Source organism: Microbacterium sp. Y355, from assembly GCF_059445345.1.
Genome location: NZ_JCAIUD010000001.1, coordinates 341724 through 398141, shown reverse-complemented (window position 1 = coordinate 398141; position 56418 = coordinate 341724). Strand labels below are relative to the sequence as shown.

The window sequence follows — 56418 nt, the reverse complement described above, 5'->3', positions numbered from 1 at the left end:
GCTCTTCCGTCAGCGCAGGGATCTTCTCTATGGCCGTCGCGAGTTCGTCGTCGTAATAGGCGTCAGAGAATTGACCGGCCCGCGAGATGACCCGATCGAAGGCACCGATTCCGTCCAAGATTGTCACCGGTGCGCTCTCGAGCAGCATGACCCGTTGCGCCGATTCGTCGAAGATGACCTCAGTACCGCAGTTGTCCACGGTGATGCGCGCCCTCTCCTCGTGCTCGTCGGCCAAGGCGTCGGATGCCGCGACCGCGCATGCGGTGAGCGTCAGAGCGGCCAGGACCAGCAGTGCGACAGATGCTGCGCGTTGGGCGAGCTTCATGACATGGACCTCTCAGGGGCCGGGGCGGCGAACCTCATGTGCGTCTAGCTGTCATGCGACGGATCAGAACGACGAGGAACGGCGCGCCAACCATGGCCGTGATGATGCCGATCGGGAGCTCTCGCGGTTGCATCAAGATGCGTCCGAGAGCATCTGCCCACACCAATAGCACCGCACCAAGTAGCGCGGACACCGGGAGCAGCCGCCTGTGGGCGGCTCCGACCATCCGGCGTCCGAGGTGGGGAACGACCAGACCGACGAACCCGATCGCACCGGCCGCTGCGACCGCCACACCGGTGCACAACGACACCACAAGAAGCAACTGGATACGGGCGGCATCAGGACGCACCCCGAGTGCCAGTGCGGTCTCGTCGCCGACGGCGAGTGCATCCAGCCGCGGAGCCCAGAGCAGAAGCAGAGCGAGCGCTGCGGCCACCACGATCACGATCAGCGCGAGCACACCGTCCCAGCGTGCCAGCGACAGCGAGCCCAGCATCCAGAACATCACCGAGCGCGACCCTTCCGGGTCATCGGAAGCGAAGATCAGAAAGCTTGTCGCCGCGGAGAGCGCATAGCCGACTGCGATCCCCGACAGGAGCAGCCGCACGGAGGTAACCTGACCGTTCGCACGGGCAAGTACGAGGACCAGTAGTGACGCCACGAGGGCGCCCAGGAAGGCGCTGACTGGAATCGCGTACTGCCCTATGCCGGCGACTGCGCCGAAGAGAATCGCACTCGCAGCCCCCGTGGCAGCACCCGAGGAGATGCCGAGTACGTACGGATCGGCCAAGACGTTGCGAACCATCGCCTGCAATGCGGCCCCACTCAGCGCCAGGGCTGCCCCGACAGCCAGGCCGAGAAGTACACGGGGCACGCGGAGACTCCACACGATCGACGCCTCAGCGGTCGACCAGGACGATGCACCGACCGGAAACCCGAGATGGTGCCCCACGACGGCAAGCACTACGCCCGGGGCGACATCAGCCGAACCGATACCGACGCACAGGATTGCGCTGACCAGAGCGAACACGGTGAGCGCCAGTGTCCATCGGCGGGCTCGTCGTCGCAGCGCGCCGCTCAGATCGGGGCGCGCAGATCGCGAGAGCTTCGTCCGAAGCACTCCGACGACCACGCTGACCTCCCTCTGGAGCAACAAACGCGCTCCTGCGACAAAGTTGCAATGACCATAACAGTGCCCTCTCGCGGGGGCAATGGAAATCGGAGATCTGCCACCACGGCTGAGTTTGCCCCTAAGCTTGTGCGGTGACTCTGACGGTCTGGCTCTCCCTGCTCACGGCATCCGTAATCATCAGTTTCACTCCGGGAGCTGGCGCCATCAACACGATGTCGAACTCGCTTGCCGAAGGCTGGCGACGATCCATCTGGGGAGTCATCGGCCAGCAATTGGCTCTCATCGTGCACGTGATCATCGTCGCGGCCGGCGTCGGGCTGATCGTCGCCAGCTCTCCCCTACTGTTCGACATCATCCGCTACGCGGGATCCGCCTACCTCGCGTATCTCGGTCTGCGGCTGATCTTCGCTCGCGTGACCCCAGTCACCGATGACGATGAGAACACGCCACGCCTACCGGAGAGCCGCTGGTCGATGATGCGGCGCGGCTTCTGGGTGAACCTGCTCAACCCCAAGGCGATCGTCTTCTTCCTCGCATTCATCCCACAGTTCATCCGCGTCGATCAGCCCGCTCTCCCGCAATACCTGATCCTGGTGATCACCGTCGTACTCGTCGACATCATTGTGATGTGGGGATTCTTCGCGACGGCGGCGAAACCGTTCCAACGTGTCACCCGCACTGCGCGCGGCCAGCGCGTTCTCAACATCGTCTTCGGCACCCTCTTCCTTGCCGTGGCAGCGCTGCTGCTCTTCATCCACTGACGCCGCCGGGGCAATAGGCTGAACAGTGATGGAGATGGATGCCAAGGCTTTCGAGGAACTCGTCATCGACGAGCTCGATCAACTGCCCGATGAGATGGTCGACGGACTCGACAACGTCGTATTCGTCGTTGAGGACCGTCCGGACGATGGTTCCCTCGGCATCCTGGGCATCTACGATGGTCTGGCACTGACCGAACGCGGGCAGTACGGCATGGGCGAGCTGCCAGATCGCATTGTGGTGTTTCGCGAACCACATCTCGCGCAATGCGATGACGAAGAAGAACTGCGCGACGAAGTGCATACGACCCTGGTGCACGAGATCGCACACTTCTATGGCATCGATGACGACCAACTTCACGAAATGGGGTGGGCATGAGCATCCCGGTAGCAGTACCCGACCTCGACGAAGTCACAGATCTGCAGGCCGCTCCTCTCGAACCCTGGCAGGTCGTCGTCTGGAATGACCCCGTCAACCTGATGAGCTACGTGGTTCGCGTCTTCCGCACTTACTTCGGATACTCGACGGATCGAGCCACCAAACTCATGCTCGGCGTGCACCACGACGGACATGCGATCGTGGCGACTGGGCCGCGCGAGACCATGGAAGTTCATGCCCAAGCCATGCACGATTACGGCCTCTGGGCCACCGTACGAAAGGTGCCGTAATGAGCGAAGAGGCGCTGCTCGTCCCCCTCTCACTCATCGAGGGAACGCATCTGGTGAACCTTCTGGACGAGTTCCGAGAACTGCTCTCGACGGAGGTCAAGGGCGACGCACCACATGATCCAGGGCTCGCGAGGCTCACGCCCGATCCGTACCCGGACGATGCTAAGGCCGCTCAGGAATTCTCTGCGGTGACCCGCGACGAACTTCTGGATCGCCGCTCGGCCGACGCGGCCGTGGTGCGCGATTCACTGTGGTCGTTCGCCGGCGACCCCTCCGACCTCACGGACGACGAAGTACTCGCTTCCCACCAGGTCATCATCCCGGAAAGCGAACTCGACGCGTGGATGCGCACGCTTACGGCACTGCGACTCGTCATCGCCGCCCGCCTCGGCATCGCCGACGAAGACGACATCGACGAGGAAGACCCCCGGCGCGGCGTGTACGACTGGCTCGGCTATCGGTTGGATGCGCTCATCGAAGCCGCCGACGAACTGATTTGAGACGAGACGAGCTGTTCAGACTCCGAGCTTGTCCCGCCAGTGCGCGAGCAACGCTGCTCCGGCTTCGTCGTGAATGAGATCCCCCAACGTGACGATCTCGTACGGGCGGTCCAGGATGCCGTCTGCCGGGCGCACGTCCACGTGGGCCACGTCGAAGCCGTCCGCATGCAGTTGGTCAGCCATCTTGTAGTCACTGCGAGAGTCTCCGACGGTGCGCCACGTGCGCGGGAGATCGCCCCCGGCTGAGAAGTGCTCCAGCGCGCGCTGTGCACCTGTGTCTTTGTCTAGTCGCACCGACTCGATATCCGTCGAAATGATCGTCGGATCGACACGGAACGGCACGTCACCAGTGGCATCCGCATGCTCCAGCGAACCGTAACGCAGCCCGAGGCCCATGGCTGTGAGCAGTGCGAACGCGGCATCCTGAAACGGCCCTTGCGCGGAGCGATACGCCGCGGCGGAGACGTCGGTGCGCTGCTCCACCGAGATCATGGCGCGCTTCGTTTCGTCGAAGAACATCGTGTCGCTGAATCGCTCGGCCACAAGTGAGCGGATGCTGTCGATCGCCGCATCCGGGAATGCCACGTCGCGGTCGATCACGACCTCCCCCATGCCCGCGGAACTGACCTCAGCCCACGTTCCGCCCTTCTCGAAGACCCCGAACATGCGCGACGTCGGCAGATCGAGGGCGTCAGCGAGTCCGGCGGCGAACAGCGGCGTCATGACCTGATCGCGGATGAACTCTGAGGATCGACCGGTGATGAACGCGATCGGCACGCCAGCGGCAGTCAACGCGACGAGGTCCGTGATGATCTGAGGGATGCTGATCGACCGGGTGATAGGGCTCGCGATCGGGCCGTCGACGTCTAGCAGCAGTCCGAGGTCAGGAAGAGAGGTGTTCACCCATCCACCCTAAAGCGCGTAGCGATCGCTACGGGACGGTGATGGTGATATCGGCGAGAGCCCGAGGATCGTCGCGTTCGATGTGGCGCTGCTCCTGCACCGCCCAGCGATCCCAATGCGGACGGAACCCCTCTCCGTCACGCTCGAACGCGCGGCGCTTTCGAGGCTCCTCTGGCGATTCCACCCACACGCGCACGTCGGCGATGCGCGCCGTAGCGGGATTCAGCGCACCGCAGCCTTCGAGGATCACACCGAGAGCGGGTGTCACTGCCTGCGCCTCCGCATCGGTCTCCAACTCCCAGTCCCATCGGCGCCAGGTGCTCAGCAGTCCCCTGGCGTGCGGGCGAAGAATGTCATGCAGCGCACGTTCAACGCCAGCGTCGAGTCCGTCCCAGCCGGGGTACAACGAATCCAGAGCGATGAGCTGCGGACGACCGGCAAGGGGCCAGTTCGCTGCCACCATACGCGCCAGTGTGGACTTGCCCGCGCCTGCTCTGCCGTCGATCAAAACGACGGGGTTCGATGCGGCAACGGCGACGATGGCGTCGAGAATGGCTGCCGCAGCGTGCTGCAGAACCTGCGCGACGGGGTCGTTACTTCTTGAGGGCACGGATCACGCGTGCGAGCGCTCTGCCTGCGACCCAGACGAACGGGATCCCGACAGCGAGCAGCGTCACCAGATTCGGCTCGAAGCGCAGGCCTTCTTCGCGACGGACATATACGCCGAGGGGAATGGAGATTCCTCCGCCTGCACCACCTTCGCCGTTGCCGGCTCCTTCACCCTCGCCAGCGCCACCCGAACCGCCTCCGTATCCCGACATCGTCAGGGCGACAGGAGTGATGCTGACGCCGTCGACATCCTGCGGCTCGCCGTAAGCGCTCTTTACCCCGAACGAGGCGGCCTGATTTCCGAGTTCCACTGCGATGTTGGGCATGGTTCCACGCTATCCCAGGATCGACCGCCCGTGCAGATCAATCCGCCGTGAGCCTCACTCGAGCCCGTGTGCTTTGGGATGCCGTGCGGCGCCACGGCCGTCGCCGCGACCGACATGTCTAGCGCGAGTGATCGTGGCATTGCCGAAGCGTGCGCGCGCGTCGTCCAGCGCGCCTTCGACCTTTCGCCAGTGCTCGTCCTCATCCCAAAGCGCGAAAGCCGCACCGCCTGCCGGTCGCAGCTTCTCAGCACGCACGCCGATGAGCCGCACGGGGTCGCGACGGTCGATGGATTCGTACAGTGTCTGCGCCGCCTCGCCGATGCGCTGGCCGACCGAAGTCGGCTCTGCGAGAGTCTGCGAACGGCTCAACGTCGTGAAGTCGTCGAAGCGCACCTTGATGGCGACCGTCGCGCATTCCCAGTCCGCGCGCCGCAGCCGGACAGCGACGCGATCAGCAAGTCGCAGGAGTTCGGCGCGCAGGAATTCTCGATCCGTGAGGTCAACGTCGAAGGTCTCCTCATGTCCGATGCTCTTCTCGACCCGTTCTGTCTCGACCGCACGTGCATCCTGACCGCGAGAAAGCAGAACCAGACGACCACCGAGCGCAGGGCCGACGGCACGATCGAGCATCTCCGGCGGGGACTCACGGATGTCGCCTATGGTGCGGATGCCGCGGGCTTCAAGCGACTCTGCGGCCTTCGGGCCGACACCCCACATTGTTCGAACCGAGCGTGGTGAGAGAAAGTCGAGGGTGTCAGCGGCCGCGACAATCAATAGCCCGTCAGGCTTCGAGATCGTCGACGCCATCTTCGCGACATGCTTGGTGGCGGCAACCCCCACGCTGCAGGTGATCCCGACCTCGGCCTGCACGCGCTGACGAACGAGCCGGGCGATCTCGCCTGGACTCCCCCACAGCCGCCGCACGCCCTGCACATCGAGGAACGCCTCATCCACCGACAGCGGCTCGACCAGCGGCGTGATCGATTCGAAGACCGCCATCACCTGGCGTGAGATCGCCTGATAGCGGTCGAAATGCGGCATGACGATCTTCGCACTCGGGCACAGGCGTATCGCCTGACTGACCGGCATCGCCGCACGTATGCCGTACTGGCGTGCCTCGTAGGATGCGCTGGACACGACGGAACGCCCGTCCGGTGCACCGATGATCAGCGGGAGTCCGCGGAGCGACGGATCATCAAGCACCTCGACGGCCGCGTAGAACGCATCCATATCGACGTGCAGGATGCGCGTGCCAGTGTCGTCTGCTCCGTCGGGAGAGACGAGCCTGCCCCGTCCGTCACCACGCCCCATGATTCCATTCTCGCCGAGGGTACTGACATTCGCTCGCCCGGCCCCGGCATCCGGCCTTCCATTCGGGAGGAGAACGCACGATCGGGAGGAGCAGATCCCAAGATCCGATCCTCCCGAACGGGTGAATTCCTCCGCTACGGATGCCGCGGCACTACCTGCGGGGCTACTGCGCTGCGCGCTCCAAGACGAGCTCGCGCACGCGGGCGGCGTCTGCCTGACCCTTCATCGCCTTCATGACCGCACCAATGACGGCGCCAGCGGCCTGGACCTTGCCGTCCTTGATCTTGGCGAGCACGTCTGGCTGCGAGGCCAGTGCCTCGTCGATCGCAGCGATCAACGCCCCGTCATCCGAGACGACAGCGAGGCCACGAGTGTCGACGACCTGCTGCGGCGTGCCTTCGCCGGCGATGACGCCCTCAAGCACCTGCCGGGCCAACTTGTCGGTGAGGATTCCCTCGTCGATGAGCTTCTGCAGGGCAGCGACGTTCTCCGGCGTGATGAGGCCGGCGGCATCCTTGTCCTGGGTGTTCGCGAGACGAGAGATCTCGCCCGTCCACCACTTTCGTGCGGCGGCCGGCGTCGCACCTGCGGCGATAGTCGCCTCGACCTCGTCGATCAAGGCGCCGTTGCGGACGTCCTGGAACTCTAGGTCTGTGAAGTTCCACTCAGCCTTCAAGCGGCGACGACGTGCGACGGGCTGCTCAGGAAGCGCTGCGCGCAGTTCTTCGATCAGCTCGGCCGCAGGCTGCACTGGCAGCAGGTCGGGCTCGGGGAAGTACCGGTAGTCGTCTGCATCTGACTTCGGACGACCGGGCGAGGTGGTGCTGGTGTCCTCGTGCCAGTGGCGCGTCTCCTGAGTGATCGTGCCACCGTCGGCGAGAATCTGCGCCTGGCGCTGAATCTCGTGACGGACGGCGCGCTCGACCGAGCGCATCGAGTTCACGTTCTTCGTCTCGGTACGGGTACCCAGCGGTGCCGGTTCCTCGCCCTCTGCGACGCGCGGACGCAGCGAGACGTTCGCATCGCAGCGCAGGTTGCCTCGTTCCAGGCGCGCCTCCGAGATTCCGAGGCTGCGCACGATGTCACGGATCGTGGAGACGTATGCCTTCGCGACCTCGGGGGCGCGGTGTTCCGTGCCGTAGATGATGTTCGTGACGATCTCGACCAGCGGGACGCCGGCACGGTTGTAGTCGACGAGCGAATACTCAGCACCCTGGATGCGTCCGGTAGCGCCGCCCATGTGGGTGAGCTTTCCGGCATCCTCTTCCATGTGCGCGCGCTCGATCGGAATCGTGACGAGCGTGCCGTCCTCGAGCTCGACCACAACGGATCCCTCGTACGCGATCGGTTCGTCGTACTGCGAGATCTGGTAGTTCTTGCCGAGGTCGGGGTAGAAGTAATTCTTTCGCGCGAACCGGCTGGACTCTGCGATCGAGCAACCGAGCGCGAGGCCAAGGCTGATCGACGAGCGGATCGCCGTCGCGTTGACCACCGGCAGCGAACCAGGCAGCCCCAGGTCGACCGGTGCGATGAGCGTGTTCGGCTCTGCGGCGTGGTACTTCTCGTTCGCCGGGTTCGGCGCATCCGAGAACATCTTGGTGTTGGTGTTGAGTTCGACGTGCACTTCGAACCCGAGCACGGGCTCGAACAGTTCCAACGCTTTGTCGAAGTCCATCAGCTTTGCCGCAGCCATCAGCGGTTCCCTCCTGCGAGCTGGGGAGCTCGGGTCAGCAGCGGTGCGCCCCACGAATCGACGAGCGCGGTTTCGAGCGCGGCGCCCACACGATACAGACGCGCATCTTCGTGCGCGGGTGCGAGGAACTGGATGCCGACGGGCAGACCGTCGTCATGCGCAAGGCCCGAAGGGATCGAGATGCCCGGAACGCCCGCAAGGTTCGCCGGAATCGTGGTGACGTCGTTCAAGTACATCTGCAGCGGGTCATCGATCCGCTCGCCGATCTTGAACGCCGTGGTCGGCGCCGACGGAGTGGCGATCACGTCGACCTGAGTGAAGGCGTTGTCGAAGTCCTGCTGAATGAGCGTGCGAACCTTCTGCGCGCTGCCGTAGTAGGCGTCGTAATACCCAGCCGACAGTGCATACGTGCCGAGAATGATCCGGCGCTTGACCTCGTCGCCGAAACCGGCTTCACGCGTCGCCGACATCACGTCTTCAACGGTGGCGGCGCCTTCAGGCGTAACGCGCATACCGAACCGCACGGAGTCGAACTTCGCCAGGTTGCTGGATGCCTCGGCCGGCAGAATCAGGTAGTACGCAGCGACGCCGTACTCGAAGTGCGGCGTCGAGATCTCGACGATCTCCGCGCCGTTCGCCTCGAGGATGTCAAGAGAGGCGCGGAAGGATGCCGCAACACCAGGCTGGAAGCCCGAGTCCGGCAGTTCCTTGATGACGCCGACCTTCAGTCCCTTCAACACGTCTCCGCGGGCGCCTTCACGTGCAGCATCCGCGAACGACGGCCATGCGTCGGTCAGCGAGGTGGAATCCTTGGGATCGTGCCCGCCGATGATGTCGTGCAGGAGCCCGGAGTCGAGAACCGTCCGCGTGACAGGACCCACCTGGTCAAGGCTCGATGCCAGCGCGATCGCACCATAGCGACTGACACCGCCGTAGGTCGGCTTCAGTCCGACCGTGCCAGTCACGTGCGCGGGCTGACGAATCGAGCCACCAGTGTCTGAGCCGAGCGCGAGCGGCGCTTCGAATGCCGCGACAGCAGCAGCCGAACCACCGCCGGAGCCGCCGGGAATCCGATCCAGATCCCACGGGTTGCGCGTCGGGCCGTACGCGGAGTGCTCGGTAGAGGAGCCCATCGCGAACTCGTCCATGTTGGTCTTGCCTAGCGGAACGAGGCCGGCAGCGCGCGAACGGGCGACCACAGTCGCGTCGTAGGGCGACATGTAGCCCTCGAGAATCTTCGAACCGCTCGTGGTGGGCTGGTCGGTGGTGACCAGGACGTCCTTGATCGCGAGCGGAACACCGGCGAGCGGGCCGAGCTTCTCGCCTGCGGCGCGCCGTGCATCAACGGCGTCAGCTGCAGCCAGCGCACCCTCGTTCACGTGCAGGAACGCGTGGACGTCGCCGTCAACAGCGGCGATCCGGTCGAGGTGTGCCTGAGTGGCCTCGCGGCTGGAGACCTCGCCGGCGGCGAGCTTGTCTCCTAGTTCAGCGGCGGTCCAGCGGATGATGTCGCTCACTGCTCTTCTCCCAGGATCGCGCTGACGCGGAAACGGCCGTCCGCGGCATCCGGTGCATTCTGCAGCACCTGCTCATGCGTGAGCGTCTCGCCGACCACGTCGGGTCGGAACACGTTCGCAAGCGGGATCGGGTGGCTTGTGGCCGCCACGTCGGGGGTCGCAACCTCCGACACCTTCGCGATGTTGTCGACGATGGCGTCGAGCTGGCCCGTGAGCCGCGTCACCTCGTCGTCGTTCAGCTGGATACGCGCGAGCACGCCGAGATGGCGCACGAGCTCAGGGGTGATTTCAGACACCACGCCAGTCTAGTTCGCCGCGTCGGATCCGCCGCGCGGCACGTGCCAGCCCAATATGCTGTTCGGCATGACCACGTTCGATCCCCCTCGCCCCTGGGTCGCCAGCTACGCCGAGGGAGTTCCGGAAGACCTCGGTCCCGTTGATGGCTCACTCATCGATATCGTCGCGGCGTCCGCGCGCGATTATCCGGACGCTGCCGCACTGCAGTTCTTCGGCCAGGAGACGACGTACGCGCGGATGCAGGAAGCCATCGACCGCGCGGCGACGGGCCTGCGGGATCTTGGCATCCGGGCCGGCGATCCGGTCGCGATCGTGCTGCCGAACTGCCCGCAGCACATCATCGCCTTCTACGCAGTACTGCGCCTGGGCGCCGTCGTCGTCGAGCACAACCCGCTCTACACTCCCCGCGAATTGCGCAAACAGTTTGAAGACCACGGTGCGAAGCACGCCATCGTGTGGAGCAAGGTCGTGAAGACCGTGCAGGAATTCCCTGCTGACCTCGCGATGACGAACCTGATCACCGTCGACATCACCAAGGCGATGCCATTCTTCACGCGCGTCGCGCTGAAGCTGCCGATCGCGAAGGCCCGCGAGTCTCGCGCGGCTCTCACCGAGAAGGTGCGCGGCGCGATCGAGTGGGAGCAACTCGTCGGTTCTGCGCCGCTGCCCGCCTCGCATCCGAAGCCCGCCACCGACGATCTCGCGATCATCCAGTACACCTCTGGCACGACAGGAAACCCCAAGGGCGCATCTCTCACCCACCGCAATCTGCTCTCGAACGCCGCGCAGGCCCAGGCTTGGGTTCCGTCGATACAGCGCGGGCGCGGCTGCGTCGTCTATGCGGTGCTCCCCATGTTCCACGCCTACGGCCTCACTCTCTGCCTGACATTCGCGATGTCGATGGGTGCGCGTCTGGTGTTGTTCCCGAAGTTCGATCCAGACATGGTGCTCGACGTCGTAAAGAAGCATCCAGCGACCTTCCTGCCGTTGGTTCCCCCGATCGCCGAACGTCTGCTGGCCGCCGCCGAGGCGAAGGGCGTCTCACTTCAGGGCATCGACGTCGCGATCTCCGGCGCGATGGCTCTCCCTCACGAGCTCGTCGTGCCGTTCGAATCGGCCTCCGGAGGTTTCCTCGTCGAGGGGTACGGACTCAGCGAGTGCTCCCCCGTGCTGACGGCGAACCCCGTCGCTGACAACCGCGTTCCGGGAACAATCGGCTTGCCGCTGCCCGGCACCGAGTGCCGTGTTGTCGATCCAGACGACCCCACTCAGGATGTCGAGCCCGGATCTCCCGGTGAGCTCGTTGTTCGTGGCCCGCAGGTGTTCTCCGGCTACTACGGCAAACCGGAAGCGACAGAGGAAGCGTTCGTCGACGGCTGGTACCGCACCGGCGACATCGTGGCGATCGATGAGGCCGGTTTCATCCGGATCGTCGATCGCATCAAGGAACTCATCATCACGGGCGGCTTCAACGTCGCACCCACCGAAGTCGAGAATGCGCTACGCCAGCATCCGTCGGTCGCGGATGCCGCTGTGGTCGGATTGCACAGTGATCACTCCGGTGAAGAAGTCGTCGCCGCGATCGTCCTCGACGCGGGCGCACAGCTCGATGAGGAGTCGATCAGAGCGTTCGCGCGAAGCATCCTGACCCCCTACAAGGTGCCGCGGCGGATCTTCGTCGTCGACGAATTGCCCAAGTCGATCATCGGCAAAGTGCTGCGTCGACAGGTGAAGGAAAAGCTCGTCTCGCTCACAACCAGCGCCTGAGAGCGCGTCTTCACAGACAAGCGGCATCTCGGGGCGCTACCTTTAGGAAGTGACCCCTGAAGATGCAGCGCTGAGCGAGCCCACCGACGAATCCCCCACGACCCCCGGATTCGAGGAACTAGGCATCACCGGCCCCGTCCTCGCGGCTATCCGCGGCCTTGGCTATGAGACCCCTTCGCCCATCCAGGCGGCGACAATCCCGACCCTCCTTGGCGGACGCGATGTCGTCGGCATGGCGCAGACCGGAACCGGCAAGACTGCGGCTTTCGCACTTCCTGTGCTGGAGCGTCTCGACGTGTCGCAGAAGATCCCCCAGGCTCTCGTCCTGGCTCCGACCCGTGAGCTCGCGCTCCAGGTCTGTGAGGCCTTCGAGTCCTACGCGTCCAAGATGAAGGGCGTGCACGTGCTGCCCGTTTACGGCGGACAGGGCTACGGCGTGCAGCTGTCGGCGCTGCGCCGCGGCGTGCACGTGATCGTCGGTACTCCCGGCCGCATCATGGATCACCTCGCCAAGGGCACCCTTGACCTCTCTGAGCTGAAGTACCTCGTTCTCGACGAGGCCGACGAGATGCTGAAGATGGGCTTCGCCGAGGACGTCGAGCAGATCCTTGCTCAGACGCCTGCCGAGAAGCAGGTTGCACTGTTCTCTGCGACCATGCCGCCGCAGATCCGCCGCCTCGCTCAGAAGTATCTGCAGGATGCTGAAGAGATCACGATCAAGTCGAAGACCGCGTCGAGCACGAATATCACACAGCGGTACCTCGTCGTCTCGTACCAGCAGAAGGTCGATGCGCTCACGCGCATCCTCGAGGTCGAGAACTTCGATGGAATGATCGTCTTCGTCCGCACGAAGAACGAGACCGAGACGCTTGCTGAGAAATTGCGTGCTCGCGGATACTCCGCCGCCGCTATCAACGGTGACGTGGCACAGGTGCAGCGCGAGCGCAGCATCAACCAGCTCAAGGATGGCAAGCTCGACATCCTCGTTGCGACCGATGTCGCCGCGCGTGGTCTCGACGTCGAGCGCATCAGCCACGTCGTGAACTACGACATCCCCACCGACACCGAGTCTTATGTGCACCGCATCGGTCGTACGGGCCGCGCAGGTCGCACCGGCGATGCGATCAGCTTCATCACACCGCGCGAGCGTTACCTGCTCAAGAGCATCGAGAAGGCGACCCGTCAGGCCCCGGTGCAGATGACGCTGCCGAGCACGGAAGACGTCAACACCACTCGTCTCGCGCGCTTCGACGATGGCATCACCGCTGCGCTCGCGGAGACCGCCCGTATTGAGGCGTTCCGCGACATCGTCGCGCACTACGTGCGCAATCACGATGTGCCCGAGGGCGACGTCGCCGCGGCCCTCGCGGTCGTCGCTCAGGGCAAGACCCCGCTGCTGCTGGATCCTGCGAACGACCCACTGACCGCTGCCGTCGAGCGCGACAACCGCCCGCGTCGGGACTCGGATCGTTCTGACCGTCCTGCTCGCGAGCCGCGCGAGCGCCGTGGGCGCGGTGACTACGCGGCCTACCGCATCGAGGTCGGGCGTCGTCACAAGGTGGAACCGCGCCAGATCGTCGGCGCGCTGGCGAACGAAGGCGGGCTGGGTCGCGACGACTTCGGCGCAATCAACATCAAGCCTGACTTCACCATCGTCGAGTTGCCGTCGAACCTCGACCCGTCGGTGCTCAACAAGCTCAAGGACACCCGCATCTCGGGTCGCCTGATCGAGATCAAGGCTGACCGTGGGGTTCCCAGCCGTCGCGACACCGGTGGCGGCTACGAGCGCCGGGATCGTCCGTCCTACGATGCGCGCAAGCCGCGCCACAAGGACTGATCACACCAACTACGCAAAACCGCGGTGTGCACGACTTCGGATCTCCGAGGTCGTGCACGCCGCGGTTTGTCGTTGCGGCACGACGTGCCGACGGCGGCGCGCGCCTCAGATGTTGCTGCGCGCGAGCTTCGCCGCAACATCGACGAGCGATTGCGGTCGCGTGAGAAGCGCACGCTGCGCCGGGTGCGCGATGAGATGGTCGAGCAGTCGGTGCGTGCCGACGATTGTGCGCTCCCAGTAGCCGCCGACGTGATGCCTGCTCAGCGGGAGGCTCATCACCTCCCCTTCCACAGTGATCTCTACCGAGCCGTCGTCGGGATCAACCCCCAGGTCAGACACGGAGATCAGAGTCAAAACCCCGAGTCCGAGCGTGGTGACAAGCCCTGGCAGGCGGAAGCGGGTTGTGGGCACGTCCAGACGAAAGCCGGACACCTTGTCCCAGAGCAGGATGCGGCGGTACTCAGCACCCTCGCGGACGATGATTCCGTCCGGCGTCAGGCGCAGATGATGCCTGCCAGGGTCGCCGAGGGCCAGGGCATCCGACACCGCAAGCAGCGGTCCGTAACGCTTCATGCCAACTCCCCGCGAAGCCGTACTGCCAGGCTGGCGACGTCGACGGCCGCGGACGTGTCGACTCGGATGACGGGAAACCCACTGATGGGCTGGGCCAGTTCGACGGCAGCATCCCACTCGGCGATGCGTTCCTGATCGTCGTGCACCATGTGGCGCGGCCTGTTCAGGTACCGGTCGCGCATGTCTGCCTGCGGCGCCTCGCACCACAGCTCAATCCCGATGGGCGATCCGACGGACTCCCAGCCCCGCCGGAACCACTCCTCGTCTCGTCCGGTGAGCCACACCGACTCGATCATCACCGTGCCCTCCAGCATCCCGACGATCCGCCAGAGCGCATCCGCAGCCAGCGCGCCGACCGCCCGGGTGGGAAGCGGCGCGTCCACCGCGTCGCCGAGCGCCTCTTTGATGGCATCCTTCGACACCAGCGGTATGCCGAGAGCCGCAGCCAATGGCCGCGCCAACGTCGTCTTGCCCGCCGCGGCCATGCCGTTCAGGACGATGAGATGCTCAGGCATCCAGCGCGGCCGGTCCTTCGGTCACCAGAATGTGGAACTGGGCGGCGTCGAGGATGCGGAGACCGAGCTCTTCAGCCTTCGCAAGTTTCGAACCGGCGCCGGGGCCAGCCGCGACGAAGTCTGTCTTCTTCGAGACGCTGGATGCCGCCTTGCCACCTGCTTTGATGATCGCTTCTTGCGCGCCGTCGCGGGTGTATCCATCGAGTGAGCCGGTGGCAACGACGGTGAGCCCGTCAAGCACCCCACCTTCAACAACCGCCGCACCAGGGCCCGGGTGACCGGGGGTCGTCCATTGCACGCCAGCGGTCGCCCATTGCTCGACGATCTCGACATGCCAGTCGATCGTGAACCAGTCCAGCAGCGAGTCGGCGATGATCCCGCCGACGCCTTCGACGGCGGCCAATTCTTCACGGGATGCCGCGCGAATTGCGTCGAGCGATCCGAACCACTGCGCCAGCGCACGCGCGGCAACGGGCCCGACGTGACGGATGTTCAGCGAGACCAGCAAGCGCCAGAGTTCTTTGGTCTTCGCCTTCTCCAACTCGGCGAGCAACGTGTGAGCCTGCGCCGACGGCTGCGTCGAATTGATGCCGTTCTTCTTCTCTGCAGGAGTGGGGTTGCGTCGGAATGGCGAGCGGGTCTTCACCAGTCCGTCTTCGTCTTCCTTCGGCAGGCCGGTCTCGGCATCCCTGACGACGAGTTCGATCGGGACCAACTCGTCCAAAGTCAACGCGAACAGCCCCGCTTCGGTGACGAGCGGCGGGACGGCGGGGAACGTCGGCTGCGTCAATGCCGCTGCCGTCACTTCACCCAGCGCCTCGATGTCGAGTGCCCCGCGCGAGCCGATGTGTTCGACCCGCCCTCGCACCTGTGCCGGACACGAGCGTGCGTTAGGGCAACGCAGGTCGATGTCGCCCTCCTTCATCGCGCGCAGCGGCGTGCCGCACTCTGGGCATCCGACTGGCATCACGAACTCGCGTTCGGTGCCGTCGCGCTTCTCGACCACCGGACCCAATACCTCGGGAATTACGTCTCCGGCCTTGCGCAGCACGACGGTGTCTCCGATGAGTACGCCCTTGGCCTTGACGACATCCTTGTTGTGCAAGGTCGCCTGCCGAACGACGGAGCCGGCGACATGAGCGGGAGCCATCACAGCGAACGGCGTTGCACGGCCGGTGCGACCGACCGAGACGACGATGTCGAGGAGCTTCGTCTGCACCTCCTCGGGCGGGTACTTGTAGGCGATCGCCCAGCGTGGGGCGCGGCTCGTCGTGCCCAGTTCGTCATGCAGCGCCAGCTCGTCAACCTTGACGACGATGCCGTCGAGCTCGTGCTCGATGTCGTGCCGGTGCTCGCCGAAGTACTCGACGAACGCTGAGACCTCATCGATGCCGCGGCACACCTTCGAATGCGGGCTGGTGGGCAGCCCCCACGATGCGAGCAGCTCGTAGACCTCGCTCTGTGCCGCCACCGGCGGGTTCTCCCACGCGCCGATGCCGTGGACATACAACGACAGCGAGTTCACCCGCAGGAGTCCCGCTTCGAGCTCCAGGCCGTCCTTCTTGTCAATCTGCTGGCGGAGCCCGCCGCTGGCAGCATTGCGCGGGTTCGCGAACGAGGGGAAGCGCCGTGCGGCGGCCGCCCGCGCCTTCTCTTCCTCAAACGGCTTCTTGGCGCCGCCGCGTGCTTCCCAGCGCGCCAAAGTGTCGGCGTACGCACGCTCGCGGAACGATGCTTGCGCGGCGTTCAGCCGTTCAAAGGCCGCAACCGGGATGAATACCTCACCACGCACCTCGACGATCGACGGATGCCCTTCACCACTCAGCCGTTCGGGGATGTCTGCCAGTCGCAGTGCGTTCTCCGTCACGATCTCACCGACGCGACCGTCACCCCGCGTCGCCGCCGAAGTCAGCACACCGTTCTCGTAGCGCAGGTTGATCGCGAGACCGTCAATCTTCAGCTCGGTCAGCCAGGCAACTTCGCGCCCGGAAGCCGCCGTGGTCTTCGCCGCCCATTCACGCAGCTCCTCGATGGAGAAGACGTTGTCGAGGCTCAGCATCCGTTCGGCGTGCTCGATCGTCGCAAGACCCGTGGATTCAGCCGCCCCTACCATCTGCGTCGGCGAGTCTTGACCCTGCAGTTCTGGATGCAGTCGCTCAAGTTCTTCGAGCCGCTGCATCCAGCCGTCGTAGGTCGCGTCATCCACGACCGAGGTATCGCGCCCGTAGTACGCGTCTTTCGCATCGAGAATGCGCGTCGTCAGCTCTTCGGCTTCAACGCGGGCGTCTTCCAGCGAGATGTTGTCCGGCACCTTCTCAGTCTACGAGCGGGTGCCGACATCCGATGCGAGGATGCGGGTCGCGTCCACCATCCGTACGCCTCGCTCGGAGATGTGCGGTTCGCTCGGAGCAATTCGTCGAAAAGGTCCGAGGAACCGGTACAACTCCGAAGGAGCGGTACGCGCAGAGGCGGTACGCGCAAAGGTTCTCGCGCAACTGACGAAGCCGCGCAAGCATCAACGCCGCCGGCTCACGCCGCCGCAACGCCCGCGGGCTTACGCCCCGACCGGCACCGCCGACACAGTCCGATCGATCGTGAACTGCCCGAGCACGCGCGTACCGACATACAGCACGGCCGTCTGCCCCGGTGCAACACCGTCCAGCGGTACCTCCGGCACAACAGTGACGCCAGCATCCGAGACGGTGGCATGCGCGGGAACGGGCTCGGAGTGAGCGCGAATCTGCACGTGACACTCAAACTCCGCCGTAGCTGGAGCAGCGCCCGCCCAGCTGTACCGGTCACCGGAGATCTCGCTGATAGCGAGCGCTTCCTTCGGCCCGACCACAACAGTATTCGACACCGGCCGCACCTCAAGTACGAACCGGGGCTTGCCGTCATCCGCCGGGATACCGATCTTCAGGCCACGACGCTGTCCGACGGTGAACGCGTGCGCACCGTCGTGTGAGCCGATCACGGCACCAGAGCGGTCCAGAATCTCACCCTGTTCGGCGCCGACCTTCTCTGCCAGCCAGCCGCGCGTGTCGCCGTCGGGTATGAAGCAGATGTCATGGCTATCCGGCTTCTGCGCAACGGTGAGGCCACGCTCGGCAGCCTCCGCCCGCACAATCGCCTTCGACGGCGTCGTGCCCAGCGGGAAATAGGTGTGCGCCAACTGCTCGGTGGTGAGCACGCCCAGCACATACGACTGGTCCTTCGCGTTATCCGACGCGCGGTGCAGTTCCAGGCCGCCTTCGCCATCGATCAGCGTCGCATAATGGCCAGTGCAAACTGCGTCGAAACCGAGTTCGATCGCTCGCTCTAGCAGGGCTGCGAACTTGATCTTCTCGTTGCAGCGCATGCACGGATTCGGTGTGCGCCCTGCCTGATACTCGCTGATGAAGTCGTCGATGACATCGTCACGGAAGCGTTCGGAGAAGTCCCACACATAGAACGGGATGCCGAGCATGTCGGACGCACGTCGCGCATCCATGGCGTCTTCGATCGTGCAGCAGCCGCGGCTGCCGGTGCGCAGCGTCCCACCCGCGCGCGAGAGCGCCAGATGCACTCCTGTGACGTCGTGCCCTGCATCCACGGCGCGCGCCGCCGCAACGGCAGAATCGACTCCACCACTCATCGCCGCAAGAATCCGCATGACTCCAGTTTACGAGCGTGTTCCTGTACTGGCACCGGATGCCCGCAGATAGGCATCATTGATCGCTGCAAGTACCGCGTCGACGTCGGCGTCGCTCGATGTGCGTCCGAGCGTGAACCGCAGCACGCTGCGAGCATCCTTCTCGCTTCGCCCCATCGCCATCACGACGTGCGAGGGCTCCGCGACGCCAGCCTGGCACGCAGAACCCGTGGATGCCGCGACCCCTGCGACGTCCAGCAGAAAGAGCAGACTCTCCCCCACCGCACCGGGAAACAGCACATGCGCGTTGTTCGACAGCCGGTCGACCGGATCTCCCAGCAGTTCCGCTGAGGGCACAGCCGAGCGGATGCCTTCGACCAGGCGGTCGCGCATCGCACTCAGCCGCATGCCCTCCGCCTCACGCTCTGCCTCGCCGCTCTCCAGCGCGACGGCAAAGGCTGCGGCCCCAGCGACGTCCTGAGTACCGGCGCGCAGTCCACGCTGCTGCGCGCCGCCATGTAGAAGCGGCGTCATCCGTGCCGTGCGCGCCACAACCAACGCACCGACTCCGACCGGCGCCCCGACCTTGTGACCGGCGACGCTCATCGCAACCAAGCCCGCACCCGCCACAGAATCCGCACGCAGTTCACGAAACGACAGTCGCATGTGACCGATCGCGGCCACAGCATCCAGATGCAGCGGCACATCTGCAGAGGCGGCCACAGCCGCCAGCATCGCTGCGTCGTTCACCGTGCCGACTTCGTTGTTGGCGATAAGCGCAGTAGCCAGCGCCGCGCCGGGCAGCGCCTCGGCGAACGCCACCGCCGAGATACGGCCGACAGTCGAAATGGGCACGGCACGCACCGCTGCACCCTCACGCGCAAGCGCCGCGACTGTGTCCATCGTCGCGTGATGCTCACCGTCCGGAAGAACAATCGTGTCGGCATCCGCGCGACGCGACGCCCACATCCCATGCAAGGCGGTGTTGATCGACTCCGTCCCGCCCGAGGTCAGTACGACTTCGATCGGGTCGCAGCCCAGCACCGCGGCGATCCGTTCACGTGATTCCTCGAGCAGCCGTCGCGCGTCTTGCCCTGCGCCGTGCGTCGATGAGGCGTTGCCGACGACATCGGTCGCCGCCAGCCACGCCTGACGTGCCTCAGGGCGAAGCGGCGTGGTGGCCGCATGGTCGAGATAGAACCGCATTCCTTAACTCTCCCCCATTTTTCACCCATTGGCATATGGAACTGAGTGTGGCCTGACGTGAGACTGCGACACATCCCGCCTAATGTGTACTCATGCCTGCGTCCCGTCAGCTCGCCGTTCCCGGCGGCACCACCCTCGACAACCTCGGCGTGCGTCTGCACGACGGCACCGCGACTTTGCGTGTCTGGTCACAGAACGCCTCGTCGATTGAGCTCGTCACCTTTGACGAAACCGACCTCGATTGGGTGACGGATCAGGTCGCGCTGGAGCGCCAACCAGGCGGTGTCTGGGAAGTGACTACGGAACTGCTGCAACCCGGAACGCGATACGCCCTGCGCGTGGGCGGCCCCCATGGCCCCGGCAACACCTTCAACCCAGAGACTCTGCTGCTCGACCCCTACGCGCGCGGTCTCGCGCAAGGTGACGGCTACGAAGAGTGGCGCTCGGTCGTCATCGTCGACGGGTTCGACTGGGGCGATTCGAAGAAGCCAGAGATTCCCCTCGATCAAACCGTGATCTACGAGGCTCATCTGAAGGGCGTGACCAAGCGGCATCCGGATGTCCCTCCCGCCCTGCACGGAACCTACGCCGGCCTCGCCCACCCGGCGATGATCGAGTACTTCCACTCGCTCGGCATCACGTCGATCGAGCTGCTCCCTGTGCATGCTTTTGTGCCGGAGCCACGACTTCTCGAGCGTGGACTCACCAACTACTGGGGATACAACACCCTCAATTTCTTCACTCCGCATGCCGCCTATGCCACCGACGAAGCGCGCAAGGAAGGCCCGGAGGCGATCCTCACCGAGTTCAAAGGCATGGTCCGGCTGCTGCACGAGGCCGGTCTCGAAGTCATCCTTGACGTCGTCTACAACCACACCTCCGAAGAGGGCATCGGCGGGCCCAGGTCGAGCTTCCGCGGAATCGACAATGCTAACTACTACCGGCAGGGACCAGACGGCGTCTACATCGATACCACTGGGGTCGGAAACACTCTGAACACCGCGGTGGATGCCGGAGCCAGGCTCGTTCTCGACTCACTCCGTTATTGGGCCGAGGAGATGCAGATCGACGGTTTCCGGTTCGATCTGGCTGCCGCGCTTGGCCGTGATGCGGCGCACGAGTACACGCCGGAGCATCCGCTTCTCGTTGCTATCCGCGACGACCCCGAACTACAGAACGTCAAACTCATCGCCGAGCCATGGGATGTCGGTCTCGGCGGATGGCAGACCGGCAACTTCACCGCCGGCTGGCACGAGTGGAACGACCGCTACCGCGACCGCGTGCGCAACTTCTGGTTGAGTGATATCGACTACGCGCGTCGCGCGTCGGCGCCGGTCGGCATCGGCGGTTTTGCCACGCGCCTCGCCGGATCCTCGAACACCTTCAGCGAAGATCGCGGCCCCCTCGCCAGTGTGAACTTCATCACCGCGCACGATGGCTTCACGCTGCGCGACCTTGTCTCCTACGACGTCAAGCACAACGAAGCCAACGGCGAAGACAACCGTGACGGCGCCGATATGAACCGTGCTTTCAACCACGGCATAGAGGGCCCGACCAACGATCCTGTGATCAGGGCCACTCGACGCAAGGCGATGCGCAATCTGCTGGGCACCCTGCTGCTGTCCGCTGGCATTCCCATGCTCACCGCCGGGGATGAAACGGGCCGCACGCAGCGCGGCAACAACAACGCCTACGCGCACGATTCCGCCCTCACCTGGCTCAGCTGGGAGCACGAGGACTGGCAAGAAGATCTCCGCGCCCACGTCCAGACGCTGACCAGGCTGCGTCGGGAGAACCCCGCACTGCGCCCGAGCCGCTATGCACGCGCCGGCGAGCACACGCCAAATGCGTCTGTCATGGACTGGTACAACCAGGATGGCGAGACGATGGAGCAGTCGCAGTGGACCGACCCCGGCAACCGCACGCTGCAGTATGTCGCCGCATCCACGCCTGTCGATGAGCAGTTCAACCGCATCCTGCTCATCGTGCACGGCATCGAGGCACCGATCGACGTGACCCTGCCCGACAGGATCGAAGGTGCCACGAGATTCGTGTCGCTGTGGTCGAGCGCAGACGAGCGTCCGAACAGCACGGCGGAGACTTTCGCACCCGGTGACGTGCTTCCGACGCCCGGCACATCCATGCGCCTTTTCCGCGTCGAGTGACGTTCAGGGAAATTGCTTTACCGGACGGGTGTCCAGGACATGCCAGGCGCGGTACATTCAGGGTGTGGCTGCACGTTCTGGCAATCGTCCCGCGGGGCTTCGAAGCCCCGCACAGATCCCCCTGCGGCCCCGTGCCGTCGATGAGCACGAAGGGACGCTGACCGGGCGCATTCCGCTGGCAGATCCCCGGCCGACGGTTCCTGGTGGGTTCGCGGCGAAGGCCTTCTCCGGCGAGGTGGTCCCGTTCAACGTCATCGGCTTCCGCGAGGGCCATGATCTGATCGGCGTACACGCTCGGCTCGTCTCTCCCGACGGCGAGGAGAGTCTGCATCGCCTGAGCAGCGTCGACGACGGATCCGACCGTTGGCAGGCGGAGATCGCGTTGGATGCGCAAGGCGTTTGGCACTATCGCTTCGAAGCGTTCGCCGATGACCACGCCACCTGGGCGCACGCTGCGGCTGTCAAGATCGCCGCAGATGTCGACGTCGACGTGATGGCGGCCCTCGGCCGCGATCTGTTCGCACGTGCCGCTGTCGAGAAGACGCGCACGCCGGCAGAGCGAAAGCGCCTCTCGTCGATCTCGGCGACACTCAAAACAGCGGATGCCGAAACCGCACTCGCTGTGGCCACCGATCCCGACCTCGCCGAACTCTTCACCGCCCGCCCGCTCTTCTCGATGTCCTCGGCGACTGCTGATCAGAGCATCGTGGTCGAACGCACGCGCGCTGGGGTCGGCGGCTGGTACGAGTTCTTCCCCCGATCCGAGGGGGCGAAGCGGCAGAAGGACGGCACGATCAAGAGCGGCACATTCCGCACCGCCGCGAAGCGACTTCCCGCCGTGGCAGACATGGGCTTTCAGGTGCTCTATCTGCCACCGATCCACCCAATCGGACGCACCCACCGCAAGGGACCGAACAACACTCTGAATGCCGGACCCGCCGACCCAGGATCACCCTGGGCGATCGGAGCGGCTGAGGGCGGTCATGATGCTGTGCATCCCGACCTCGGAACACTCGCCGATTTCCGCTACTTCGTGCGGGAAGCGCGAAAGGTCGGTGTCGAGGTGGCCCTTGACCTGGCCCTGCAGGCCTCCCCCGATCACCCGTGGGTGCGCTCGCACCCTGAGTGGTTCACGACTCTCCCCGATGGCACGATCGCCTACGCAGAGAACCCGCCGAAGAAGTACCAGGACATCTATCCGCTGAACTTCGACGGTGACCCAGTGGGTTTACGCGACGAGGTCCTGCGGATCGTGAAGCACTGGATCGCTCAGGGCGTGGAGATCTTCCGGGTCGACAATCCCCACACCAAACCCCTGTGGTTCTGGGAATGGCTGATCCTGCGCGTGACGACTGATCATCCGGACGTGGTCTTCCTCGCGGAGGCATTCACGCGTCCTGCACCCCTGCGCGGCCTCGCCGCTGTCGGGTTCCAGCAGAGCTACACCTACTTCACCTGGCGCAACACGAAGCGCGAGCTCGAGCAGTTCCTCACCGGACTCGCCGAAGAGACCGCCGACTATCTGCGCCCCAATCTGTTCGTGAACACGCCAGATATCCTCACCGAGTACCTGCAGTTCGGTGGCCGGGCCGCGTACCGGATCCGGGCTGCCATCGCCGCGACAGCAGCTCCGACCTACGGCGTGTATGCCGGGTACGAGCTGTATGAGAACGTGGCGCGCCCCGGGTCCGAGGAGAACATCGACAACGAGAAGTACGAGTACAAGCTGCGTGACTTCGCCGCCGCCGAGGTCGCTGGCGACTCGCTCGCCCCGTACCTGCGCCGTCTGAACGAGATTCGCCGTCTGCACCCAGCGCTTCGCCAGCTGCGCAACCTGGCGGTGCACTGGAGCGACGACGACGGCATCCTGGTCTATTCGAAACACCTCGACGGAGCGTTCACCGAGGACGGTACGCCAGACACCATCATCGTGGTGGCCAACGTCGACCCACACTCCGTTCGAGAGACCACTGTGCATCTCGATACTCGTATCTGGGGTGTTGAGCCCGGCGCACACTATGACGTTGAGGATCTCATCACCGGTGCCCGATGGACCTGGGCAGATCACAATTTCGTGCGCCTCGACGCATTCGCCGAGCCGGTGCACATCCTCAGGGTGAAGGAGCGATCATGAGCGACACCACCGATACCGTCACCGCCGAATGGGAGGCGATATCCACGGGCTCTCACCATGCTCCGCATGACCTGCTCGGCGCTCATCCGACCACGGATGCCGCTGGCGCCACCCGCACGACGATCAGGGTGCGGCGGCCGTTGGCGGACGAAGTGACCGCCGTGTTCAGCGACGGCACTCGACTCGTGCTGAAACATACCGCTCACGGCATATGGGAGGGTCAGCACAGGGGGAACCCGCGCTCGTACCGGGTCGCCACGGTGTACGACGGGACGGAGAACCTCGCAGGCGACCCGTACCGCCACCGCCCCACCATCGGAGAGCTCGACCTGCATCTGATCGCTGAAGGGCGGCACGAGCGGCTTTGGGAGACTTTGGGCGCCAACTCCCACCCGATTGACGGCGAGATCGGCGTTTCCTTCGCCGTCTGGGCGCCGAATGCCCAGGCCGTGCGAGTAGTCGGCAATTTCAACGACTGGAATGGCGAAGGCCACAGCATGCGCTCGATGGGCGGCAGCGGCATCTGGGAGCTGTTCATTCCCGACGTCACGCCTGGCGCGCAGTACAAGTATCAGATCCTCACGCCGGATGGACGCTGGATACTCAAGGCGGATCCGATGGCGAGGCGCACCCAGTTGCCACCGGAGACCGCATCGATCGTTCCGTTTTCGGCATATTCCTGGAAGGACGGCGCCTGGATGACCAGGCGGGCAGCGACCCATGCCGTCGCGCAGCCGATGTCGATCTACGAAGTGCACCTCGGTTCCTGGCGACAGGGACTCGGATACCGCGAGGTCGCTGATCCTCTCATCGCTCACGTCATCGAAACCGGATTCACCCACGTCGAGTTCATGCCGCTCCAGGAGCATCCTTTCGGGGGATCCTGGGGCTACCAGGTGAGCGGCTACTATGCGCCCACCGCGCGCTTCGGTTCCCCCGACGATCTGCGATATCTCATCGATCGGCTGCACCAGGCGGGCATCGGCGTACTCCTGGATTGGGTGCCAGGGCATTTCCCCAAGGACGAGTTCGCACTCGCCCGATTCGACGGGCGACCGCTGTATGAGCATCCGGATCCGCGGCGCGGCGAGCACCAGGACTGGGGCACGCTGATCTTCGATTACGGCCGCCCTGAAGTGCGAAACTTTCTCGTCGCAAATGCCCTCTACTGGCTGGATCAGTTCCACATCGACGGACTGCGCGTCGATGCTGTGGCATCGATGCTGTACCTGGACTACTCCCGCAATGACGGCGAGTGGGAGCCCAACGTCCACGGCGGTCGTGAGAACCTCGAGGCGATCCGATTCCTTCAGGAGGTCAACACCACCGCGTACCGTGCGCACCCCGGCATCGTCATGATCGCTGAGGAGTCCACCAGCTTCCCCGGAGTCACCGCCCGTACCGACAGCGCCGGCTTGGGCTTCGGGTTTAAGTGGAACATGGGCTGGATGAACGACTCGCTGCAGTACATTGCACGTGATCCGATGTACCGCGCACATCACGAGGGCGAGATGACATTCTCGTTCGTGTATGCCTTTGGCGAGAACTATCTGCTGCCGATCAGCCATGACGAGGTCGTGCACGGCAAAGGAAGCCTGGTGTCAAAGATGCCGGGCGACCACGCGCACAAGCTCGCGAACGTCCGGGCGTACCTGGCCTACATGTGGGGTCACCCCGGAAAGAAACTGCTCTTCATGGGCCAGGAGTTCGGTCAGATGTCCGAATGGGCAGAGAGTAGGCCCTTGGACTGGTGGCTGCTTGATCAGCCGGCACACGCGCAGCTTCAGCGCTTCGTGGGCGCGATGAACACCGTCTACCGGAGCACGGCACCGCTGTGGGAACGCGACAGCGACAGCACCCGTTTCCGCAGGCTCGGCGCCCCCTCATGGGACCCGAACGTGATCGCCTTCGAACGACGCGACGCGCACGGAGGACGCGTGATCGTGATCAGTAACTTCGCCGGAGTGGAGCGAGCCAGTCTCCCGCTTGAGCTACCGGTGGCAGGTGTCTGGGATGAGATCCTCAATACCGATGCCATCGAATACGGCGGACACGGCATCGGCAATTACGGCCGTGTGGCTGCGCATGCCACGGGAGAGCATGGCACGCCGATGACGAAGATCACGCTGCCAGCACTGTCGACGATCTGGCTGCGCTATCGCGCCGAGCGAATGACTGCCTGAGCCGTCAGAACAACCCTGAGCCGTCAGAACAACCCTGAGCCTCAGAACAACAGGGACGTCAGGCGATTGCGCGCGGCGGCCACGCGTGGGTCGGCATCGCCGACGAGACCGAACAGCTCGACGAGGCGTTCGCGCACCGGGAGCCGCTGATCAGCGGGAAGCGCCGCGAATAGATCAAGCAGGCGACCGAACGCGTCATCGATGTGCCCGCCGGAGATGTCGAGATCGGCGACCGTGAACTGCGCCTCAAGACTTTGCGGGTCAGCAGCTGCAGCGGCCCGTGCTTCCTGCAGGTCCACTCCCTGCACACGGTCGAGCAATCGGACCTGACCGAGACCGGCTCGAGCATCCTCGTCGCGGGGGTTCTCCGCCAGCGCCTTCTCATAAGCTGTGATCGCTGTGGCGAAATCGCCCGCTTCGATGGCAGCAAACGCCTCGGCGTGCAACGGTGGCAGCGGAGCCTCCTGCGGGGCCTCGTCGTCGTTCTGCTCAGGCGTCTCGCTCCCGACAGATCCGGTCACACCGTTCTGGGCGGCAAGCTGCAGCAGCTGGTCGAAGACCTGACGCACCTGTTCTTCGGGCACGGCACCCGTGAACATGGGTACGGGTTGTCCGGCGACGAGTGCCACCACCATCGGGATCGACTGCGCCTTGAAGCTCTGAGCGAGCTGAGGGTTCGCGTCAACATCGACCTTCGCCAGCACAACTCGGCCACCGAGTTCAGTGACGACCTTCTCCAGAATCGGGCTCAGCTGCTTGCACGGACCGCACCATTCGGCCCACAGATCCACGACGATCGGCACACTGCGCGAGAGCTCGAGGATCTGTCCGAATGTGGCATCCGTGACGTCCACGATGAATCCACCGGCGGCCACAGCTCCCGCCTCGGCGGGTGAGGAAGCCGGGTTCGCTGGAGCCGCTGGGCGATTGCGCAGGGTAGAGAGGTCGACGGCACCACGAAGGGCCGCAGCAGAGATATCGCTCACTTGATCACTTCCACGTTGAGAATGTCCTGATGCACTGCAAGAAGGTGAACCTGTTCCGTCGATCCCTGACTGGGAACGGAGAAGAACAGCTGCAGACCGTACGTCGTCACGACACCCTTTGACGCTTCCTCTGCCCCGGTGAGTGTCTTGGCTTCGGGGTTGTCGCCGAATCTGATCACCGCGTCGTCGGAGGTCGGAGTGATGGTTTCGCTATCGATGAGAGAAACAGCGACGATCGCACCGCTGTCAAGCGTTGCCAGTGCGACTGGTGCCGCCGCGCTGGGCGCGATGTCGAATGCCGTGCTCGATGTCTCGGCCGCATCATTGTCGATCAGTGATTGCACGACGGCGTCACGACTGGCCGCGATCGAGTCGGCAAGGGCGATGGCCACCGGGTCAAAGAGCGCGTAATACTCGCTTGTCTCTCCCGCATCCACCACATCAGCGAACGCCGTGGACAACTCATCCGGCGATAGCGCAAGGAAGGCCGCCGCATTCTCGGTGATGAGGCTGGTACCCAACCACGCCGGGGCCAACGGTGGCACCTCCGCCGAGGCCTGCATCTCGGCGATGTTGGTGACCTTGTAGCCCGACCAGGGATCGTTCTGCGTCATCGTGAGGATGACGGGCGGCACAGTGTCGTCGCTCTTGCTTTTGGTCAGCGTCAATACGGTGCGTGGCCAACTGTCTGTCGCCTGCGGCAGCAGCACCTCGATGACGTCGGTCGGGATGGTCGCAGGAACTGCTCGGTCGGTGAGAGCCGCGCGCAGCGTGTAATCCGTCCGTCGAGCATCGAGCGGTGCACCGTCCAGACGAGTGGCGGCGAGATCGATGTCGAGTGCCGCGTCTGCCTCTCCGACGGTCGCGGCGATGTTCTGCAGAATGCGGGATGCCTGCGTTTCGGTGACCGCCGGCGGCTTCTGATTCTCTGGCGTGATCACGGTCGGAGAAGGGGACGGAGTCGGAGTCGCCTCACCGAACTGCGGCCATGAGTCGCTCGAGCAACCTGCAAACAGCAGCGCTGCGATGCCGATCGCAGGAAGTGCAAGCAAACGGCGGCGCACGGGGGAAGCGCGACGTTCGGTCGTAGCCTCACCCTTCTTCGGCGTCGGTTCTGCCTCGGCTACGGGCTCTTCAACTGCGGGCTCTTCAACTCCCGGCTCTTCAGCTCCCGGCTCTTCAGCTGCGGAGGCGTCGAGCTGAGCGCGCACAGATCCGGTCTCCATCGCGAGATTGATCGGCTCCGTCGGTGGAAGCGGACCTGGCCCCTTGCGGCGCGGGCCGCGACCACGTCGCTGATGACGGATCGCCAGAACATACATCACAAGGCCGAACAGCAGCACCGCACCGCCGGCGGTGATCAGCGGTCCGACCCACGGCGTTGTCGTGTCCAGCGGCCAGGACACGACGATGTCTTCCGGAGCGTCTGCAGTGCCGTCTTTCGCGATCAGCACGCTCATGCCCTCGGGAAGCTGCATGTCTGTAATCAGCTGATCTGGTTCGCTGAAAGAGTCAAGCCAGAGGTCGGAGCCCGCCGGGTTGCGGCCTGGCGCCTCAGTGGTTTCCTCTGCAGGCGCTTCCGCGCCCTCCTCGGCCGGTGGGTCTGCGGGGTCTTCCTCAGCGACGACCGGCTCGACGAAAGTCGTCACCGTCGCGCCATCATCGCCCGGTGCAACCGAGTTGTATGCCGAATCCGCCAGCCATGCCTCGAGGTCGGCAGTACGACCGTAGGCGGCGAAGATGTCGCCTTCGCCGCGAATAAGGAGCGTCTGCTGACCGGAGTGCTCGCGAAGCACGGCGCCGTCAATAAGCAGGAATGGCGCCGGTTCCTCGACACTGATCTCCACTTGCTGAACCGAGGGACCCATGAAAATGGTTCTCTGAGCGAGACCTGCTCCGATGAGAAGCGTGGCCAGGACGAAGGCCACGACGGCCCAAACGAAACGCACGAAAAGTCTCCTTACGTGACTCGGACGCCGCGTCCGTGTCACCGCTCGACGTTTCAGACTATCGAAACCGGCTGTGTGTTGACTACAAACGGGTACAGGCGAAGCTGAACGGCACGTCGCGGATGGTGGCTGCCATTCTGACTACTACCCTGAGATCAGTCTTGTCGAGGAGAACTCATGAAGGTTCATAACCCGTTCCGCACCGCACTGGTGGCGACGCTCGGTGTGGGACTCGGCGTCCTGCTCATCGGCAGTGTCGAATCGCTGTCGACCGTGTTGCTCTACGTCGGCACTGCGCTATTCATCAGCCTGGGCCTCGATCCCGTTATCTCGTTCCTGGAGCGACGCAGGCTCCCGCGCTGGCTGGCCGTGCTGATCACGATCCTCGGCGTCCTGGGAATCTTCGCCGGGATCGTGCTGATCGTGCTGCCCATCATCGTTGACCAGGTGTCCCAGCTAGTCAGGCAGATCACTCGGTTGGTGCAGAGCAGCGACAACCTCTGGGAGGATCTCCGCACCTGGCTGGTCGCCGTCTTCCCCGCCCTCGATGTCGATCGGGTGCTGAACGAATCGCAGAACTGGCTGCTCGAGAACATGGGTGACATCACCGGCAGCGTGATCGCCGCGAGCGTGAACATCGTCACCGGGCTGTTCGGGGCATTTATCGTGCTGATCCTGACCATTTATCTGACGGCGTCGACGCCGTCCCTCAAACGATCCGTCTATCAGCTGATTCCGGCATCCAAGCGTCCTCGCTTCATCGATCTCGCGGAGCAGATCACGGATTCCGTCGGGTACTACGTGATGGGGCAGGTGACGCTCGGCGTCATCAACGGCGTCCTCAGCGCGATCTACCTCAACATCATCGGTGCGCCGTTCGCCGCGGTGCTGGCCGTTATCGCGTTCTTCTTCTCGCTCATCCCGCTGGTCGGTACGCTCACGGGATCAACGATTATCGTTCTGGCCTGCCTCATCCCGGGGCTCGGCTCTCCCGGGATTGCCCTGGCTGCCGCGATCTACTACCTCATCTACATGCAGATCGAGGCGTACCTGATCTCGCCGCGCATCATGAGCCGCGCAGTCTCGGTGCCAGGCGCCGTGGTCGTGGTCGCCGCTCTCGCCGGCGGTTCGCTGCTCGGACTGCTCGGGGCGCTCATCGCCATCCCCGTCGCAGCGAGCATCCTGATCATCTATCGCCAGGTGCTCATTCCGCGCATGAACGAGCGTTGACACGGCGTCCTCGTCAGAGGGGCCATTCATTCGACAGCGGGAGCGCCTCCGGGTGCACAGCAGCGACGATCTCGGTGAGAACCCGTCGGGTCTGGGCCTCGCCAACCCACAGGTGCTTACCGCCTTCAACGTCGATCAGGGTGATATCGGGGATCGACGCAAAGCGCTCGCGTGCTTCAGCCGGACGCAGGTAATCATCGAACTCGGGAATGATCGCGATCAGGCGGCGCTCGTCCCCCGCCCAGGCGGCCACGTCGTCGGCGGTGGCTCTGTGCAGCGGCGGCGAAAGCAGAATCACGCCTTCGACGTCATGCTCTCGTCCGTACTTCAGTGCCAATTCAGTACCGAATGACCAGCCGACCAGCCACGGCCGCGGCAGCGAACGTTCGCGCACGAAATCCATCGCCGCAGCGACATCGAACTGCTCCGATGCCCCACCGTCGAACTGTCCATCACTCGTGCCGCGCGGCGAGGTCGTGCCTCGTGTGTTGAAGCGAAGCACAGCAAGATCGGCCAGCGCCGGGAGGCGGGCAGAGGCCTTGCGCAGGATGTGCGAGTCCATGAAACCGCCGGCGGTGGGCAGCGGATGCAGCGTCACCAGCGTCGCGACCGGCGCGGTGTGCTCGGGCACCGCCAACTCCCCCACAAGCGTCAGACCGTCTGCTGTGGACAGCTCGATGTCCTCGCGCGTCGCCGGCAGCTCCAGTGGTCCGCGGATTTCCATGCTCATGCCATCCTCCAGCAGTGGGTGTGCCAATGTCGACGCGCAGCGAGGTCGGCAGCATCGCCGAGCACGCCGTCCGCGCGCCAGACGACCAGGTGTGCGGTGCCGGGAGTGACGGCGCCGCGGCATCCGGGGCAGATGTACTCTTTCTGAGCCTGCTGCGCCGAGATCGGCTGCACCGTCCAGTCTCTGCCTTGGCGGCTCTCGCTGCGCTTCCAACCCGCAAGAAGACGATCAAAAGAGTCGTCAGTACTGGGGCGCTCCTGGCGCCTTTTGTGGGAGCGTGGCATGTCGGAGCATTACCACCAGTGGTTGCTGGTCCAGAAGTTGTACGCGCCAGCCCAGCTGCCGTAGCGGCCCGTGGCGTACCCGTTGGCCCAGCGAAGATTGTCAACCGGGTTGTATCCGTTGCCAGGAACCTTGCTGCACGGCAGTGCCTGCACCAGCCCACACGCGCCGGAGGAACTGTTCGTTGCGTTCGGGTTCCAGCCGCTTTCCCTGGACACGACGTAATCGACGTAGCCCCAATCGCCGGAAGCGATGCCTGCTGCGGCCATCCACTCCGCGGGTGCGCCACCGCCCGTGTAGTAAAGCGGTCCGCCACCGCCACCGCCACCTCCGCCTCCGCCTCCACCATCGCCGGAACCGCCACCCGATGACGCGGGCTCTGGCACTGGCTCAGGCGTGGGAGTCGGAGTCACGTAGACCTCGAACGCTCCGCGATCGATCGGCGCGAACGTCCCGCCCTCTGCGGTGACTGTGAGGTTCTGGGCGTCCTGTGCCGCGAGCGAGAACGATGTCTCGACGTCAGCCACCGGCGGGTCGGCCAACGCCATACCAGTCGGGGCGACAATCACAGCAGTGAATCCGACGACGGCGAATGCCGCCAGTACACCAACCACGCCTCGGCGCTGCGTCCAGCGGCGCCGAGCAGGAACGGGCGACCTCGGCGTGGTGGAGGCCACCGTCGCGCTGCGCGCGCTGACGACATCTATCTCATTACCGGAAGTCACAATAGCTCCAGTGTAACCAGGCGCGCCTGAGTCCACCATGAGAAGGCTCAGCGAACAGCGAGGATCACATCGATCGTCGCATCCAGAAGCGCGTCGACCTGCTCCTCGCGGTAGCCTCGCCGCTGCATCCGAAACGCCGCCGAACGCAGCTGCTCGACCGAAAGGGCGTCGCCATCGCGCAGGTAGCGCACGATTCTCTGGGCGACATGGTCGACCTCATCTACGCGATATCCGAAGGACAGAATACCGGTGCGAGCGAACTTGCGACGTCGGCCGCGAGCAAGATGGTCGAGGATAACTTGCGCCTCGGAGCGCGCCTGCACGACCCATGCTTCGACGCCAGCCTCGCGTACGACGCGTTCACGCTGCCGGGCGGCGAAAGCGTCTTCGACTCGTCCCAGCGCCGCATCCACTTCGCTGACGACGTATCCGCCTTTGACCAGGGGGAAGGATGCGACACGCACATCGGTGGCTGTGAGCTCATCGAGACCACGCTCGAAGCTTTCACGAGCAGCCGCAAGGAAGGTATCCACCGCGACGCGGTGATAGCCACGTTCGCGCCCGCTGGTCACGCGGAACGCAGGCTGCGCCTCATCGTGTTCGATCTCAGTCACATCGTTCACCGTATCCGCAATCATGAGAGCACCGCCCAGGGTGAAAGGAGGAAATAGAGGCTGAGGGCAGGGACCGTAGAGGGCAGGATGCTGTCTAGTCGATCCAGCAGACCCCCGTGACCAGGCAGCCAGGAGCTCATGTCCTTGATGCCGATGTCGCGCTTGATCATCGACTCGCCGAGATCGCCCAGAGTGGCCGACAGCAGAATGGCGACACCGAAGATCACACCGGCCCACCACTGCATTTCCAGCAGGAAGATCGCAAGAAGAACTCCTGCGGCAATTGCAGCTACGACCGCTCCGGCGAAGCCTTCCCAGGTCTTCTTCGGGCTGATACGTGGGGCCATTGGATGCTTACCGAACGCCACGCCAGCAGCATAGGCACCAGTGTCGGCTGCGACGGCGATGCCGATGAAACTGAGCACCCACCACTGCCCGCCCTCTTGCACGAGCAACATCAGCGCCACACTGGCCAGGAAGGGCACGTACACCTGTACGAAACCGCCCACCACGGCATCTGTCAATACATCGCCGTAGGTGCGACCGTCTTTCGCGATCATCTGAGCCAGCAGACGCCAGACGATCACGAAGGCAACAGCGAACAGCAGCGTGACCCAACTCAGCCAGGCCGGTGCGAAGTAACCGGCGAGCACCAGAGCGACACCCGCGATGACCTGCGGAACGATATCAATGCGACGACCTGCCGCTTTCAGCGCGCGCGTCAGTTCGAAGATGCCGAGCACTGCGATCGCCAGGGCGATTGGAACGAACAGTTCCTTGATGAACATCAGCGAGCCGAGCATGACCGCGCCGAACGCCAGCCCGACAAGGATCGCGAGGATGAGGTCCCGCCCAGTGCGGGCCTTTATCCGCTCGTTTGCCTGATCGAGGTGCTCGCGTGCTTGGTTGACGTGCGTCTCGAACTCGCCTCTGGCCTGACGAAGCTGCTCACGAACCAGCGCTGCGGCGTCCGTGGTGAGATCGGCGTGTCCTGCGAGCGGCAGCGGCGGGCGCGGCGGGATCACCTGTCCGTCAATGAGAGCGAGGTCATCTGGGATTCCTGCGTCCGGGGTCGCCTCGTCACGGGCTTCGCGCCGCTTCAGCGGGCGTCCCTCATCGACGTCTCCAGTTGCATCGCTCATCCTGATTACACCTCGAGAAGCTCAGTCTCTTTGCGCTTGAGTGCGTCGTCGATCTGATCGACGTGCTGACGGGTGAGTGCGTCAAGTTCTTTCTCACCACGAGCGATCTCATCTTCGCCGACGTCGCTCTTGAGTGCGTCGAGCTCGTCCTTCGACTTGCGACGGATGCCACGCAGATGCACCTTCGCATCTTCGCCCTTGGTGCGGACGATCTTCACATATTCTTTGCGACGCTCTTCGGTCAGCTCTGGCATCGTCACGCGAATGATGTTGCCGTCGTTGGTTGGGTTGGCCCCGAGGTTGGGCATGTCGCGAATCGCCTGCTCGATGGCCTTCAGCGCCGTCTTGTCGTAGGGCGTGACAATGATCGAGCGTGCCTCGGGGTTCGCCAGCGAGGCAAGCTGAGCCAGCGGCGTGGGCGAACCGTAATAATCGACCATCACCTTCTGGAAAAGCTGCGGGTTCGCGCGGCCAGTGCGGACGGTGGCGAAGTCCTCCTTGGCAGCTTCGACGGCACGCGTCATGCGCGAGGTGGTTTCAGTGAGGACATCCGCGATCACGGTGACTCCTATCGTCGGGGCGTGTTTGCAATTCTATCTAGGTGCGTGGCCTACTCCTGGCACCGCGCTCAGGCAGTGACGAGTGTTCCGATCGGTTCACCGAGCAGCGCCCGCGTAACATTGCCGGCCGGTTCCATGCCGAAGACGCGCATGTCCATGCTGTTGTCCATGCAGAGGCTGAACGCGGTGGAGTCGACGACCTTGAGACCACGCTGCAGCGCGTCGCGGTAGGTGACCTTCTCGATGCGTGTCGCCGTCGAGTCTGTTTTGGGGTCAGCGGTATAGATCGCGTCAACCCCGTTCTTCGCAACCAGCACCTCGTGTGCGCCAATCTCCAGCGCGCGCTGTGCGGCAACCGTGTCGGTCGAGAAGTACGGCAGCCCTGCGCCAGCCCCGAAGACAACGACGCGGCCCTTCTCCATGTGGCGCTCGGCACGCAGCGGAATGTACGGCTCGGCAACCTGCGTCATCGAGATGGCGGACTGCACACGTGTCGGTGCACCCGCCTGCTCGAGGAAGTCCTGCAACGCGAGTGCGTTCATGACGGTGCCGAGCATGCCCATGTAGTCGGCACGACCGCGGTCCATGCCTCGCTGGCTCAGTTCCGCACCGCGGAAGAAATTGCCACCGCCGACGACGATGGCGATCTCGACCTGATCGACCGCAGCTGCGATTTCACGGGCGATCTGGCTCACGACATCCGGATTCACTCCGACCTGCCCGCCTCCGAAGGCTTCCCCGGAAAGCTTGAGAAGGACGCGGCGGCGTCCAGTGCGTTCAGTCATGGGTGTGATGTCCTCTCGTCCCGATTCAAGATAGTGCCTTTTGGGCATGAAGAAGGGGTTCGGACCCTTGTGGATCCGAACCCCTGTGCAACTGCTACGCGCCGACCTTGAAGCGCGCGAAGTCCGTCACGGTGATACCGGCGTCCTTCGCGACCTGGGCGACAGAGAGTTTGTTGTCCTTGGCGTAGTCCTGCTCGAGCAGGGCAACCTGCTTGATGAACGCAGAAACGCGGCCTTCGACGATCTTCGGCAGAGCAGCCTCAGGCTTGCCCTCGTTGCGGGAGATCTCTGTGACGATCTCACGCTCCTTCTCGACCGCATCGACCGGAACATCCTCGCGGGCGAGGAAAGTCGGGTTAGCGAACGAGATGTGCTGCGCGATGCTGCGAGCAGTCTCAGCGTCATCACCCGTGTAGGCGACGACGACACCGATCTGCGGGGGCAGATCCTTGCTGGTGCGGTGCAGGTAGACCTCGACTGCGTCGCCCGAAACGGTGCGGACCTGACGCAGTTCGACCTTCTCACCGATGATGGCTGCCTCGTCCGAGATCAGCTCCCCAACGGTCTGGTTACCTGCAACAGCTGCGAGGCCATCTTCGACCGTGTTCGCCTTTGCGGCGGCAACGGCGTCAGCGACCTTATCTGCCAGCGCGATGAAGCGCTCGTTCTTCGCGACAAAATCGGTCTCGCAGGCGAGCTCGATCAGCGTGACGCTGCCAGCCTGCTCGCGAGCGACGACGAGGCCTTCGCTGGTGGAACGGTCAGCGCGCTTAGCGTTGCCCTTCGCACCCTTCAGACGAAGGAGTTCAACCGCCTTCTCGCGGTCTCCTTCGGCTTCTTCGAGCGCCTTCTTGGTGTCGACCATTCCGGTGCCGAGCTGCTCGCGCAGTGCCTTGATGTCAGCAATGGTGAAGTTGGCCATGTGTGGTGGCTCCTTGCTTCGTGATGTGTGTGTACGCGGAATTACTTGGCGTCGGCGGCGTCAGCAGCCTCGACGACCTCGGTCGCCTCAGCGGCGGGTGCCTCGACGACCTCGGTTGCCTCAGCAACAGGAGCCTCGACGACCTCAGCCGCTTCGGCCGGAGCCTCGACGACCTCAGCAGCAGCCTCAACCTCAACGACCTCGGTCGCCTCAGCAGCAGCCTCAGCCGGAGCTTCAGCATCCTCGGCCGGAGCAACGAGAAGCTCCTGCTCCCACTCAGCCAGCGGCTCAGCGGCACCCGACTCGGGGTTGTGCTTCTCCTGCAGGCCCTCGGCCGCAGCGTCAGCGATGATGCGAGTCAGCAGCGAGACGGAGCGGATCGCGTCGTCGTTGCCGGGAATCGGGTACTGGAAGTCATCCGGGTCGGCGTTCGTGTCGAGGATGCCGATCACGGGGATGCCGAGCTTCTTGGCCTCGTCGATGGCGAGGTGCTCACGCTTGGCGTCGATGACCCAGAGAGCCGAAGGCGTCTTGGTCAGGTTGCGGATACCACCGAGCGACTTGTGCAGCTTGTCGAGCTCGCGCTTCTTGAGCAGGAGCTCCTTCTTGGTGAAGCCGCTGTTCGCGGGAGTCTCGTAGTCGAGCTCCTCGAGCTCCTTCATGCGTGCAAGACGCTTGGAGATCGTCTGGAAGTTGGTGAGGAGTCCACCGAGCCAGCGCTGGTTCACGAACGGCTGGCCCACACGGGTCGCCTGCTCTGCGAGAACTTCCTGCGCCTGCTTCTTGGTGCCGACGAAGAGGATGGTGCCGCCGTGGGCAACCGTCTCCTTGACGAAGTCGTACGCGCTGTCGATGTACCCCAGCGACTGCTGAAGGTCGATGATGTGGATGCCGCTGCGCTCAGTAAGGATGAAGCGCTTGACCTTCGGGTTCCACCGACGGGTCTGGTGTCCGAAGTGCACGCCGCTGTCGAGCAGCTGGCGGATGGTGACCACAGCCATGGTCGTCTCCTGGTTCTGGCGCTGTCGCGCCGTTGAGGTTGCTTCGCCGATCTGGTGATCGGCACTCCTGGTGCCCGGCACACGCCCACCCATTCTTGCGAACAGGACCTAAGGGAGTGGATGCCGCGACCGAAGTCGCTTTGGGCACGCGTAGTCACCCCGAGATCGAGGTGCGACCTCCAGTGTACAGGATCGATACCCCTCCACAGGTTCTGCACTGCGATGGCATCTGCGCGTGTTCTCCACGGAAAACGGGTCTTGGCCTCATGCGCACAGACGAGAACAGCGACGATGTTCAAATGCGTATAGCGAGCGCTGGCAGAAGGTGGGGCGCGGTCATGCTGATGGCCGCGCTGCTCGTCGTGCTCCCCGCCGCGGCACGGCCCCCGTCGCCGGAACAACCGTGGCAGTGGCCGGTGGGTGGCGTTCGCCAGGTGATCACGCCGTTTCAGGCGCCAGCGCATGACTACGGGCCAGGCCATCGCGGCATCGACCTGGCGGCGCCGATCGGCAACGTCGTTCATGCTCCGGCCGATGGCGTCGTGGCATTCCGCGGCACTGTGGTCGACCGGCCACTGATCACAATCGATCACGGCGACGGGCTGGTGACGACCTTCGAGCCGATGGAATCGACGCTCTCCCCTGGGACAGTGGTTTCAGCCGGCGAGGAGATCGGCACCGTCGCAAGCGGCGGACATTCTCCCGTCGACCAACTGCATCTGGGCGTCCGGTTGAACGGCGTCTACGTCAATCCGATGCTGATGTTCGGTGACGTTCCGCGCGCCATTCTGCTGCCCTGCTGCGCGGCGAACACCGTTATGCGCGCGGGTGGGCCAGTCGGTAGGTCGCTGTGAGACGCTCAGATGAGACGTGCGTGTAGATCTGCGTCGTTCCCAAGCTCGCGTGGCCGAGGATCTCTTGCACCGCGCGCAGGTCTGCTCCTCCATCGAGCAGATGCGTGGCGGCCGAATGGCGCAGTGCGTGCGGTCCGACGGCGTCCGCGCCGATGATCGGTCCGAGCGCGGCAGCGACGAGTGTGTACACCGCCCGAGGTCCGAGGCGACCACCTCGCGCACCGAGCAGCAGCGCTGGCGTCGCCTTCACCGCACGCGCCATTAGTACCGGGCGCCCGCGGGTGAGATAGGCACTCACCGCATTGCGGGCCGGAATGCCGAACGGCACCACGCGTTCCTTCGATCCTTTTCCCAGCACGCGCACGGTCGCCCGATCCAGATCGAGGTCATCGACGTCGATGCCGCAGAGCTCTGAGACGCGTATGCCTGAACCATAGAGCAACTCGAGAATCGCATGATCCCTGAGATGGATACAGTCACCATCGGCCGCAATTTCACGGCGCGTGTCAAGCAACAAGCGCATCCCCTCCTTCGAGGCGACCGCCGGCAGCGTGCGGCCGCGCTTGGGAGCGATCAGCCGCAGGCTCGGGTCGATGTTGATCAGCTCTTCATCCTTCGCCCACGCGAAGAACGAACGCGCAGCCGCCGCCCGGCGTGCCAGGGTAGACCTCGCATCGCCCCGCTGGGTCGCCCGCCACAGCCAGTCGCGCAAGGCTTCCAAGTCGACATCGCCCAGGTTCGCTGCCCCGACGGCATCCGAGAGGTCGCGAAGGTCAGCGCGATAGGCGCGAACCGTCGCCGGAGACAGCCGACGCACCTGAGTGAGGTGCGTCGTGAATGCGTGCGCTGCGGCGCTCAGCTCCATGCACTCCAGCATGCCGTGACCAGTCTCGCTGAGGACCGTGCCTCGCCGCGGATCGCGCGCAATGCGGGTACGACTGATCTGATCAGCGCGCTCCGAGTCGCCAGCCGGACTCGTGCTGTTGGACCTGCGCATCCAGCGAGAGCAATCCGAGCAGCGCCCGGACCCGCTCTTCGGACAGGCCAGAGATCCGCGCGATCTCAGCGGTCGATCGCGCGGTGCGCGAACTCATGGCGTCGAGCAGTCGCAGCTGGTCAGGATCTGTTCGAGCTTCGCTGGACGGGCCGGGGCCGATATCGAAGCCGAGCATCTCCCGCACCTCCACGGCGCTGGTGATGCACCGGGCGTCGTACTCTCGCATTAGCCTGTGGCAACCGGCCGACGCGGCAGAAGTAACCGGCCCCGGAACGGCGCCCAACGGGCGTCCGAGCGCGGCGGCATGCCCCGCAGTATTCAGCGAACCGCTGCGCCACCCGGCCTCGACGACGACCGTCGCCATGCCCAGGGCCGCGATCAACCGGTTGCGGCTGAGGAAACGCCATTTCGTTGGCGCGGCGCCGCAGGGCAGCTCGCTCACCACGGCTCCCGATGCCTGTATGCGTTCGAACAGCTGTTGATGGCCGGCGGGGTATGCGCGATCGACACCGCCCGCAAGGAATGCGACCGTTCCGCCACCGACGCCTAGAGCCGCCCGGTGCGCGGCTCCGTCAATTCCATAGGCGCCGCCGGAAACGATCAGCGTACCGGCCGCTGCCAGATCACCGGCGAACTCCGCCGCGACCGACTCCCCGTAGGCGGTCGCGGCCCGCGCACCCACCATCGAGACACGTTCCCGCGTCGTCAACTGCCCTGCGTCACCGCGCACCCACAACAGTGATGGCGCGTGGTCGCCGAGGTCATCGAGTCCACTGGGCCACGCTGCATCGCCCGGAAGCAAAAGCTGTGCCCCCACCTCGCTCGCACTGCGCAACGCCTCCTCGACAGCGCGTGGCTGCGCCCGCGGCGACCATCGCCGCCGCGCTTCATCGACTGCACGCTCCGACAGCTCAAACGCGGAGTCCGACAGTCCGCACCGTAGGGCCTCCGCTGCCCCGAACTGCGCGATCATCGCGCCAGCCACCCCGTCGCCTGGTTCAGCGACAATCCCCCAGGCAACGCGGGCCAAAGTCTCTGCCGGGTCATCATCCGGTCGAGCCTCTTCAGCCGCAGTGCGCATCGCGGCGTCGCCGAGCAGCAGATCCATCATGCGATCAGTCCTCGCTTCAGAAACAGCGCCCGCCCCAGTTCGTCGCGCCCCGGTGTTGCCACATCTGCGAGATCGGCCGCGGTCCACGCCAGTCGAAGCACTCGGTCATAGCCCCGCAGCGTGAGCTGGCCGCGCTCGAGCGCACGGTCAAGCGGTGCACGCACCTCGAGCGGCAGCCGCAGATCACCCTGTCGCAGCCAGGCACCGGAGACTTCGGCATTCGTACGCCACGGTGTGCCCATCCAGCGTTCAGCGGCTCGTTCTCTGGCCGCCAGCACTCGTCCCCTGGCGTCCCTCGTCGTCACCGACGAGCGTTCAACCGACGTGGCCCGAGACGCCGAGACCCTCGCGACCTGCAGATCGATGTCGATCCGATCCCTCAGCGGTCCTGAAATTCGCGAGGAGTAGCGCCGAATCGCGATCGGTGGACAGATACACTCCGCGCCACGCACTCCGTAGTTGCCGCATGGACAAGGATTTGTCGCGAGCGCCAGCTGGAACTGGGCCGGAAACCGCACCTGAAAGCCTGCCCGAATGATCTCGATACTTCCGGATTCCAGCGGCTGTCGCAGAGCGTCGAGTGCAACACGTGAAAATTCGGCGGCCTCGTCGAGAAAGAGAATTCCTCTGTGCGCCCGAACGATCGCGCCAGGACGCGCGGCCCGCGAGCCTCCGCCCACCAGCGCCGCCACAGACGCGCTGTGGTGGGGCGCCTCCAACGGAGGCAGATCGTCCAGCAGGTTGACTGCTGCTCCGGACAGCGAGCGGATCGCGGCGACCTCGAGCGCTGCTTCCTCTGTCAACGGCGGAAGGATTCCGGGCAGCCGTCGTGCCAGCATCGTCTTTCCGGCTCCCGGTGGCCCACTCATGAGAATGTGGTGTCCACCAGCTGCCGCGACGATCAGTGCCTCTACTGCTTCCTCTTGGCCAACCACGTCGGCAAGATCCAGCAGATCCTCCTCCGACGCTGGCGGTGCCGTGCCCGCGACCGGTTCGACTTCAGCGACTGCGATATCAGCGCCGTGCCACATGGCGACCTCGGCGAGAGTGGTGGCAGCACGCACGTGCATCCCCGGCACCAGCCGCGCCTCGTCCGCGTTCGCGTGCGGAACAATGACATTCTCGAAACCCGCCCGCGACGCAGCGAACACGGCCGGAAGCACCCCTGGGACCGGCCGAACGCGACCATCAAGCCCGAGCTCGCCGATGTGCACAGTCCGCGAGATCGAGGCGGCATCGAGCACGCCCCCGGTCGCTACCGCCGAAATCGCGATACCGAGATCGAACCCGCTGCCATGCTTGGGCAGGCTTGCCGGCGACAGGTTGACAGTGAGTCGCCTGCGAGTCAGTTTGAGATCTGCGTTCGTGACGGCGTTGTGCACGCGCTGTGCTGCCTCACCCAACGACTTGTCTGGCAGCCCGACGATCTTGAATCCAGGTGTCTGATTGGACACGTCTGCTTCGATCTCGACCAGGTGCCCATCTACGCCGGTCAAGGCGACAGCCCAGGTGCGTGCGGTCCTCATCGCAGATCCACCAGGTGCTCGAGGGTGCCGTCGGCCGGATCGGCTCCGATGACGCCGATCACATCAACGCGGAGCATCCGATTCTTTGCCAGCTCTGTGTGTGCTCTGCACCACGCATATCCGAGTCGCCAGAGCCGCTCCCTCTTGCGCTCGTCGACGGCGTCAAAAGGATGACCAAAATCGAGGCTGCGCCGCGTCTTCACCTCGACGATGCAGAGCGTGCCTTCGCGCTCGGCGATGATGTCGATCTCGCCCTGCGAGCATCGCCAGTTGCGGTCGAGAATCTGATATCCGCGCTCTGTCAGATGCTGCGCGGCGCGGTCTTCACCTGCACGTCCGAGATCGTCTTTCGCTGCCATGTAGACAGCATTCTCGACTCTCGACACGCACGCTTCGCGGAAACCACGCGATTGGTGCAGCGGACGACCGAATCCCCCTATTGGGGATAACTAGTCGTTGGGGAAGAAGTCACTTGCCGTCGAGCGACAAATCCTCCGGAAGTTCGAACTCATGACGCTGCAGTTCCTCGACGTTGACGTCCTTGAACGTCAGCACACGCACGGTCTTCACGAAGCGATCGGCACGATAGATGTCCCAGACCCACACGTCACTCATCGATATCTCGAAGTAGAAGTCGTGCTCGGTGTCGCGGCGAACGACGTTTACCTCGTTCGCGAGATAGAACCGACGCTCCGTCTCCACGACGTATTGAAACTGCCGTACGACATCGCGATACTCGCGGAACAGCGCGAGTTCGAGTTCGCGGTCGTAATCGTCGAAGGCCTCTTCATCCATGATGACTCCATCCTACGAGTTCAAAATGGTTCCGAGTTCAGAACAGCGTCGGGGCGTCCGTGATCGCCCACGATGAACGGTGAAAAGCAGACAATCCCTGCTCGCGAATCGCTGTCCGGTGCTCGAGGCTCGCGTACCCCTTGTTTCGATCCCACTGATAGGCCGGATACTGCGGATGAAGCTCCGCCATGTGCGTGTCGCGGGCGACCTTGGCGATGACGGAGGCCACAGAAACCGAGGCGCAGTCCCGGTCTCCCTTGATGACCGAGCGCACCTGAAGCGGAACGGGATGCACGCGTGACACGTAGTCGTGATTGCCATCGAGGATCACAAGCGTGCCCTCCAATGTCGCTCCCTGCGCGAGGACAGCATCGATCGCACGGGATGCCGCCAGCCCCAGCGCGCGCATGATTCCACCCTCATCGACCTCAGCAGCGCTCGCCCAGCCGACCCCGGATGCCTGTATCCACGCAGCCGCGCGCGCCGCGACGTCGGGGCGGCGCTTCTCGGTGACCAGTTTCGAGTCCCGCAGTCCCTCAGGCACGCGCCGGCGAGATCCAGCGGCATCCATCACGGCAGCACCGACCGCCACTGGCCCTGCCAACGCGCCACGTCCGACCTCATCCAGCGAGATGATCAGGTCGTACTCTGCCAGAAGCTTGCGCTCCAGCGTGAGTGTGGGCGCGACGACCGTCATTCTGGGTCCGGAACGCCGTTGAAAATGTCGTGATGGCCGTCGATCGTCCCGATGCGAGAGAGCGGCCATGTCGTCAGGAAGGCTTTGCCGACGACATTCTCGAGCGGCACGAAGCCCCCGCTGGGGAGATCTTGATGAGCTCTCGCATCCTGCGAACGGTCACGGTTGTCGCCGAGCACCCAGAGCGCGTCGGCGGGAACGGTGACATCGAAAGGCTCGTTCGAGGCCGCGGTGTCGCCTTCAGGCAGGTTCAAGTATGAGAGTTCGTCGATCGGTGCACCGTTGATCTCGATCTGCCCGAGCGCGTTGCAACACACGACATGATCACCGGAAGTACCGATGATGCGCTTGACGAGATGATCCTCGCTGTCAGATGTGGAGAGTCCGATCATGATGAGCACCGAATCGAACGCCTCCAAAAGCGGAGGGCCCGCAGGCTTCTGCACCTGAACTGGCAACCACCCACCCGGATCTTCGAACACGACCACGTCGCCACGCTCATAACCGGTCCAGCGGGGCGTCAGCTCATCCACCAGAATGCGGTCGTTCACAAGGAGGGTGCGCTCCATCGAGGCCGACGGAATATAGAAGGACCGCACGACGAAGCTCTTCACCAAGAACGAGACGAGCGCGGCGATAACGATGATCACCAGCACGTCGCGCAGGAAGATCCAGAATCCGCGGCGCCTCTTCTGGGGGACATCGCGGGCGGATTCAGTCGTCATCGCATTCCTTCACGGGGTTCTTCGCACCGCGAACTGACGGCTCGTTCTAGGTTCGCACACTCCAGATGAAACAAAGCACCCCGGGACGCTGTGTCCCGGGGTGCTTCAGAAAAACATACTTCAGAAAAAAGCGGCGATCAGTGGTCGCGCTTCTCCTTGATCTTGGCCTTCTTGCCACGAAGTTCGCGCAGGTAGTAGAGCTTCGCGCGACGCACGTCACCGCGGGTGACGACCTCGATGTGGTCGATCACCGGGCTGTGCACCGGGAAGGTACGCTCGACGCCCACCTGGAAGCTGATCTTGCGGACCGTGAAGGTCTCGCGGACACTATCGCCCTGGCGGCCGATGACGATGCCCTGGAAGACCTGGACACGAGAGCGAGTGCCCTCGGTAATGTTGACGTGCACCTTGACGGTGTCGCCGGGGCGGAAATCGGGAATGTCGGAACGAAGCGAAGCCGCGTCGACGGCGTCCAGGATCTGCATGATCGTCTCTCTCTGCACTCGCCACAGGTCGGATGCATGGGATGGAAGGAATACGTAGGTGTGTGCTGAACGGCGCTTGAGGCAACCGCGGACTCCCCTGAGGCAGAGTCGGTCACGGCACAAAGATCTATTCTGCCATGGAACGGGCGGTGCACAAAACCGGCTCAGCCGTTCGAAGCAGGCTTCTCCCGGATGATGAACACCTCTTTGTCTGCCTGGGCCTGACGCGGCGCTTCCGGCTCGGCATCCGCCTGCAGTGATGTGGTGATCCGGATGCCGCGACCAACACCCCTTGCCTCATTCCAGAGTTGCGCCAGCATGAGCCAGAACAACGCGAGGGCAACAGCGATCGCGCCGGTCAGCAGTAGCGGGAACCAGGCCTGCGGGTAAAAGCCGACCGCGATGGTGAGCGCATGCCACACGCCGAAGCCCAGCAGGTCCCACCACGAGACCATGCCAGTTTCTCGCGCCGATGGGCGCGCGCGCACGAGCAGCGTGAGCACTAATTGCCCGATGAAGACAGACGGGATCGCGATGAAGAGCACCCAGAGAAATGCCCAGCCGCCCGCGTTGAAGATGCCCCAACCGACCAGAAGCCACAGCGGCAACACAACAGACGCCGGAAAGAGCCAGCGATAGAACGCTCGTCGCAACCACATGTGCTGATCGTATGACGCTCGCCTATGCGCATGGGGGATGTTCGCTGTGAGCAACCTCAGCCAGCATCGGAGAGAATAGAGAAGACGAGAGGAACACCCATGATCGAATTGCGCACACCTGCCGAGATCGACGAGATGCGAGCGGCAGGGCGATTCGTTGCCGAGACTCTGGCGACACTGCGCGATGAGACCAAGGTTGGCACGAACCTGCTCACGATCGACCGCAAGGCGCATGACCTGATCCGCAAGGCGGGCGCGGAGTCTTGCTACATCGACTATGCGCCCTCGTTCGGCAACGGCCCTTTCGGCAAGGTCATCTGCACCTCGATCAACGACGCGGTGCTGCACGGCCTCCCCCATGACTACACGCTCCGCGATGGCGACCTGGTGTCGCTCGACTTTGCGGTCTCGGTCGACGGCTGGGTGGCCGACTCTGCTGTGTCTTTCATCGTCGGGACCCCGCGCGAAGAAGATCTGCGCCTGATCGACACGACCGAACGCGCTCTGGATGCCGCGATCGCGACAGCCACGGTGGGCAACCGCATCGGTGACATCTCCGCCGCCGTCGCCGCGATCGCACACGGCGAGGGCTACTCGATCAACACCGACTTCGGCGGACACGGTGTCGGCCGCACCATGCACGGCGACCCGCACGTGGCGAATGACGGACGCCCTGGCCGTGGTTTCCCGCTGCGCGACGGTCTCGTCCTAGCGTTGGAGCCGTGGTTCCTCGCAACAACCGACGAGCTTATGACCGACGCGGACGGCTGGACACTTCGCAGCGCCGACGGTTCTCGCGGAGCGCACTCAGAGCACACCGTCGCGATCACCGCGGACGGCCCCATCGTGCTCACCGACCGTTCCTTCCTCGGGGTGAAGTAGCCTCTCTGCTTCTGCGCTCGGTTATGCCATTCTGAGTGCATGATGCCGCAGGATCGTCACGTGCCAGAGCGGGTATTGCTGGCGCGTCATACTCAAGCGGCGTGGAACGTCGCGGGACGACTGCACGGACAGCTGGATTCCGCGCTGACCGCGGAGGGCATCGCACAGGCGTCGGCAATCGGTGATCGACTCGCGCCGTTCGGAGTTCAGACGGTCTTCTCCAGTCCATTGGGCCGTGCGCTGCGGACCTCGGTCATCATCGCCGATCGCCTCGGTGCTGAGCTCGTCGAGGTTCCGCAGCTGACCGAGCTGGATCTCGGCGAGATGGCCGGGATGTCGAGGGGTGAGATCGAGAGAGCATTTCCTGGTGCACGCGAGGCGCGCGCCGAGAACCGCTACGGCTGGGCTTTCCCCGGCGGGGAAAGCTACGCACAGGCACGCGGCAGAGCACGCGCAGCCCTGTCGTCCTGCGGTTGGGAGGCACGCGGGCTGGCTCTAATCGTGACTCACGAGATGATCGGTCGGATGCTGCGCGCCGAGTTGCGCGGCTTGAAGCCTTCCGAGGCGCTCGCACTGCGGCATCCGCTCGGCGCTGTCTTCGATATCCACGGTCGCGTGGAGCGCATGGTCTAGCTCGCGCTCGCCGAGAATGGACTTGCTGCATGAGAATGGATGCACCCACCCCTGTCTCATGCAGCAGACCCATTCTCGCGGTCAGTCCGCGCGGTAGACGAAAACCTCGGTGATCATAGGGAGTTCGAAATCGTCCTGTGCGGCGGTCGCAGGGTCTGTGTCGAGCACCTGTTCGACCGCACGCAGCATCGCGGCGTGTGTCGGCCCGTCGGCGACAAGGAAGCTGCTGACCGTCAGCCACCGGGCGATGTAGTCGCTGCGAGTGATGCGCTCCGACCACGCGATCTCGGCATGATGTGAGAACGCGAAGCCCGGTAGTTCGTCAGGTTCGGCCTCGGGCTCGGCCTCGGCCTCGGGTGGGAGCTCGCCGTCGTCGCTGCGGTAGGCGGGATGCACGATCCGCGAGCAGGCAAGATCCCAGGAGCAGGATCGATCCGCACGATTCCAGAGCAGCCCGAGGACGCCGCCTGGCACAAGTACGCGCGCGATCTCAGCGCAGGCCTTTTCCCTCTCGAACCAGTGGAACGCCTGGGCCACTGTCACCGCGTCGACGGAGGATTCGGGCAACGGAATGTGTTCCGCTCCCCCGACGATCGCTTCGACGTCGGGCAGCTTCGCCCGCAGCACGTCGAGCATCGCGACGGACGGCTCGACGGCGAACACTCGATCGGCACGGCTCAGCAGCAGTTCGGTGAACTTACCTGTCCCTGCGCCCAGGTCGAGCACGCTTGTGACTCGCGTAGGAATGATCTCCTTGGCCGCGGCATCCGGAAACCCCGGTCGGTACCGGTCGTAGTCCTCGCCGATGTTCTCGAATGACTGTGCGAGTTGCTGGTCCACCATGCCTCGACGCTAACAGGCCCTCACACCAGCGCCAGCACCTCGCTCAACGCCTCGATCGTCTCCAGTCCCGACTCACCGGACAGATCCTGGTGTCCGAACGCGCAGTGCACGAACCGTGTCCCGAGCGCTTCCGCGATTTCCCGGTCGTGGTTGGTGTCTCCGACCAGGAGCACCTCTTGAGGATTGACGCCGATCCGACCGATCCATTCGGCGATGACCTCGGCTTTTGATGCCGCGTGCGCGTCTGCAATGCTCAGCACCTCATCGAAGACATCGGTGATCGCGTGCGGATGCAGCTGCCGCTGCAGCGCATCGGTCACTGTGGCTGACGCGAGGATTTGCGGAACACCTCGGCGGGCAAGCTCCGCGAGCGTCATCCGCGCATCCGGTCTCAGCTGAGCCCCGACCATCGCTGCTTTAAGAAGAGACAGGTAGCGATCGGCCGCCGGCACGAACTCGTCGTCGACGATCCCGGCATCCGCATAAAACTCACGGATCGGGAATCGAAAGCTGCGACGGTAGCTCTCCCTGTCGGAGAACTGCGAGTGATCCCGCTCAGACAGCACCTGGTTCATGACCGCGCGGCAGATGTCGACGTCGTCCAACAGGGTGCCATTCCAGTCCCAGCACACGATCTTCGTTCGCATCCCTCGACGCTATCCCACGCCCCACACACCCGCGTCCCGCGTGATGTACAAAAACTGCGTGAGACACCACGCCAGGCATGGTGTCTCACGCAGAGAATGTCGCGCCACGCAGAACGTGGTGTCTCACGCGGAGCGCGAGGCGAGCTACGCGAGCTCGATGAGGTCCTGGTACTCCTGGCTCCAGATGTCTTCGACACCGTCGGGCAGGATGAGCACTCGCTCGGGGTTCAGCGACTGCACGGCCCCAGGGTCGTGCGAGACGAGAACGACAGCACCCTCGTAGTGCGCGAGCGCGTCGAGGATCTCCTCGCGCGATGCAGGGTCGAGGTTGTTCGTGGGCTCATCGAGCAGAAGCAGGTTCGCGGATGACACGACCAATGTCGCCAGCGACAGACGCGTCTTCTCGCCACCGGAGAGCACTCCGGCAGGCTTCAGCACATCATCACCCGTGAACAGGAACGAACCGAGAACTCGGCGCGCTTCCATCTCGGTGATGTGCGGGGCCGCAGAAACCATGTTCTGCAGCACAGAGCGCTTCACGTCTAGGTTCTCGTGCTCTTGGGCGTAGTAGCCGATCTTCACGCCGAACCCGGGCTCCAGCACTCCTGTATCCGGCTCATCGACACCGGCGAGCATACGCAGCAGCGTCGTCTTTCCGGCACCGTTGAAGCCGAGCACGACGACCTTGGATCCGCGATCGATCGCGAGGTCGACATCGGTGAAGATCTCCAGAGAGCCATACGACTTCGACAAGCCGGTCGCCATCATCGGCGTCTTTCCGCACGGTGCCGGCTTCGGGAAGCGCAGCTTCGCGACGCGCTCCTCCTGACGCACCCCGTCAAGACCCGCGAGCAACTTCTCCGCGCGTGCGACCATCTGGTGTGCAGCGGCGGCCTTGGACGCCTTCGCACCGAAGCGGGCTGCCTGCAGCTGCAGCGATGTGGCCTTCTTCTCGGCGTTCGCACGCTCTTTCTTGCGACGCTCGGCGTCTGCTACCCGCTGATGCAGGTAGTTCTTCCAGTTCATGTTGTAGATGTCGATGCACTGACGGTTGCCATCGAGGTAGAACACCCGGTTCACGGTCTCGCCGACGATATCTACATCGTGGCTGATCACGATCAGCCCGCCCTTGTAGTTCTTCAGGAACTCACGCAGCCACACGACGCTGTCGGCGTCGAGGTGGTTAGTCGGCTCGTCGAGGATCATCGTCTCGGCATCAGAGAAGAGGATGCGAGCGAGCTCGATGCGGCGGCGCTGACCGCCGGAGAGAGTGGACAGCGGCTGATCGAGGATGCGGTCGGGCAGCGAGAGGTTGTTGGCGATGGACGCCGCCTCTGCCTCTGCCGCATAGCCTCCGAGGCCCTCGAACTGCTCGGTGAGGTTACTAAAGCGACGCATCGCCTTGTCGGCGACAGCCTGGTCTGTGGATGCCATGTCTTCAGCGGCTTTGGTCAGGCCCAGCTGAATCGTGCCCAGCCCTCGTGCGTCCAGGATGCGCGTACGCGCGAGCATCTCCGGGTCACCGGTGCGCGGATCCTGCGGCAGATAACCGAGCTCACCCGATTTCGTGACCTTCCCACCGGAGGGCAGCAGCTCACCCGCGAGCACCTTGGTGAGGGTGGTCTTGCCGGCGCCATTGCGTCCGACCAGTCCGATCTTGTCGCCGTCGGAGACGCGGAACGACACGCCATCCATAAGGAGGCGGGCGCCAACGCGAATCTCGAGGTCGTGCACGGCAAGCACAGCAATGGTCCGTTCGTCAGGGAGGGGGTGGATCGGCCCGCGTCTCGTGGAGACACTGGGCCAGCCTCTCAGTATAGATCGCCCGTCCTGTCAGGACGCCTACAGTGGATGAACAGATCACCCTGAAGTATGACGTGGTCGATACCGCAGAGTGATGTGGAGGCACTGCACCAGTACGTAGGTTCTACGGGTGGACATCATCAATGAACTCATCCTGCAGGCCGCAGCCTCCCCCTGGCTGTACTTAGTGATGTTCGTGACGGCCGTCGTCGACGGCTTCTTCCCGCCGATTCCGAGCGAGACGGTACTGGTCGCCGCGGCCGCGGTCGCAGCATCCACCGGCGAAACGAATCTGCCATTACTGATCGCGGTCGCCGCCGTCGGCGCCATAATCGGCGACAACATCGCCTACGCGATCGGCCGTTCGGTGGGCACCAGCCGTTTCGCCTGGATGCGCCGACCGAGAGTCGCCGCGGCGTTCGAACGCGCACAGCGCACGCTGAACACCAACGGCGCCCTGCTGATTCTCGGCGCCAGATACATCCCGGTCGGACGCGTCGCAGTGAATATGTCTGCGGGCGCTCTCGGATATTCATGGCGACGCTTCCTGCCGATCAGCGTCGTCGCCGGAATCACCTGGGCGATCTACAGCGCGTTGATCGGAATGCTCGCCGGGCACTGGCTGGAGGATCAGCCGCTTCTCAGCGCAGTATTCGGCGTCGCCTTCGCTCTCGTGATCGGACTGATCATCGACCGCATCGCTGCTGCTCGTCGCCGGCGCGTCGCAGCCGCTGCGGACACCGCGGCCGACGCGACCGATGCCGAAGCGCCCCGCCCGCAGAACGCGGTAACGACGGCAACGATGGTAACGACGCCAGTTGCAACGACGCCGACAGCGACGGTGGCAAGATGACAATCATGGATCGACCACGCAGGCATCTTGAGCGCCGCACCATCGCCGTGATCATTCTGGCGGTTGTCATGGTCGCGCTGTTCTCGATCATCGTCCCGATCCACACGGGCCTGTATGGGGTGTATGTTCCGCTAGCATTCCTGCTCGGAGCAGCGATCTGCGCTGCGCCGTTGGTTGCGCTCACCCACCCTCGAACCGGCATCGCCCTGTTCGGCGTCGCCGCGTTCCTGCTTCCGCTGTTCGTCGCGGCAGATCGGGACCCGTTCTGGCCATGGCCATGGTCGGTGCCGGCGCTGCTCGCCTTTGGAGTCTTCGTCGCGGTTGTCACCTACCAACACGGCTGGCGTCTTGGACTCATCCCGCTGGCAATCAGCCTCGCAGGATCCCTCGTCGCCCCCCTGCAGTTTCCGGAAGCAGCGACAGCCAACAGCGTCACCGCTAACCTCGTCGTCACGGCATCGATCACCGGCGTCGCGTACCTCGTCGCCGTGCTGCTAGCCGGCCGCGTCCGCCTCGGTGAGGAACTCACCCGCGAGCGTGAGGTCTCAGCCGACGAGCAGTCGCGCCGCATGATGGTCGAGGAGCGTACCCGGATCGCCAGGGAGTTGCACGACGTGGTCGCGCACAGCATGTCGGTCATCCAGGTGCAGGCATCCACGGCGCGCTACCGGATGCCAGATCTCCCCGCAGTTGCCATCAAAGAGTTCGATGACCTCGCCGCTACCGCACGCGGATCCCTCACCGAGATGCGCCGCCTGCTCGGAGTGCTGCGCACGGAGGATCAGTCTGCAGAACTTGCACCGCAGCAGGGAATCGACGACATCCCCGCGCTCGTCGACAGCATCCGCCGCGCCGGCGTGGACGTCGGCCTGGAACTCATCGCACCCAACGTCACCGAGGCTCCGGCCAGCGTGCAGATCGCGGCGTTCCGCATCGTGCAGGAATCGCTGAGCAACGCCGTCCGGCACGCTCGTGGCTCCCGCATCACCGTGCGCGTGCACACCGACGCCGCCGCCGTGCACCTCCACGTGCACAACACCGTGGCGACCGGTGAGACATCCACACAATCGAGTGGGCACGGACTTCGCGGAATGCAGGAACGTGTCGCGCTCGTCGACGGTAGCCTTGAGGCCGGTCCTGACGCGGATGGTGGATGGACCGTCACCGCTGTCCTCCCCTGGGCTGCGTAACCGGTACGGCACATCTGCCCAAGGAGACTGCGTGAGCATCGAAGTACTCATCGCTGATGATCAGGCGATGGTGCGTGCCGGTTTCGCCGCGCTCCTCGACGCGCACGACGGCATCACAGTGACGGGCCAGGCGGCCAACGGCACAGAGGCCGTATCGCTCTCGGCTCGGCTCGACCCCGACGTGATCCTGATGGACGTGCGGATGCCGGAGCTCGACGGCATCGAGGCGACCAGGCGCATCCTGGGCCCGTCCTACCCGGCGGCCAAAACCCCCCGCATCCTCATGCTGACGACGTTCGACATCGACGACTATGTCTACGACGCGCTCCAGGCCGGTGCCAGCGGGTTTCTTCTGAAGGATGCCCTGCCTGAGGAACTCGTGCATGCTGTCCGCGTGATCGCCGCGGGCGATGCGCTGCTCTCACCGAGCGTGACCCGCCGGATGATTGCGCAGTTCGCGTCCCAGAAGCCAAGAGCCACGGCATCCACGAATCTGCTGGCCGACCTGACCGATCGTGAGCGCGAGGTGCTCGTACTCATCGGCCAGGGCCACTCGAACAGCGAGATCGCCGCGGCACTGTTCATCGCGGAGCAGACCGTGAAGACACACGTCGGCAAAGTGCTCGCGAAGGTCGGCGCGCGCGACCGGGTACAGGCCGTGATCTTCGCCTATGACACTGGGCTCGCAGAACCTGCCTGACGATACTTCGGTAGGGGCGTGACAACACCATGGGGTGATGTGACGGGCTGCGCCTGATCCATAACCTCCTCGGACAGCCACCGAGGAGGAGCCCATGTCCATCATGGATCTGCGACGAGTCAACGTCGCCCACGTTCAACAAAACACGCACACCCCACGCGACACCGGCATTGACCTCGTGCGTGCGCTGTGCGTACTCGGCGTGGTCATGCTGCACTCGCTGATGGTGGGAGTCACCGTCACCGACGCCGGTCCGCTGTTCGCGAATGCGAGCGATGGATCGGCATGGATCACCCCCCTCAGCTGGGTGATGCAGGTGATGCCGCTGTTCTTCGTGATCGGCGGCTTCGCCGGCTACACGTCCTATCTGCGTGCGGGGCAGCGCGGTGGCTCAGCGGCGGAGTTCGTTGCGGCACGCATCCACCGGCTGCTCCTGCCCGCCGTCTGCACGATAGCGACGGTCGGCATCGTTCTGACACTGCTCCTCGCAGGCGGCATCCCCGCCGACCTCGTGACCATGGCCGGCTACCGCTTCGGCCAGCCGCTGTGGTTCCTTGGCGTCTTCCTGCTCTGTCAGGCGCTGGTTCCTGCCCTGGCCGCTGCGCACCGCCGCGCCCCGTGGCTGACAATCGCCCTGCTCGCAGCTACCGCCGTCGGAGTGGATGCCGTGCGCTTCGCCACCGGAATCGACGGCATCGGCTTCGTGAACCTCGCATTCGTCTGGCTTGCGCTGCAGCAGCTCGGCTTCTTCTTCGCCGACGGACGCATCGATGCGCTCACTCGTCGCACTCGGATGCTGTTCGCCGGTGCTGCGGTCGCCACGCTGTTGCTCAGCTTCGCACTCGGCGTGCACTCCCCCGACCTCATCGCGAACATCAACCCGCCCACCACGGCGCTGCTGCTCGTCGGTGTCGCACACACGATGGTGCTGTCGCTGACGCGTTCCCGCTCGGCTGAGTGGAGCCTGCGCCCACTCCCCACCGCGTTTCGGAACTTCGTGACGCCACGCGCCATGACGATCTATCTCTGGCATATGCCCTTACTGCTGGTGATGGCGGGCGCGAGCGCGGTCTTCGCAATCGTGACGGATGTCGCCCTGCCGGTGCCGAGCAGCGTCGAATGGTGGACGACCCGGCCGTTGTGGCTCGCGGTCGTTCTTGTGCTGACGGCAGGCGTCGCCTATCTTCTCGCCGGGATCGAATCGCGGCGCGTCCCTGCATCAACTCGCTCGTCAGGGCGTCTGATTACCGCGACGACGATGGGGCTCGTCGCCATCGTCGAGCTGCTGGTGTTCGGCGCCACGCCGCTCACCACCGCCATCGCGGTCGGTCTCCTTGCCGCCGCGCTCCGCCTCGTGCGGCTGGACTCCCAGAGCAGGGTGGTTTCTCGCAGTCGATCAGTCTTCCGAAGTACGGATCGCCCCCGACAAACTGCATCGATCATCACTACTCCGCTGCGTGCCCGAGCCTGAGCCCCGGAATCGCCGCGACGATTGCCAGAGCGATGCAGAACACGAATACGACGGCGAACGCGTCGACCCCGCCACCGAGCGTCGCGACGCCGAGCCCCGCGAGTGCGACCGCGACAGCGGAGCCGGTAGCATCCGAGATCGAGAGCGCCGAAGAGTTGAACCCCTCATTGCCCGGCGCCGAGTACGCCAGAGTCAGCACGGTGAGGCGTGGGTAGAACAGGCCCATGCCACCCCCTGCGAGCCCCCAGCCCACCACGATGATGATCGGCGGCGCCGCGGTGACCGCCGTGATCAGCACCGCAAGCAATGCCGCGAGAACGAGCGCGAGACTGGTCACCGCGATACGCCGGTTGCCGAGCGCTTCTCCGTAGCGGCCCTGCAACGCCGATCCCCCTGCCCATGCGAACGCCGCCAGCATCAGGGCGATGCCTGCCCATGTCGGCGAGAAATCGAACTGCGCCATGAGCAGGTACGGGATGTACGATTCGGCCGCGAAGAATGAACCGGCAACGAGCCCACGCACGAGCACGACGCTTGGCAATCCGCGTGCCGAGCGCAGCGTTCCTCTCGGCACCAGCGGAAGAATCGCGATACCGATGACAAGAACGGCAACAGCGGCGATCGGCCAGCCGATGAGCGGAGGAGCATCGGCCGCAAGCCCGACGCTTACTGCCGAGACCGCGACCACGACCGCAAGCACCAGTCGCACCCAGACGCCTCCTAGCCGGCTCTCTGCGCCGGCGCCAAGGTCGAGCCCGCGCAGCCGCACCGCGATCACCACAAACGCACCCGCGGTGAGCACAGCCACCCCGAGGAACGTCCAGCGCCAGTCCAGGAACTCGGCCACGGCGCCCGCGAGGAATGGACCGATCATCGATGGCACCACCCAGGCTGCTGCGAAGGCCGCGAAGACCCGTCCATGCAGGTGAGGTGGGTACAGCCTCGCGACGACGACATAGAGTGCGACAGTCTGACCGCCCGCGCCCAGCCCCTGCACCAGTCGACCGAGGAGGAACTGCTCCATCGTGAATGCGAAACCAGAGATGAGGAGCCCGATGATGAACACGGACACCGCCACGTACAGCGCACCACGTGGCCCGCGGGCATCCGACCACGCACCGCAGGCGACCATGCCGATGACGCTGGTGGCGAGCGTGCCTGCGAATGCCACGGCGAAGAGCGCCTCGCCGTCCAGCGCCTCGCTGACAACGGGCATGACTGTCGTCATGGCGAGAGCCTCGATCGCTCCGAGGAAGATCAGCGCGACGGCACCCGCTGTGACCCAGAGTCGTTCCCGGTCCCAGATCGAGGCCGGAGGTGTCGCGCTCATGCGTCGCCGAGAGCGGCGATGCGGGTGACGGCCTCGGTGATGATCTCGGGGCTGGTGCCGAAGTTCAGGCGCACGTGGCCTGCGCCCTCGGCGCCGAACGCAGGGCCGTAGTGCAGTGCCACCTTCGCTTCGCGCAGGATGCGCTTGGACGGGTTATCGCCCCATCCGAGATCTGTGAGGTCGATCCAGGCAAGGTATCCGGCGTCCGGGATCCGATAGCGCGCCGCGGGCAGGTGCGCGGCGAGCAGCTCGGCGATCAGCCGGCGGTTCTCATCGAGCGTGAGCAGAAGCCCGTCCAGCCACGTATCGCTCGCCTTAGAAAAAGCCGCCACGGCAGCGAGCAGACCGAACTGTCCAGTGCGCCAGAACACTTCGTCCGGCATTCCACGCACGACTCGGGTGGTCTCGTCTGCTGCTGTGACCATTAGGGCGCACTTGAGGCCGGCGAGATTGAACGCCTTGCTGGCGCTGACCACGGCATAGCCGATCGCACGCGCGGCGTCCGAGACATTCAGGAACGGTGTGAATCCAGCATCCGGTTGCGCGAGCGGAGCGTGGATCTCATCAGAGACGACGGCGACACCGTGGACTGCAGCGAGGTCGGCGAGAGCCGCCAAAGACTCTACCGAGTGCGCAGTGCCGGTTGGATTGTGAGGGTTGCACAGCAAAACGGCGCGCGCGCCGGACTCCATCGAAGTGCGGATGGCGTCGAGATCCAGTTCCCATGCCGCACCCGTGTCGTACAGCGGAACACGATCAACCACTGCCCCCGCCTCCTCGACGACATCGAAGAACGGCGGGTAGACCGGAGTCGTGACGATCACGCGGTCGCCTGGCGCGGTCACGCGGCGCAGTATCTCGACGATGCCCATGCTGACATCTGCCGTCGAACGGATCCGCGCTGGATCCACCGTCCAGCCGAGTCGTCGCTGCGCAAAGCCCGCATAGGACTCAGCGAGCGGGGTGCGCGAGGCCGTGTAGCCGGTGTCGCCACTGGCGACGGCCCGCTCGAGCGCCGCTGCGATCGGGGGCGCGAGCGGGAAGTCAGTCTCCGCCACAAACAGCGGCAACACGTCGGCGGGGTACTCCCGCCACTTCGCGCTGCTGCGCTCACGCAGATGCTCGAGCGGGAGCGCCCTGACCGGCTCGGTCACGTCAGAGCTCGGTCACGTCAAATAGCGAAGCCGAGGGCGCGCATCATGTCGCGCCCGTCGTCGGTGATCCGCTCGGGTCCCCACGG

At 64.5% G+C, this 56418-nt stretch carries 57 protein-coding genes (2 of these 57 running past the window's edge); 17 read left to right on the top strand and 40 right to left on the bottom strand.

Translation table 11 applies throughout. The features are described 5' to 3' along the window. Both AC1C2O_RS02010 and AC1C2O_RS02005 read right to left on the bottom strand, forming a co-directional pair. Positions 1–325, bottom strand: the 5' end (the start) of a protein-coding gene (locus tag AC1C2O_RS02010; RefSeq protein ID WP_495428766.1) for an ABC transporter substrate-binding protein. 671 nt of this gene lie to the left of the window's left edge; 325 of the gene's 996 nt are visible here — the first part of the coding sequence; it begins with the start codon at positions 323–325; the stop codon falls past the left edge of the window. A 34-nt stretch (positions 326–359) separates the two neighbouring features. Continuing rightward, positions 360–1481 (bottom strand): FecCD family ABC transporter permease, encoded by a 1122-nt coding sequence (locus AC1C2O_RS02005; protein ID WP_495428765.1) that lies wholly within the window; start codon positions 1479–1481, stop codon positions 360–362. A 107-nt stretch (positions 1482–1588) separates the two neighbouring features. Between AC1C2O_RS02005 and AC1C2O_RS02000 the strand changes: the two genes are divergently transcribed. Genes AC1C2O_RS02000 through AC1C2O_RS01985 form a run of 4 tightly spaced genes read left to right on the top strand, consistent with a single transcriptional unit; the run spans position 1589 to position 3384 of the window. Then, the gene (locus AC1C2O_RS02000) at positions 1589–2218 is read left to right on the top strand and encodes a LysE family translocator (protein ID WP_495428764.1); all 630 of its coding nucleotides are present in this window, start codon (positions 1589–1591) and stop codon (positions 2216–2218) included. 28 nt (positions 2219–2246) lie between these two features. Beyond that, positions 2247–2594, top strand: coding sequence for a metallopeptidase family protein (locus tag AC1C2O_RS01995; protein WP_495431642.1), 348 nt, complete (start codon positions 2247–2249; stop codon positions 2592–2594). Further along, on the top strand, positions 2591–2884 hold the full coding sequence (gene clpS, locus AC1C2O_RS01990; RefSeq protein ID WP_495428762.1) for an ATP-dependent Clp protease adapter ClpS: 294 nt from the start codon (positions 2591–2593) through the stop codon (positions 2882–2884). Before AC1C2O_RS01995 ends, clpS begins: the two co-directional genes overlap by 4 nt. Further along, positions 2884–3384, top strand: a complete 501-nt coding sequence (locus AC1C2O_RS01985) for a DUF2017 family protein (protein WP_495428761.1) — start codon at positions 2884–2886, stop codon at positions 3382–3384. The genes clpS and AC1C2O_RS01985 overlap by 1 nt, the downstream gene beginning before the upstream one ends. 15 nt (positions 3385–3399) lie before the next feature. Here AC1C2O_RS01985 and AC1C2O_RS01980 read toward each other — a convergent pair whose 3' ends face one another. The 7 genes from AC1C2O_RS01980 to gatC all read right to left on the bottom strand — a co-directional run bounded on the left by AC1C2O_RS01980 (position 3400) and on the right by gatC (position 10039). Beyond that, positions 3400–4287, bottom strand: a complete 888-nt coding sequence (locus tag AC1C2O_RS01980) for a hypothetical protein (protein ID WP_495428760.1) — start codon at positions 4285–4287, stop codon at positions 3400–3402. Positions 4288–4315: 28 nt separating this feature from the next. After that, a complete protein-coding gene (locus AC1C2O_RS01975; RefSeq protein WP_495428759.1) occupies positions 4316–4897 on the bottom strand; it encodes a nucleoside/nucleotide kinase family protein in 582 nt (193 codons plus the stop codon). Further along, the gene (locus AC1C2O_RS01970) at positions 4881–5222 is read right to left on the bottom strand and encodes a hypothetical protein (RefSeq protein ID WP_495428758.1); all 342 of its coding nucleotides are present in this window, start codon (positions 5220–5222) and stop codon (positions 4881–4883) included. The genes AC1C2O_RS01975 and AC1C2O_RS01970 overlap by 17 nt, the downstream gene beginning before the upstream one ends. A gap of 54 nt (positions 5223–5276) precedes the next feature. Next, complete coding sequence (gene dinB / locus AC1C2O_RS01965) at positions 5277–6533, bottom strand: DNA polymerase IV (protein WP_495428756.1); 1257 nt, start codon at positions 6531–6533, stop codon at positions 5277–5279. A 163-nt stretch (positions 6534–6696) separates the two neighbouring features. Then, positions 6697–8226, bottom strand: coding sequence for an Asp-tRNA(Asn)/Glu-tRNA(Gln) amidotransferase subunit GatB (gatB, locus tag AC1C2O_RS01960; RefSeq protein ID WP_495428755.1), 1530 nt, complete (start codon positions 8224–8226; stop codon positions 6697–6699). Continuing rightward, on the bottom strand, positions 8226–9743 hold the full coding sequence (gatA, locus tag AC1C2O_RS01955; protein ID WP_495428754.1) for an Asp-tRNA(Asn)/Glu-tRNA(Gln) amidotransferase subunit GatA: 1518 nt from the start codon (positions 9741–9743) through the stop codon (positions 8226–8228). The genes gatB and gatA overlap by 1 nt, the downstream gene beginning before the upstream one ends. After that, positions 9740–10039 (bottom strand): Asp-tRNA(Asn)/Glu-tRNA(Gln) amidotransferase subunit GatC, encoded by a 300-nt coding sequence (gene gatC, locus AC1C2O_RS01950; protein WP_495428752.1) that lies wholly within the window; start codon positions 10037–10039, stop codon positions 9740–9742. Before gatC ends, gatA begins: the two co-directional genes overlap by 4 nt. A gap of 67 nt (positions 10040–10106) precedes the next feature. On the opposite strand from gatC, the gene AC1C2O_RS01945 reads away from it, so the two are divergent. Both AC1C2O_RS01945 and AC1C2O_RS01940 read left to right on the top strand, forming a co-directional pair. Beyond that, positions 10107–11807 (top strand): long-chain-fatty-acid--CoA ligase, encoded by a 1701-nt coding sequence (locus AC1C2O_RS01945; protein ID WP_495428751.1) that lies wholly within the window; start codon positions 10107–10109, stop codon positions 11805–11807. A gap of 49 nt (positions 11808–11856) precedes the next feature. Further along, the gene (locus AC1C2O_RS01940) at positions 11857–13644 is read left to right on the top strand and encodes a DEAD/DEAH box helicase (protein ID WP_495428750.1); all 1788 of its coding nucleotides are present in this window, start codon (positions 11857–11859) and stop codon (positions 13642–13644) included. 105 nt (positions 13645–13749) lie between these two features. Here the strand turns inward: AC1C2O_RS01940 and AC1C2O_RS01935 are convergent, their stop codons facing one another. From AC1C2O_RS01935 to AC1C2O_RS01915, 5 genes are all read right to left on the bottom strand, one after another. After that, positions 13750–14217, bottom strand: coding sequence for a hypothetical protein (locus tag AC1C2O_RS01935; protein WP_495428749.1), 468 nt, complete (start codon positions 14215–14217; stop codon positions 13750–13752). Continuing rightward, complete coding sequence (locus tag AC1C2O_RS01930; protein WP_495428748.1) at positions 14214–14732, bottom strand: P-loop nucleotide/nucleoside kinase family protein; 519 nt, start codon at positions 14730–14732, stop codon at positions 14214–14216. Before AC1C2O_RS01930 ends, AC1C2O_RS01935 begins: the two co-directional genes overlap by 4 nt. Continuing rightward, a complete protein-coding gene (gene ligA, locus AC1C2O_RS01925) occupies positions 14725–17043 on the bottom strand; it encodes an NAD-dependent DNA ligase LigA (protein WP_495428747.1) in 2319 nt (772 codons plus the stop codon). Before ligA ends, AC1C2O_RS01930 begins: the two co-directional genes overlap by 8 nt. A gap of 243 nt (positions 17044–17286) precedes the next feature. Next, the gene (gene mnmA, locus AC1C2O_RS01920) at positions 17287–18384 is read right to left on the bottom strand and encodes a tRNA 2-thiouridine(34) synthase MnmA (RefSeq protein WP_495428745.1); all 1098 of its coding nucleotides are present in this window, start codon (positions 18382–18384) and stop codon (positions 17287–17289) included. 9 nt (positions 18385–18393) lie between these two features. Beyond that, positions 18394–19569, bottom strand: coding sequence for a cysteine desulfurase family protein (locus AC1C2O_RS01915; protein ID WP_495428744.1), 1176 nt, complete (start codon positions 19567–19569; stop codon positions 18394–18396). Between the two features lie 92 nt (positions 19570–19661). Between AC1C2O_RS01915 and glgX the strand changes: the two genes are divergently transcribed. The 3 genes from glgX to glgB all read left to right on the top strand — a co-directional run bounded on the left by glgX (position 19662) and on the right by glgB (position 26051). Further along, complete coding sequence (glgX, locus tag AC1C2O_RS01910; protein ID WP_495428743.1) at positions 19662–21734, top strand: glycogen debranching protein GlgX; 2073 nt, start codon at positions 19662–19664, stop codon at positions 21732–21734. A gap of 64 nt (positions 21735–21798) precedes the next feature. Further along, entirely contained in the window at positions 21799–23868 is a 2070-nt protein-coding gene (locus tag AC1C2O_RS01905) for a maltotransferase domain-containing protein (protein ID WP_495428742.1), read from the top strand. Next, a complete protein-coding gene (gene glgB / locus AC1C2O_RS01900) occupies positions 23865–26051 on the top strand; it encodes a 1,4-alpha-glucan branching protein GlgB (RefSeq protein WP_495428741.1) in 2187 nt (728 codons plus the stop codon). Before AC1C2O_RS01905 ends, glgB begins: the two co-directional genes overlap by 4 nt. A 41-nt stretch (positions 26052–26092) precedes the next feature. Here the strand turns inward: glgB and AC1C2O_RS01895 are convergent, their stop codons facing one another. Continuing rightward, entirely contained in the window at positions 26093–27037 is a 945-nt protein-coding gene (locus AC1C2O_RS01895) for a tetratricopeptide repeat protein (protein ID WP_495428740.1), read from the bottom strand. Further along, positions 27034–28986 carry a DUF8094 domain-containing protein gene (locus AC1C2O_RS01890; RefSeq protein WP_495428739.1) on the bottom strand — a complete coding sequence of 651 codons (1953 nt, stop codon included), beginning with the start codon at positions 28984–28986 and terminating at the stop codon, positions 27034–27036. Before AC1C2O_RS01890 ends, AC1C2O_RS01895 begins: the two co-directional genes overlap by 4 nt. Positions 28987–29163: 177 nt before the next feature. On the opposite strand from AC1C2O_RS01890, the gene AC1C2O_RS01885 reads away from it, so the two are divergent. After that, positions 29164–30216 carry an AI-2E family transporter gene (locus AC1C2O_RS01885; RefSeq protein ID WP_495428738.1) on the top strand — a complete coding sequence of 351 codons (1053 nt, stop codon included), beginning with the start codon at positions 29164–29166 and terminating at the stop codon, positions 30214–30216. A 13-nt stretch (positions 30217–30229) separates the two neighbouring features. Here the strand turns inward: AC1C2O_RS01885 and AC1C2O_RS01880 are convergent, their stop codons facing one another. The 9 genes from AC1C2O_RS01880 to rpsB all read right to left on the bottom strand — a co-directional run bounded on the left by AC1C2O_RS01880 (position 30230) and on the right by rpsB (position 36977). Beyond that, positions 30230–30940, bottom strand: a complete 711-nt coding sequence (locus AC1C2O_RS01880; protein ID WP_495431641.1) for an alpha/beta hydrolase — start codon at positions 30938–30940, stop codon at positions 30230–30232. Positions 30941–30942: 2 nt separating this feature from the next. Continuing rightward, complete coding sequence (locus tag AC1C2O_RS01875) at positions 30943–31230, bottom strand: Rv1322 family protein (RefSeq protein WP_495428737.1); 288 nt, start codon at positions 31228–31230, stop codon at positions 30943–30945. Between the two features lie 9 nt (positions 31231–31239). Next, complete coding sequence (locus AC1C2O_RS01870; RefSeq protein WP_495428736.1) at positions 31240–31953, bottom strand: aggregation-promoting factor C-terminal-like domain-containing protein; 714 nt, start codon at positions 31951–31953, stop codon at positions 31240–31242. 47 nt (positions 31954–32000) lie between these two features. Then, a complete protein-coding gene (locus tag AC1C2O_RS01865; RefSeq protein ID WP_495428734.1) occupies positions 32001–32591 on the bottom strand; it encodes a DivIVA domain-containing protein in 591 nt (196 codons plus the stop codon). Beyond that, positions 32588–33709 carry a phosphatidate cytidylyltransferase gene (locus AC1C2O_RS01860; RefSeq protein WP_495428733.1) on the bottom strand — a complete coding sequence of 374 codons (1122 nt, stop codon included), beginning with the start codon at positions 33707–33709 and terminating at the stop codon, positions 32588–32590. The genes AC1C2O_RS01865 and AC1C2O_RS01860 overlap by 4 nt, the downstream gene beginning before the upstream one ends. A gap of 5 nt (positions 33710–33714) precedes the next feature. Continuing rightward, on the bottom strand, positions 33715–34269 hold the full coding sequence (frr, locus tag AC1C2O_RS01855; protein ID WP_495428732.1) for a ribosome recycling factor: 555 nt from the start codon (positions 34267–34269) through the stop codon (positions 33715–33717). A gap of 68 nt (positions 34270–34337) precedes the next feature. Then, positions 34338–35054, bottom strand: a complete 717-nt coding sequence (pyrH, locus tag AC1C2O_RS01850; protein WP_495428731.1) for a UMP kinase — start codon at positions 35052–35054, stop codon at positions 34338–34340. A 94-nt stretch (positions 35055–35148) separates the two neighbouring features. Then, on the bottom strand, positions 35149–35976 hold the full coding sequence (gene tsf, locus AC1C2O_RS01845; protein WP_495428730.1) for a translation elongation factor Ts: 828 nt from the start codon (positions 35974–35976) through the stop codon (positions 35149–35151). A gap of 41 nt (positions 35977–36017) precedes the next feature. Further along, entirely contained in the window at positions 36018–36977 is a 960-nt protein-coding gene (rpsB, locus tag AC1C2O_RS01840; protein WP_495428729.1) for a 30S ribosomal protein S2, read from the bottom strand. A gap of 299 nt (positions 36978–37276) precedes the next feature. Here rpsB and AC1C2O_RS01835 point away from each other — a divergent pair, with 299 nt between their 5' ends. Beyond that, positions 37277–37831, top strand: a complete 555-nt coding sequence (locus AC1C2O_RS01835; protein ID WP_495428728.1) for a M23 family metallopeptidase — start codon at positions 37277–37279, stop codon at positions 37829–37831. Here the strand turns inward: AC1C2O_RS01835 and AC1C2O_RS01830 are convergent. The 9 genes from AC1C2O_RS01830 to AC1C2O_RS01790 form a co-directional block, all read right to left on the bottom strand. Beyond that, the gene (locus AC1C2O_RS01830) at positions 37794–38696 is read right to left on the bottom strand and encodes a tyrosine-type recombinase/integrase (RefSeq protein WP_495428727.1); all 903 of its coding nucleotides are present in this window, start codon (positions 38694–38696) and stop codon (positions 37794–37796) included. The two genes, AC1C2O_RS01835 and AC1C2O_RS01830, sit on opposite strands and share 38 nt — an antisense overlap. 82 nt (positions 38697–38778) lie before the next feature. Further along, positions 38779–39939 carry a DNA-processing protein DprA gene (gene dprA, locus AC1C2O_RS01825; RefSeq protein WP_495428726.1) on the bottom strand — a complete coding sequence of 387 codons (1161 nt, stop codon included), beginning with the start codon at positions 39937–39939 and terminating at the stop codon, positions 38779–38781. After that, complete coding sequence (locus AC1C2O_RS01820; protein WP_495428725.1) at positions 39936–41465, bottom strand: YifB family Mg chelatase-like AAA ATPase; 1530 nt, start codon at positions 41463–41465, stop codon at positions 39936–39938. The genes dprA and AC1C2O_RS01820 overlap by 4 nt, the downstream gene beginning before the upstream one ends. Continuing rightward, positions 41462–41824 carry a YraN family protein gene (locus AC1C2O_RS01815; RefSeq protein WP_495428724.1) on the bottom strand — a complete coding sequence of 121 codons (363 nt, stop codon included), beginning with the start codon at positions 41822–41824 and terminating at the stop codon, positions 41462–41464. The genes AC1C2O_RS01820 and AC1C2O_RS01815 overlap by 4 nt, the downstream gene beginning before the upstream one ends. 109 nt (positions 41825–41933) lie before the next feature. Next, positions 41934–42260, bottom strand: coding sequence for a DUF2469 family protein (locus AC1C2O_RS01810; protein WP_495428723.1), 327 nt, complete (start codon positions 42258–42260; stop codon positions 41934–41936). A gap of 37 nt (positions 42261–42297) precedes the next feature. Then, positions 42298–42957 carry a ribonuclease HII gene (gene rnhB, locus AC1C2O_RS01805; RefSeq protein ID WP_495428722.1) on the bottom strand — a complete coding sequence of 220 codons (660 nt, stop codon included), beginning with the start codon at positions 42955–42957 and terminating at the stop codon, positions 42298–42300. Beyond that, positions 42954–43682: a signal peptidase I gene (lepB, locus tag AC1C2O_RS01800; RefSeq protein ID WP_495428721.1), complete on the bottom strand. Its 729-nt coding sequence runs from the start codon at positions 43680–43682 to the stop codon at positions 42954–42956. The genes rnhB and lepB overlap by 4 nt, the downstream gene beginning before the upstream one ends. Positions 43683–43819: 137 nt before the next feature. Continuing rightward, positions 43820–44167, bottom strand: coding sequence for a 50S ribosomal protein L19 (gene rplS / locus AC1C2O_RS01795; RefSeq protein WP_495428720.1), 348 nt, complete (start codon positions 44165–44167; stop codon positions 43820–43822). Positions 44168–44331: 164 nt separating this feature from the next. Then, positions 44332–44826, bottom strand: a complete 495-nt coding sequence (locus tag AC1C2O_RS01790; RefSeq protein WP_495428719.1) for an MFS transporter permease — start codon at positions 44824–44826, stop codon at positions 44332–44334. 99 nt (positions 44827–44925) lie between these two features. On the opposite strand from AC1C2O_RS01790, the gene map reads away from it, so the two are divergent. Both map and AC1C2O_RS01780 read left to right on the top strand, forming a co-directional pair. Further along, on the top strand, positions 44926–45708 hold the full coding sequence (gene map, locus AC1C2O_RS01785) for a type I methionyl aminopeptidase (protein ID WP_495428718.1): 783 nt from the start codon (positions 44926–44928) through the stop codon (positions 45706–45708). Positions 45709–45747: 39 nt separating this feature from the next. Next, entirely contained in the window at positions 45748–46341 is a 594-nt protein-coding gene (locus tag AC1C2O_RS01780) for a histidine phosphatase family protein (protein WP_495428717.1), read from the top strand. 81 nt (positions 46342–46422) lie between these two features. Here AC1C2O_RS01780 and AC1C2O_RS01775 read toward each other — a convergent pair whose 3' ends face one another. The 3 genes from AC1C2O_RS01775 to AC1C2O_RS01765 form a co-directional block, all read right to left on the bottom strand. Then, entirely contained in the window at positions 46423–47184 is a 762-nt protein-coding gene (locus tag AC1C2O_RS01775; protein WP_495428716.1) for a class I SAM-dependent methyltransferase, read from the bottom strand. Positions 47185–47204: 20 nt separating this feature from the next. After that, entirely contained in the window at positions 47205–47831 is a 627-nt protein-coding gene (locus AC1C2O_RS01770) for an HAD family hydrolase (RefSeq protein WP_495428715.1), read from the bottom strand. A gap of 144 nt (positions 47832–47975) precedes the next feature. Next, the gene (locus AC1C2O_RS01765) at positions 47976–49574 is read right to left on the bottom strand and encodes an ABC-F family ATP-binding cassette domain-containing protein (RefSeq protein ID WP_495428714.1); all 1599 of its coding nucleotides are present in this window, start codon (positions 49572–49574) and stop codon (positions 47976–47978) included. 190 nt (positions 49575–49764) lie between these two features. Here AC1C2O_RS01765 and AC1C2O_RS01760 point away from each other — a divergent pair, with 190 nt between their 5' ends. The 4 genes from AC1C2O_RS01760 to AC1C2O_RS01745 all read left to right on the top strand — a co-directional run bounded on the left by AC1C2O_RS01760 (position 49765) and on the right by AC1C2O_RS01745 (position 53848). Further along, positions 49765–50487: a DedA family protein gene (locus AC1C2O_RS01760; protein WP_495428713.1), complete on the top strand. Its 723-nt coding sequence runs from the start codon at positions 49765–49767 to the stop codon at positions 50485–50487. Beyond that, complete coding sequence (locus AC1C2O_RS01755; RefSeq protein WP_495428712.1) at positions 50484–51677, top strand: sensor histidine kinase; 1194 nt, start codon at positions 50484–50486, stop codon at positions 51675–51677. Before AC1C2O_RS01760 ends, AC1C2O_RS01755 begins: the two co-directional genes overlap by 4 nt. A gap of 31 nt (positions 51678–51708) precedes the next feature. Further along, complete coding sequence (locus AC1C2O_RS01750; RefSeq protein WP_495428711.1) at positions 51709–52377, top strand: response regulator; 669 nt, start codon at positions 51709–51711, stop codon at positions 52375–52377. Between the two features lie 94 nt (positions 52378–52471). After that, positions 52472–53848 carry an acyltransferase family protein gene (locus tag AC1C2O_RS01745; RefSeq protein WP_495428710.1) on the top strand — a complete coding sequence of 459 codons (1377 nt, stop codon included), beginning with the start codon at positions 52472–52474 and terminating at the stop codon, positions 53846–53848. Here AC1C2O_RS01745 and AC1C2O_RS01740 read toward each other — a convergent pair. The 3 genes in view from AC1C2O_RS01740 to AC1C2O_RS01730 are tightly spaced (at most 17 nt apart) and all read right to left on the bottom strand, a layout consistent with a single transcriptional unit that may run on beyond the window. Continuing rightward, positions 53823–55178, bottom strand: coding sequence for an MFS transporter (locus AC1C2O_RS01740; RefSeq protein ID WP_495428709.1), 1356 nt, complete (start codon positions 55176–55178; stop codon positions 53823–53825). The genes AC1C2O_RS01745 and AC1C2O_RS01740 overlap by 26 nt on opposite strands. After that, positions 55175–56332 carry a MalY/PatB family protein gene (locus AC1C2O_RS01735; RefSeq protein ID WP_495428708.1) on the bottom strand — a complete coding sequence of 386 codons (1158 nt, stop codon included), beginning with the start codon at positions 56330–56332 and terminating at the stop codon, positions 55175–55177. The genes AC1C2O_RS01740 and AC1C2O_RS01735 overlap by 4 nt, the downstream gene beginning before the upstream one ends. A 17-nt stretch (positions 56333–56349) precedes the next feature. Beyond that, on the bottom strand, positions 56350–56418 hold the final stretch of the coding sequence (locus tag AC1C2O_RS01730; protein ID WP_495428707.1) for a metal-sulfur cluster assembly factor. Its footprint extends 261 nt past the window's final position; the window shows 69 of its 330 coding nt (coding positions 262–330); the start codon falls outside the window, past its right edge; it ends in the stop codon at positions 56350–56352.

Bases quoted from the DNA above. Each gene is read 5' to 3' on its own strand.
- lepB (WP_495428721.1), bottom strand. From the start codon at position 43,682: ATGACGACTGAATCCGCCCGCGATGTCCCCCAGAAGAGGCGCCGCGGA.
- AC1C2O_RS01830 (WP_495428727.1), bottom strand. From the start codon at position 38,696: ATGGAGCTGAGCGCCGCAGCGCACGCATTCACGACGCACCTCACTCAG.
- pyrH (WP_495428731.1), bottom strand. From the start codon at position 35,054: ATGACTGAACGCACTGGACGCCGCCGCGTCCTTCTCAAGCTTTCCGGG.
- AC1C2O_RS01945 (WP_495428751.1), top strand. From the start codon at position 10,107: ATGACCACGTTCGATCCCCCTCGCCCCTGGGTCGCCAGCTACGCCGAG.
- gatB (WP_495428755.1), bottom strand. From the start codon at position 8,226: ATGGCTGCGGCAAAGCTGATGGACTTCGACAAAGCGTTGGAACTGTTC.
- AC1C2O_RS01875 (WP_495428737.1), bottom strand. From the start codon at position 31,230: ATGCCACGCTCCCACAAAAGGCGCCAGGAGCGCCCCAGTACTGACGAC.
- dprA (WP_495428726.1), bottom strand. From the start codon at position 39,939: ATGATGGATCTGCTGCTCGGCGACGCCGCGATGCGCACTGCGGCTGAA.
- AC1C2O_RS01790 (WP_495428719.1), bottom strand. From the start codon at position 44,826: ATGTGGTTGCGACGAGCGTTCTATCGCTGGCTCTTTCCGGCGTCTGTT.
- AC1C2O_RS01885 (WP_495428738.1), top strand. From the start codon at position 29,164: ATGAAGGTTCATAACCCGTTCCGCACCGCACTGGTGGCGACGCTCGGT.
- AC1C2O_RS01985 (WP_495428761.1), top strand. From the start codon at position 2,884: ATGAGCGAAGAGGCGCTGCTCGTCCCCCTCTCACTCATCGAGGGAACG.
- AC1C2O_RS01745 (WP_495428710.1), top strand. From the start codon at position 52,472: ATGTCCATCATGGATCTGCGACGAGTCAACGTCGCCCACGTTCAACAA.
- AC1C2O_RS01915 (WP_495428744.1), bottom strand. From the start codon at position 19,569: ATGCGGTTCTATCTCGACCATGCGGCCACCACGCCGCTTCGCCCTGAG.
- clpS (WP_495428762.1), top strand. From the start codon at position 2,591: ATGAGCATCCCGGTAGCAGTACCCGACCTCGACGAAGTCACAGATCTG.
- AC1C2O_RS01880 (WP_495431641.1), bottom strand. From the start codon at position 30,940: ATGGAAATCCGCGGACCACTGGAGCTGCCGGCGACGCGCGAGGACATC.
- AC1C2O_RS01815 (WP_495428724.1), bottom strand. From the start codon at position 41,824: ATGGCAGCGAAAGACGATCTCGGACGTGCAGGTGAAGACCGCGCCGCG.
- AC1C2O_RS01770 (WP_495428715.1), bottom strand. From the start codon at position 47,831: ATGCGAACGAAGATCGTGTGCTGGGACTGGAATGGCACCCTGTTGGAC.
- AC1C2O_RS01970 (WP_495428758.1), bottom strand. From the start codon at position 5,222: ATGCCCAACATCGCAGTGGAACTCGGAAATCAGGCCGCCTCGTTCGGG.
- glgB (WP_495428741.1), top strand. From the start codon at position 23,865: ATGAGCGACACCACCGATACCGTCACCGCCGAATGGGAGGCGATATCC.
- AC1C2O_RS01775 (WP_495428716.1), bottom strand. From the start codon at position 47,184: ATGGTGGACCAGCAACTCGCACAGTCATTCGAGAACATCGGCGAGGAC.
- mnmA (WP_495428745.1), bottom strand. From the start codon at position 18,384: ATGCGGATTCTTGCGGCGATGAGTGGTGGAGTCGATTCTGCCGTTGCG.
- map (WP_495428718.1), top strand. From the start codon at position 44,926: ATGATCGAATTGCGCACACCTGCCGAGATCGACGAGATGCGAGCGGCA.
- AC1C2O_RS01935 (WP_495428749.1), bottom strand. From the start codon at position 14,217: ATGAAGCGTTACGGACCGCTGCTTGCGGTGTCGGATGCCCTGGCCCTC.
- AC1C2O_RS01865 (WP_495428734.1), bottom strand. From the start codon at position 32,591: ATGATTGCGGATACGGTGAACGATGTGACTGAGATCGAACACGATGAG.
- rnhB (WP_495428722.1), bottom strand. From the start codon at position 42,957: ATGACGGTCGTCGCGCCCACACTCACGCTGGAGCGCAAGCTTCTGGCA.
- AC1C2O_RS01780 (WP_495428717.1), top strand. From the start codon at position 45,748: ATGATGCCGCAGGATCGTCACGTGCCAGAGCGGGTATTGCTGGCGCGT.
- AC1C2O_RS01995 (WP_495431642.1), top strand. From the start codon at position 2,247: ATGGAGATGGATGCCAAGGCTTTCGAGGAACTCGTCATCGACGAGCTC.
- rplS (WP_495428720.1), bottom strand. From the start codon at position 44,167: ATGCAGATCCTGGACGCCGTCGACGCGGCTTCGCTTCGTTCCGACATT.
- glgX (WP_495428743.1), top strand. From the start codon at position 19,662: ATGCCTGCGTCCCGTCAGCTCGCCGTTCCCGGCGGCACCACCCTCGAC.
- dinB (WP_495428756.1), bottom strand. From the start codon at position 6,533: ATGGGGCGTGGTGACGGACGGGGCAGGCTCGTCTCTCCCGACGGAGCA.
- AC1C2O_RS01835 (WP_495428728.1), top strand. From the start codon at position 37,277: ATGCGTATAGCGAGCGCTGGCAGAAGGTGGGGCGCGGTCATGCTGATG.
- AC1C2O_RS01820 (WP_495428725.1), bottom strand. From the start codon at position 41,465: ATGAGGACCGCACGCACCTGGGCTGTCGCCTTGACCGGCGTAGATGGG.
- AC1C2O_RS01755 (WP_495428712.1), top strand. From the start codon at position 50,484: ATGACAATCATGGATCGACCACGCAGGCATCTTGAGCGCCGCACCATC.
- AC1C2O_RS01740 (WP_495428709.1), bottom strand. From the start codon at position 55,178: ATGAGCGCGACACCTCCGGCCTCGATCTGGGACCGGGAACGACTCTGG.
- rpsB (WP_495428729.1), bottom strand. From the start codon at position 36,977: ATGGCTGTGGTCACCATCCGCCAGCTGCTCGACAGCGGCGTGCACTTC.
- AC1C2O_RS01810 (WP_495428723.1), bottom strand. From the start codon at position 42,260: ATGGATGAAGAGGCCTTCGACGATTACGACCGCGAACTCGAACTCGCG.
- AC1C2O_RS01860 (WP_495428733.1), bottom strand. From the start codon at position 33,709: ATGAGCGATGCAACTGGAGACGTCGATGAGGGACGCCCGCTGAAGCGG.
- tsf (WP_495428730.1), bottom strand. From the start codon at position 35,976: ATGGCCAACTTCACCATTGCTGACATCAAGGCACTGCGCGAGCAGCTC.
- AC1C2O_RS01930 (WP_495428748.1), bottom strand. From the start codon at position 14,732: ATGCCTGAGCATCTCATCGTCCTGAACGGCATGGCCGCGGCGGGCAAG.